The sequence below is a fragment of the Ruminococcoides intestinihominis genome (assembly GCF_040096285.1).
GTDB lineage: Bacteria > Bacillota > Clostridia > Oscillospirales > Acutalibacteraceae > Ruminococcoides > Ruminococcoides intestinihominis.
Genome location: NZ_JBBMEY010000002.1, coordinates 1 through 57671 on the forward strand (window position 1 = coordinate 1; position 57671 = coordinate 57671).

Sequence of the window (57671 nt, forward strand, 5' to 3'; positions counted from 1 at the left end):
ACCTATTATATATCTATCGAATAAAATTGATATAGCAAAAAGTATGTACCATAACAATCCCTCAGTCGCTCTTTAAGAGTAAATTGTCATTCTTCCAATTTACGAGCGACAGCTCCCTTTACACAAGGGAGCCTTATTTGCTAAAATTCAACACTTTACATCTAGCACCACAAACCCAAATTTATCAAATTTATCTTTACCCACAGACAAAATTGAAAAAACCAAATTTGTCTTACTTATAATAATCTAAACAATAAGAATTAAAATAAAATAAAAATTAAAGTTTTTCCATTTTACAGAAGTTTGCCATTAGGGTTTTTGTACCGGCAGTATCAAAGGCAATTTGCAACATTTGGTCATTACCCATTTTGTCTGCTCTAACGATTGTACCCTTGCCAAAAACTTTATGCATTACTGCATCCCCTACTGCGTATGTAGTTGACTTAGGAGTGGTTGTAGGTGTTTTCTTGAAGCCTGAGAAGTTCTTTTTAGGTTTACCATATTTTAAGAAATCTTCACTGACTTTTTCTTTTCTTTCCTTACCCTGTAAATCAACTAATTCTTCAGGAATTTCCTTAGTAAATCTGGATGGTCGGTTATGCTGAGTTGAACCGAATAACATTCTGTCCTGTGCTCTCAGTAGGTACAGTTTTTCTTTTGCTCTTGTGATACCTACATATGCAAGTCTGCGTTCTTCATCCATTTCTTCAGGATTCATAATTGTCATATTTGATGGGAAAATGCCCTCTTCCATACCCGGAATAAATACTACAGGGAATTCAAGACCCTTTGCACTATGAAGTGTCATCATTACTACTGTGTCAGAGTCAGCATCATAGTTATCAATATCTGTTTGTAGGGAAATTTCTTCTAGGAATGTTGTAAGGTCAGCATTGTCCTCATATTCCTTTTCAAAATTAACAATATTAGAACGAAGTTCCTCTATATTTTCAATTCTTTCATCAGGCTTATCCTTTTCTGTTCTGATATATCTTTCATAATCAGTATGCTCAAGGATAAGGTTATAGATTTCAGCTAGGCTATACATATTGCTATTTACTGCATCAATGAAACCATCAATCAATGCAACAAACTCTTTTAGCTTTTTAGCTGCTCTTGAAAGGTCAGGATAAGCATCTGCCTCTTTGATAACATTATAAATACTGTCACCTAGGTTTGTGGCAATATTAGCAGCCTTTTCAACAGTTGTTGCACCTATTGCTCTCTTAGGCTTATTGATAATTCTTCTTAGCCTTATATCATCATGAGGGTTATTGATAACATGAAGATATGCTACCATATCACGAACTTCTTCTCTATCATAGAATCGGTGACCACCGATAATTCTATGTGGAATACCTGCTCTAGAAAGTGAATGTTCCACAGCATTTGACTGTGCATTCATTCTGTATAGAACTGCAAAGTCAGAGAACTTTCTTCCCTCTTTTACACCATCAAGGATTTTATCTGCAATAAACATTGCTTCATCTCTTTCGGAAAAAGCAGTATAGAAAGTAACTTTGTCACCCTTTTTATTTTCTGTCCATAGTGTTTTACCTTTACGGGCTGAGTTATGCTTAATAACCTCATTGGCTGCATCAAGAATTGTCTGTGTACTTCTATAGTTCTGTTCAAGTCTAATTACTTCAGCACCCGGAAAGTTATTTTCAAATGACAAAATATTTTCAATAGTAGCACCACGGAATTTGTAAATACTCTGGTCATCATCACCAACAACACAAATGTTGCCTGACTTTTCAGCAAGTAGTCGTACAAATTCATACTGTACTTTGTTGGTATCTTGATATTCGTCAACCATTATATATTTAAATAGGTTTTGATAATACTCCAGTACATCAGGACAAGTCTTTAGTAGATGAACAGTATTCAGTAGCATATCGTCAAAATCCATTGCATCTGAGGACTTAAGTCTGCCTGTATACTGCTTATACACCTTAGCAATAGAAACAAGACGGTTATCATAACCGGCTTTTTCTTCCATCATTTCAGGTGTTTCCATTTTATCCTTAGCGTGAGAAATTTCATTTAATACAGTTTTTACAGGTAAAAACTTTTCATCTATATTAAGTTGCTTTAAAATTTCTTTGATAAGTCTTTTTTGGTCATCAGAATCATAAACAGTAAAATGGTTTGAGTAACCGATTCTGTCACCATATCTACGCAAAATTCTTGAACAAGTGCTATGGAATGTTGCTGCCCAGATGTCGTCACCTTGTTCCGGTACTGCCTTACAGATTCTTTCCTTTAGCTCTGTAGCTGCTTTATTGGTAAAAGTAATAGCAAGTATCTGCCAAGGTCTGCAAAGTCCCATACGAAGAATATAGCTGATTCTGTTTACAAGAACTGTTGTTTTACCACTACCGGCACCTGCAAGAATAAGAACAGGACCTTCTGTTTGAAAGACAGCTTTCTGCTGCATATCATTCATAAAAGAATACTCTTTTTGTAATTCAGTTAAACTCATAATCTATCTCAAACTTTCCTTATATTTCTTTATTAGAATTATCATACAAACATATACATTATATCATAAAAAAAGAAAAGCCACAACAAAAAGTTGTGGCGAAAAATCTTCATTTAATTAGCTAAAATAACCATTGATAATCTTTTCAATATCTTCGTGATTCTTAGCAATAACTAACATTGAATATAGACCGTTATCCTGTACTTTACAAGCCTCAATAGTAGAAACCTGATCAGTGTTGTAAGACTGAGCATTGCTTAGCTTTTCGTTTAGGTAAGAATTAAGTTTTTCATTAATCTTATCCTTACCTTCTTCGTCATTAGCCTTAGTTACAATAACTGTTGTTGGAAAGTCACCGTCTTCTGAAACTTCTGCAATAAAATCTGCAACAGTATTAGGGTCAATATCAAACTGTTTCTGTAAATCTTTTGTATTTGAAATAGTCTTCATTGAAGAAAGATTACCATTATCATTTACATCAGAAAGAACCTTAGCAAGTTCAACATCCTTATTACTGCTACTTGAACCACAACCTGCAAATGCAAATAATACAAATACAAGTGATAAAGTAATAGCTAAAACTTTTTTCATTATGTTTGCCTCCATATATTCATATTTTACTGTATCAAATTATACTATTATTGACGAAAAAGGTCAATTAAAATAAATAACAAATTTTAGGATTTTTAATTATATTATATCACAATTATTACAAAATTATTATTAAAATTAAAACAAAAAATGAGCACTGATGAAAATCAGTGCTCTGTGGCAGAGGTATAAGGATTCGAACCTTAAATGACGGAGTCAGAGTCCGGAGTGTTACCGTTACACTATACCTCTATATTCGATTTGCGTTGTCGTGTCTCTCAACAACGATATTTATTATATACTATTTTCAAGAAAAGTCAACCCTTTTTTATAAAATTTTTTAATATTTTTTTATTTTCTTTATTTCATCTATTAAATGTACCATTTATGGGACTTATCCTTTACTATACAAATTAATTTTACATTAAATATTGATATTTTTATTTATGTGTGTTAAATTTAAGAAAACGATATTAGGGTTTATGTGCGAGTTCCTTTGGTTCCCGAAAAACCATTGAGAACACGGCGCCGTACCTAATATTGGTTCTGTCATAATTGAAGTTTATGTGCGAGACCCTTTTGGTTCGGGACAACTGAGGTCACGACGCCGTATTCAAAAGTGACAGGACAGACACTGAATTAATAATTCGGTGCCTTTTTTCTTTTTGGGAAAATTTACTCTTGAAAACCTATTAAACATATGGTATTATTATATTGTGTTATTATGTACAAAATAAAGAGGTAATAAAATGAAAATATCAACAAAAGGTAGATACGCACTAAGAATGATGCTTGACCTTGCTGAAAATGGCAATGATGGGTTTGTAGCACTTAAAGATATTGCTGAAAGACAAAATATTTCTAAAAAATACTTAGAACAGATTGTTCCTATTCTTAACAAAGCTGACACATTAAGAACTAACAGAGGTTATCAGGGTGGTTACAAGTTATCCAGACCTGCTGACAAATACACTGTTGGTGAAATCCTTAGAATTACTGAGGGCAGTATTGCACCGGTTGCTTGTCTTGATCAAGACCCTAACGAATGTGAAAGAGCCGGTGAATGTATTACTTTACCTGTATGGCAAGGACTTTATGAAGTTATCACTAATTATCTTGACAACATTACTTTGCAAGATATTCTTGATATGCAAAAAAACAGGGCATCCGACAATTATATGATTTAATTCTTAATTTAGCCTTTTAATTTAGCCTAGCCTATACATTATTATATATAGAAAAAGTAGATGTTTATTCTTAATAAGCATCTACTTTTCTTTTACAGGAAATTCAATTTTATGATGAGAAATTTTAATTTATACTAGATTTTCTTTTTCAAATGCTTGTTGCAAGTCTGCAATAATATCGTCTGCATCTTCAATGCCTACACTAAATCTAAAGAAACCGTTGTGGAATTCTTCCGGATATAGATACTGTCTTTCATCATTTTCACCTAGGAATACTATTAGGCTTTCATCGTGACCTAAAGAAACTGCTGATGTAATAACATTTAAATGGCTTACAACTCTATTATATGTATCATGGTCTGCTTTTAGACCAAAGGACAATACACCACCATAACCGTTAGTCATTTGTTCTTTTGCAATTTGATGGTTAGGGTGATTTTCAAGTCCAGGATAAGCAACAAAGCTAACACCTTTAACTGTTTGTAGGTACTTAGCTACCTTTAGTGCATTGTCGTTATGCTGTTTCATTCTAAGTGGTAATGTTACAGAACCTCTCATAATTAGCCATGCGTTAAATGGACTGATTGTTGCACCTAGGTTAATCTGTGACTGTGCTCTGATAATATCAAGATACTTCTTCTTACCGATAATAGCACCACCCATTGCATCACCATGACCGTTAATATACTTTGTTAAGCTTTCTACTGTAAAGTCAGCACCCAGTTCAACAGGTCGCTGATTGTATGGTGAAGCAAAAGTATTGTCAACAGAAAGCAATGCACCGTTGTCATGTGCTACCTTAGCAATAGCCTTAATATCTGAAATTGTAAGTGTTGGGTTACCGGGTGTTTCAATATGAATTAGCTTTGTATTAGGTTTAATAGCTTTCTTAACATTTTCTACATTTGAAGTATCAACAATAGTTGTTTCTACACCAAATTTATTATTTAAAAGTTCATTTAGTAATCTATAAACTGCAATATAGGTAACACTTGAGAAAATCACATGGTCACCACTTTTTAGCAATGCAAAGAATAAACCTGATAAAGCAGCTACACCACTGGCAAGTACAACTGCCTCTTCTCCACCTTCAAGGGATGCAAGTTTTTCTTGTAAATACTGTTGGTTAGAGCCACCGTTTCTTGTATAAAGATTTTTACCTGCACTACTCCAGTTTAAATCACTAGGGTCATAAGGTAATTCATAACTATTTGCCATTGTAATTGGTCTTTTGATAGCACCGGTTTCTTTGTCAATACCGTTGCCTTTATGTACTGCTCTTGTCTGAAAACCTAAGTTATTATTAATGTCTTTACTCATAATTATCTTCCTTTCATATATAACCTATCTGTTTAGTATGTTTATAATATACATTGTTATTATCCCGTTGTCAAGACCTAATTTTGATTTTTTTATTTTGGATTAATTATTTATAGGCATAAAAATGGTCATACATTTCTGTATGACCATTAGTTTAGTTAACACTATTAAATTTACAAATTACAATTTTGCTGATTTACCGATAATATAACTATCTAAATCTGTTACAGTACAAGTAGGGTTATAGGAAGTTTTTGTTGACTTAGGTTTCAGTTTTATTTCCCTACTATAATCGGTAACACCTTTACCTGAGTTAGGTACTTTTGAAGAATAAATTCTGTCTGCTGTAAAGGCTAGAACTAGCACCACACAAATTGTAATTGATATTTTTAGTGGAATTTTGCGAAGTAGATTATCAAGTAATGGTGCAACTATATAAACAACAATAATACCACCAATACCAAACACAAGCAGACCTTCTGCACAAACTCTACCGTTGATATTTAGGAAATATCCACTATAATCCCACCATAGTTTACCGTACTGATATTCTAAGAATACAGATGTAAAATATTCTACTATACCACAAAGTACAACTGCTGAAATAAACTCAATAATAGGGTTCTTCCTAAGTTTATTAAGTAAAACAAGAATCATTACACATCCACTACCGTAAATAGGCAACCAAGGACCATGCATTACACCACGGTTTACAAATTCACCTTTTTCGATAAAATGGAAAATTACTTCCCAGAACCATCCCATAAAACAGAAGATAAAGAACATCATTATTAATGAAGTTACTGAGTATCTTCTCATATAGTGTAGATGTTCAAATTTTGTTTTTCTTACCTTTTCACCTAATGGATAAAGTCTTGTTGGGTATGTATATCCGTTAATAACATCCTTAAAGTTAACAATTTTGATTTTTCTTTCAGTATATTCTGTGTATTCCTTTTCTGTCTGATTGTAAGTAGGAATTACACCAAATACATTGGCAATAAAAGTAAGAAATTTGTTTCTTTTATGAATTACAGGTTCCGGTGTATCCATAAGTTCAATAATGTCCTTATATGAATTTCTAATTGTTTCATTAGAAGCTTTTTCATATAGATATGTATCATTTAATAAATCAACATTCTCTAGATTTTCTGATTTACACTTTTCTCTACGATTTACATAATATTCACAAACAACAGATTCTTTATATGGGTTTAGGAAGAAAATGCCTAGAAGTCCCAGTGTAAAGAAGTCTAATAGATACCAACCTATGAAAGAAATATCCAGAACAAATAATTCCCACTTATGACCTTTCATCATTTTTCTAGATAAAGTAATAGCCTTTAAAGGTAAAATATCCTTATTCTCAGCTACTATATAAGGTACTAATGCATAGGAATATCTTTTTATAATACCACCTACAATTGTTAAATTCCATAAAAACTGAAATACTTCTTTCAAACCAACAGTAAGTGCAACTTTAAACAACTTTCTATCCTTATAAATAAACAAAAATCTATGGAAAGGCATCTTCTCATATACTCTGCTTTCCATAAAAATTCTTCTATATGCAACAGAAAATGTATTGAAAATAATTGACCAAATTAATATTATTAATAGCAAAGAAAGTACAACAAGAATTGCAGCTAAAAGGTAACTTGATTCTGCTACATTCTTAATGGCAACAAGGACGGTTAAAATCATTGAACCTGATGAAACCATATTTACAACATGAGCAAGGACACCGTCTTTTCGACCAAGTTCAAGTCCACCGTAAGTAACATCTTTATTCTTCTCATCATCCATAAGTTTGGTAGCAGATTCTTTTATCTTCTCTTTATCTTCACCCATAAAGTTATCAATTAAGCTATATGTATTGGCAACAAATGGTGAAACACTTGTAATGTCTGTTTGGCTACTATCACTTGTAAAAGCCTTTACAATATCTGTTGAACCAACAAACTCAATACCAAATAACGAAGCAAGTAAACAGGCAACAACACATATCCAATAATGTGTATTCAAATTCTTTTTTCCGGTTTTTTTCAGCCCTTTTCTATCCATTATACCACCTCCAACAGCTCAATATTCAATTAATTGTATCATAATAAATAATTTAATTCAACTAAATAACAAAATAGTAATAAATCTATTTTGTATCAACAATTAATTGTAAATGCTCATTATGTGTGCTATAATTTTCCTTGTTGAGGAGATATGATATGATTGCTTTATTTTTAATTCCTGTATATATCGTTATAAACATTTATATACTACATAGACTGAAAAACTTTTTAATTAAGTGTAAAGAAACATTCAGCAGAAAATGGCTACAAGTTATAATATACACTATTTACGGTATATTTGCTGTGTCACCTATAGTGGGTTTCCTGATGCCTTATGGTACAGAAACTAAACGAATGGCAACAAGAGTTGGTAACTACTGGTTTGCATTACTGATATACACAATTATTATTGTTGCTATCGGTCACTTACTTTCTATTCTGTTAAGAAGAGTTTTCAAGGTTACACCACACAACTTCTTTCAAATAAGGAAAAACAGTGTTATAAGTGGTATTCTTACACTTGCTATTATTGGTGGTGTTTCTGCTTATGGTCTTTATAATGCCAGGGACATTAAAGTTACCGATTACAACATAACAGTTCATAAACAGGTTCAAAATGTCAATAGTATGAAAGTTGTGTTACTTGCCGACTTACATATGGGTTACAGTATTGGTGTTGACCAAATTGAAAAGATGGTTAAGCTGGTAAATGAACAAAAGCCTGATATGGTATGTATTGCCGGTGATATTTACGACAATGACTATAATTCACTTGAAGATCCGGACAAGTTAGCAAATTTACTTTCTCAAATGAAAAGTACATATGGTACATATGCTTGTTGGGGTAATCACGATGTAAACCAAAAGATACTTGCCGGTTTTACATTTAGCACAGGTAAAACACTTGAACATGATAAGAGAATGGACTCATTCTTTAAAAAAGCTAAAATCAACCTGCTAACTGATGAAGTTAAGTTGATTGACAACAAATTTTATGTAGCCGGTAGATTGGATGATGAAAAACCTGCTACCGGTGAAGTTAAGAAAAGTGCTGATGAATTATTAAAGGGACTTGATAAATCAAAGCCTATCTTCACTATTTATCACGAACCTAATGAACTGGATGAATTAAGCAAAGCCGGTACTGATGTATTATTATGTGGTCACACTCATGATGGACAAATTTTCCCCGGTAATATTTTTATTAAGCTATTTTGGGAAAATGCTTGTGGTTACTTAAAGAAAGGTTATATGCACAACATTGTTACTTCCGGTGTTGGTATTTACGGTCCATACATTAGAGTTGGTACTCATGCTGAGATTTGTCCTATTACGGTTAATTTTAAATAATCGGATATAGAAAAAGACTCAAACCTAAAAAGTTTGAGTCTTTTCTTATGTAAAAATATTTACTGTCTTCTTGGTCTTGGTCTTCTAATATCTCTGCCTAAGAAATCAATCTTAGCACAATTACCCATTACACGAGATACAAACCTTGGCGAATAGCTTTTCTCTAAATCTTTTAGAGTTAGGTTAGTATTCATTATTGTAGGTTTTCTGTTTAGCAATCGTGAATTAAAGATATTGTAGATTGTTGATGTGGAATAGCTGGACTGAAATTCTGTTCCTAAGTCATCAATAATAAGTAAATCACAAGTTACAAGAGAATTGATTGTTTCTTCCTCTGTATCGTAATCATACTTAAAGTGACTTTTCTCCAAAGTTGAAAGCAACATTGGTGCTGAAACATAAATTACACCAAAACCATTTTGGATAACTTCGTTTGCAATTGCTAAACTTAAATGAGTTTTGCCTAGTCCTGTTGCACCTCTCATCATAATACTTGGTGAGTCCAAAGAAAAAGTTCTTGCATACTTTTTGCAATAAGCAAGGACTTTGCTCATTCTTTCATATGGTGAAACTTGCTTATCCTCCTGAATATCCATATCGTAATAATCAAGACTAAAATTATCAAATGATGATAATTCCAGTGGTGAGGACTTGTTAAGTTCATCACAAGCAACATCAATTCTGATTTTCTTTAAACAGTCACAAAGAACTGTTCTTCCTTTTTCATCATCATATCTTCCTGTATCATTACATTTAGTACAAGAAAAATGTGGTTCTAAAGCATCTTCTTTGTAACCATGAGAAACTAAAATATCTCTTGCTTCACTTTGAAGTGCTAAACTTTCTTTAGCTAATTTCTTTGTCATTTCTACTGCTGAACCACCATTTAGAACTGCCTTTGCAGTTTCTGAACCTATGATAATCAATTGTTGTTCAATTTCTTGTAATCTAGGAAATTGGCTATAAACTATGCTCCTCATTCTATCCTGATTATGTAGAGCCTCTAGCCTTTTATTATTTAATATTTCGTCAGCTTTTTGATTAATTTTACTGTTGAACCCCATAGTAACCTCTTAGTCAAACATACTGAAATCTTCATAACTGTCTATATCGTATGATACAGCTTGTTTTTCTTGATTTTTGTTAGTTAAATTTGAAACAGATTTCTTTTCTTCAAAATCTCTTAATTCTTGTAATGTTGTAATACCGTTTTTGTGCCAATTTTTAAGGATACCATTTGTATATGAAATGTTAAACTTATTCTTATGATTAACACATCTTTCATATGCTTCCTTAATCATTTCATCAGAGAACTTCCATTCATTCACCCAACGGTTGGAATTTTCCTGTTGTGCTTTTGTTGGATAACCGGAATTATACATACCTATAATCTGAGAAACTCGTTTCCAGCTTTCTCCATAAGTTTGCATATTGGCAATTCTTTCATCTGCTCTTTCAAGAGTAGTAATGTCATTTGCTGCCCACTCAACACCCATTTTCTCAATATATCTCATATTATCTTTACCGATAGAATGGCAATAGTAAACAAGCATCATAAGTACTTCACAAGGCAAACCGTCTGTTTCATGTAACATAACAAGTGTTGCAATATCACCACTTGAAATCGGCTTACCAAACACATTCTGAACTTCTTCAAGAAGTTCTGCAAGTTGCTTATCTTCCTTTAACCTTTGGGCAACAAAAACTGAATCAGGCTTTTGTTGACGAGAAAGTGGTCTTGGCTTTTTAACTTCTTTGACAGGTTCTACATTTTGCACAGTGCTATTAACCGGCATTTGATTTACAGAACCTTGATTTATCGGAATAGGATTTTGTTGTACTTGATTTACAGTAGGGTTAGGTACATTTGTTCTAGGTGTTGCGTTTCTTGAAACAGTTTCCCTAATAGGTTGTACTTTAGGCTTTTGAACCGATACATTATCTCTAAGTGGTAAATCGTAAGTATTTGAAAGTACTTCCCTACTAACCCAAAAGTTTAGGGCATCTGTAACATCATCACTATTTATACCTAGCTTGTCACTTAAAATTTCTTCTGTAAGTGTATCTCCATTATGTCGCAAAACATATAGAAGTACCTTTAGTTGATTTTCTGTTGCTAGTTTTATGTCTTCATCAACTACACTATTAGGTACTGGGAAAATAGAACCCCACTTGCCTAGATTAAGTTCAATTAACAATGCAAAACACCCTTTCTTCTAATTCTCTTTATATTGTAACACAGATTGTACCATAATTTTGACGAAAAATAAAGTTTTTTTCAAAGTTTTATCTTGACTATTTGAAATTTTATGATATAATACAATTGTTGTTAAGATATGCGGATGTAGCTCATCTGGTAGAGCGCCACCTTGCCAAGGTGGAGGTAGCGGGTTCGAGCCCCGTCATCCGCTCCAGTAAATAGTGGTTTTTGACCACTATTTTTTTATTTACACAATTTAGGAGGAAATGGTTATGACATATACATATACACCACATGGCGTTTGTTCAAGACAAATTAACTTTGAACTTGATGATGATTGTAAGGTAAGAAATGTAAAGTTTGTTGGTGGTTGTGCCGGTAATACTCAGGGTGTGGCAGCTTTGATTGAAGGTATGGATGCTGAAGAAGCTATCAAAAGACTAAAGGGTATTGACTGTAGAGGCAGAGGCACAAGTTGTCCTGATCAGCTTGCCACTGCTATTGAAGAAGCAGTTGAAGAATTTTAATTTTTCAATATAACTTTTACAGAATAGAGTTCAATAATTCAAAAAACAAAAAATTATGCCGACTAGTAATTAGTCGGCATTTTTATATTTACATTAAATTTTACTTATCTTCTGCTAGTTGTTTCTTGAAAATTGTTCTGAAAATCTTTCTTACTATTGGACCGGCATAACATAACTGCCAGAACATAGCCATAGGGAAATTCATAACTGTAATCTGTAACCAAGTTGAAACTATATTTTCTGCACCACTGTAATTAAACAGAACTGATGCAACGAAACTCATTACAGGACACATAAAACAAACTGTAAGTGCTGAAATCATTAGAGTAATAAAGATTGGTTGAGTCTTTGCAGGGTCAATAGTTTTAAATGTTAAATGCTTTACAACTCTGCCTACTACTAAAAATTCCAGTACAAAAGCTACGGCACACATAATTGGCATTTCAGAAAAAGCCATTAAGAATACTTTGTTGCTTAGTCCACCCATACTGATTGCAATGTTATAACAAATCATTGCATACACCATTAGAATAACCATCATAATGGTAAAAATAACATCTTGAAATTTTGTTTTTGGCATAAATTTTTCCTCACTTTTCTAAAAAAAAATAATAAAAAAACAACACATTAAAAATTTTGTGTTGTTCGTTATCATCACTTAGAAAAGTAATGTGCGTTTCCAATTTATACCCTATATTTAATTTGCCTTGGTTATTTTATCATAAAAGATAATATAAATCAACAATAGCGTGTAGAAAAATCTACACGCTATTTCTTTAGATTTTTATTGAAAATTACTTACTTAAGAAGTAATTCATCATTGTGAAACCTTTTTCAATGTATTCACCGGTTTTCTTAGCATTAGCTTCTGTAAATACATCTACACCACTGTTCTTTTCATCCTTGCTATTATAGATTAGGAATGGAACAGGATTTGATGAATGAGTTTTAATGTTAAGTGGAGTTGGATGGTCAGGGCATACCAAAACTGCAAAATCATCATAACCCTTTAAAAATTCAACTACAGGTGTTAAAATCTTTTCATCAATTAGTTCAATGGCCTTTACCTTGTTGTTGTATTCACCTCTATGACCACATTCATCAGGTGCTTCAACATGAATATAAACAAAGTCTTGACCTTTCTTAAATTCTTCAATAGCAGCCTTTGCTTTACCTTCAAAGTTAGTATCAATATAGCCTGTTGTACCATCAACATCAATACTATCCATATCGGCACAAATAGCAATACCCTTTAGTAGGTCAACTGCTGAAATCATTGAACCTTTCTTCTTGAACTTATTATAGAAACTGTCAAGAACAGGCTTTGTACCTTCACCCCATAGCCAAATTGAGTTAGCAGGACGCTTACCCTCAGCAACTCTCTTTTGATTTAGTGGGTGGTCTTTTAGTAGGTCATATGACTTTTTCATTAAATCATATAGTGGTTCTACCTTGCTACCTGTTGGAATATAATCCTTGATAACTCTTTCAGAAATATCATGAGGTGGTGTGAAAGAAACATTGTCTTTGTCACCGTTAGCCCATACTAAGCAATGTCTATACTGAACGCCGGCATAGAACTTAAAAATGTCATTGCCTAACTTTTCATCAATATAATCAATAAGAACCTTTGCTTCTTCTGTACTAATATCGCCACCACAATAGTCAACCATTGTTTTGTCTTCATAATTTTCTTCATCAGACAAAGTTACAAGGTTACATCTTAGTGTAACATCAGTTTCCTTTAAATCAATACCGATTGAAGCAGCTTCCAGAGGACTTCTGCCTGTATAATAAACTGCCGGTTCATAACCCAGTACAGAAAGGTTAGCAACATCAGAACCGGGTTTTAACCCCTCTGCTACTGTCTTAACCATACCTACTTCACCCTTTGATGCAAGAAAATCCATCATAGGTTTATTGGCAACTTCCATAGGAGTTTTGTTGCCTAACTTTTCAAATGGCTCATCAGCCATACCGTCACATAACATTACTAAATATTTCATTATTGGTTCTCCTTGTGTCCAATCATCTTTAAATAAGCGTTAATGAAACCGTCAAGGTCGCCGTCCATAACTGCATTTACATTGCCTGTTTCATAATTTGTTCTATGGTCTTTAACAAGTGTATATGGCATAAATACATATGAACGAATCTGGCTACCCCAAGTAATTTCCTTTTGAACGCCCTTAATATCTTCGATTTTGTCTAAATGTTCTCTTTCTTTAATTTCCATCAACTTAGACATAAGCATTTTCATAGCCACATCTCTGTTCTGGTATTGGCTACGCTCAACCTGAGATGCAACAACAATACCTGTTGGAATATGTGTTAGTCTAACTGCTGATGAAGTTTTGTTAACTTTCTGTCCACCTGCACCTGATGCACGGTAAACATCCATTTTAATATCTTCGTCACGAATGTCGATTTTAATATCATCATTAATTTCAGGCATAACTTCAAGTGAACTGAAACTTGTATGTCTTCTACCTGCTGAGTCAAATGGTGATACTCTAACTAATCTATGAACACCGGCTTCACTCTTCAGGTAGCCGTAAGCATTTTCACCTTCAACTAAAAGTACAGCAGACTTTAGTCCTGCTTCATCTCCTTCTAGGTAGTCAACTTCCTTAACATTAAATCCATGGTCAGCTGCCCAACGAGTGTACATTCTGTAAAGCATTTCAGCCCAATCCTGAGCTTCTGTACCACCACTACCTGCATGGAAAGTAAGGATAGCATTGTTCTTGTCATATTCACCTGTTAGCAAAGTTTGTAGTCTTTGCTTTTCCAGAATTTCTTCTACCTTAGCAACTTCACTTTCTGCTTCTTCAAGTAGTGACAAGTCCTCTTCCTCATCTCCAAGTTCAATTAGAGTTAAGGTGTCTTCATACTTATCTACAAGCGAATTAAAGTTATCGACCTTTGCGTTAAGGTCAGAAGTTCTCTTAAGAATCTTCTGGCTCTTTTCAATATCATCATAAAAACCAGGTTCAGCAGCACGATTCTCTAACTGTTGAATTTCACTTTTAATAGCCGAAAGACCAAGTGCATCCGACAAGTCATCAATCTCAGGCTTTAAACCCTCTAGTTTTAATTTTAATTCTTCAAACTGTACCATAATACATACCTCATTTACATTATCACAATTCATTATATCCCATAATTCCGAAAATGTAAATATTCATATTAAACATAATACGAATATTAGAAAAAATGTATTGATATATGATAATATATTTGATATAATATATTAAAATTAGTAGCATAATAAGTGTATTATGTGCTAACTATACACTAATAAAAGAGAATAAAGGAAGTAAAAATGGACTATATAGGTTTTAGATGTCCTGTTTGTGACAAAAACTTTCATGCTGATGATGATGTAGTTGTTTGTCCTGTGTGTGGTACTCCCCATCACAGAAAATGTTACGAAGAACTTGGTCATTGTTACAATGAAGATAAGCATAATGAGGGCTATGACTTTGAGAAAGAAGAAAATGAAAGTGATGTTCCAGAAGGATCTGTAAAGTGCAAGAATTGTGGTGAAATTAATTCTGAGGGTACTTTTTACTGTTCAAAATGTGGCACACCTTTGATTGACATTCCGAACAATAATTTTGGTCAAAATCAAAACCAAAATACTAATCAAGGAAGTCCTTTTAACAACCAAGGTAATCCTTACGGTAATAATCAAAATGGTAATCCTTTTGGTAATAACCCTAACGGTATGCCTTTTGGTGGTTTTAATGCAGTACAGTTTGACCCTATGGGTGGTGTTGCTCCTGAAACTGAATTTGAAGATGGTGCAAAAGCCGGTGAAGTTGCTAAGCTAGTTAAGCAAAACACACCATACTATATGCAAGTATTTAACAAAATTAAGACTTTCAACAAGTCTAAGTTTAATTTTGCCGGTTTGCTTTTTGGTGGTGGTTATCTACTATATAGAAAGCAATACAAACTAGGTGGATTTATTACAGCAATAATGATTGCTTGTTACACATTTTTCACTTACGGTAATTACACAGTTATCAGTCAAGTATTAAATGATATTGTAAACACACATACAAATATGAATCCATCTGACATATATCCAATGTTTATGAGTGCAGTTGAAAAGCTGGATACCGGTGATTACTTAATAGTAATCTTCTCGTTTATATGTCTGCTTATATATTATGCATTGCATTTGGTGTGTGGATTTATAGCAAACAGATGTTACTACAAACATTGTTGCAAACAAGTAAAGAAAATTAAGTCACAGAGTTCTTCAGAAACTGCTGCTGACAATGAATTGCAAACAAAAGGTGGAGTTAATACTGCTCTAGCATTTAGCTTAATTGTTGTAATGCTAATACTTAACTATGCTCCGGTCTTTTTATTAAGATAAAAACAAGTAAAATTAAGGATTGAGGTAAATATGAAAATTACAAAGGCTGTTATTCCTGCTGCCGGTTTAGGTACAAGAGTACTACCTGCTACAAAGGCTATGCCAAAAGAAATGTTCCCTATTGTTGACAAACCTGCTATTCAGTACATTGTTGAAGAAGCTGTTAAGGCCGGTATTACTGACATTTTGATTATCACTAACAGAGGTAAAGGTGTTATTGAAGATCATTTTGACCGTGCACCTGAACTAGAAGCTGCCCTTGACAAACCTGAAAAGCAAGAAATTCTTGAAACAGTAAAGAATATTTCTAAACTTGCTAACATTACATTTATCAGACAGGTTGAAACTAAGGGTCTTGGTCATGCTATTCTAAGAGCTAAGAACTTTGTTGGCAATGAACCATTTGCCGTTATGTATGGTGATGATGTTATCATTGGTGAAAATCCTGCAATCGGTGAACTAATTGAGTCTTACGGTGAATATGGTAAGGGTGTTGTTGGTGTTAAGCTAGTACCTGAAACAGAAATTCACAAATACGGTTCACTTGCAGTTGAAAACATTCACGACAATATTTATAAGTGTACTGATATGGTTGAAAAACCACAAACTCCTGAAGAAGTGCTTTCTTGCTACTCTATTCTTGGTAGATGTGTTCTTCCACCTGAAATTTTTGAAATTCTTGAAAACACTAAGCCTGGTAAGGGTGGCGAAATTCAGCTAACTGATGCAATGAAAGAAATTGCTACTACTGTTGGTATGACTGCTGTTGAATATACAGGCACAAGATACGATATGGGTAACAAGCTAGGTATTCTTCAAGCATCAATTGAAGTTGGTATTAACCACCCTGAAGTTGGTGAGGACTTTAAGAAATATCTTAAGGAATTTGTAAAAACTCTTTAAGATTACATATTAGATAAAAAAATAGTGTGCAGAAAATTCTGCACACTTTTTTGTTACCTAACTTTATTTAAACAGAACATTAATTTTCTATTAAAGAAATTTCAATACCTACAACACCGTACTGACTTTGCTTTTCTGTAGGATAATATTTTTCCATATCCTTAGGTGTAGCCATATGAATATTACTTTCATTATAGCCACATTTATCAAGTGGTAGGTTATTATATAATTCTTCAAAAGAACTAAACTTATGTAATCCAACTACTTTAACTGATAAAGTTTCCTTATTATCGAGGTTAGTGAATGTTATAATATCCCCTACTTTTACCTTTTGTCTTTTAGGGTCAAGAAGTCTAAGTTCATAAATTTTCTCTTTATCTTTGATAGAATTAAATGGTTCACTACATAAATTCATATAATGTGTCATAGCAAATCCACCTTTATCGGATTATGCTTTTCATAATAATAATATGAAGTAAAACCAAGTTCTTTTAAGATTTCAAAGGCTTTATCAAAATCTTGAGAAAGTGCTTCTACTGTATGAGCATCACTACCTAAAGTAATTAAATAGCCACCTAATTCTTTATATCTTTTAAGGATATTTTTGTCAGGCATTGGTCTTGAAAGTGGTTTACTGATAGTAGAAGTATTGATTTCAAGTGCTTTATTGTTCTTGATTAAGGTTGAGAGAATTTCATCAATCACATTATTATACTTTGAATAATCTAGCTTAATATCAGTTCTTTCTGCAATATATCTTGCCGGATAATCAAAATGTGCTAAACTATCAAAGCCATTCCACTTTACTACTTCAAGTTGTTCATTAAAGTATTCTGTAAGTAAAGTGTCAATATTACTTTCGTTATACTCCAGAAAATAAAAGTCCTCTCTACCCCTTACTTCATGAGTTGATGCTAAGATAAAATCATAGTCACCTAAACCTAAAGCAACTTTGGTCTTTTCCGGTGAATGAGTAGGTTCACCTAGTTCAACACCTGTAAGAACTTTGATTTTGTCACTATAAACTTCTTTTAATCTCTTTGACTCAGCTACTGACTTTGGGATTTCTTCTTCAAGAACTGACTCAAATTTCTTTTCATCATAAATACCTATTGCATCACAATGGTCAGTAAAAGTAATTACATTAATATTTTTCTTAACTGCACCTTTCACCATATCCTCCATTGGTACTTCTGCATCAAAAGAAAATGATGAATGAGTGTGGCTATCACATATAATCATAAATATCACCTATAAGAAGTTTATCACATTTTGCACTTTAATGCAATAAAGTGACTTTACAATTATACGATTAAGTAGTATAATTAAAGAAATTAATTTTTGGAGGTACATTATGAAAGCTGTTATCACTGTTGTAGGTAAAGACACTGTAGGAATTCTTGCTAAAGTATCTACAGTATGTTCTGAATATGACGCAAATATCGTTGAAGTATCACAGAGCGTTCTTCAGGATATGTTTGCTATGATTATGCTTGTAGAACTAGGAAAGAAGAATTTTGGTGAACTTTCATCTACTCTTGAAAAACTTGGTGATGAAAACAACCTTAAGATTCACTCAATGCATGAAGATATTTTCAATTCAATGCACAAAATTTAAGGGGTATAAGTAATGCTAGAAACAAAAGATATTCTTGAAACAATAAATATGATTGACAATGAGGACCTTGATGTTAGAACTATAACAATGGGTATTTCTCTACTTGATTGTATGGATAATGATATAGACAAGGCTTGTCAGAAGGTTTATGACAAGGTTTGTTACAGTGCAAAAGACTTAGTAAAAACAGGTATGGATATTGAAAGCGAATATGGTATTCCTATCATTAACAAGAGAGTTTCTGTAACTCCTATCGGTATGGTTGCTGCTCCATGTAAGAACCAGGATATTACTAAGTTTGCTAAAACACTTGATAAAGCTGCTGATACACTTGGTATTAACTTTATCGGTGGTTACTCAGCACTTGTACAAAAAGGTTTTGCATCTGGTGATATGGAACTGATTAAATCTATTCCTGAAGCACTTGCTACTACTGAAAAAGTATGTTCATCTGTAAACATTGGCTCAACTAAGGCCGGTATCAATATGGATGCTGTTAAAATTATGGGTCAGATTGTTAAAGATACTGCTGAACTGACTAAGGATAAAGATTGTATTGGTGCTGCAAAGTTAGTTGTATTTTGTAATGCTCCGGAAGATAACCCATTTATGGCAGGTGCTTTCCATGGTGTTGGTGAAGCTGATAAGGTTATCAATGTTGGTGTATCAGGTCCCGGTGTTGTAAGAGCTGCTCTTACAAAATGTGAAAATCACAACATTGCTCAAATTGCCGATGTTATCAAAAAGACTGCATTTAAGATTACAAGAATGGGTCAGCTAGTTGCTCAACAGGCTAGTAAGAGACTTGATGTACCTTTTGGTATTGTTGACCTTTCTCTTGCACCTACTCCGGCAGTTGGTGACTCAGTTGCTTATATTCTGGAAGAAATGGGTCTTGAAGGTTGTGGTGCTCACGGTACTACTGCTGCTCTTGCTATGCTAAATGATGCAGTTAAAAAAGGTGGCGTTATGGCTTCTTCAAGAGTTGGTGGTCTGTCAGGTGCATTTATTCCTGTTTCTGAAGATGCCGGTATGATTGCTGCTGCTGAAAACGGTTACCTTGACATTACTAAACTAGAAAGTATGACAGCTGTTTGCTCTGTTGGTCTTGATATGATTGTTGTTCCAGGTGACACATCTGCTGATGTTATCAGTGCAGTTATTGCTGATGAAGCAGCTATCGGTATGGTTAATACTAAGACAACTGCAGTAAGACTTATCCCTGCTATTGGTAAAAAAGCCGGTGACACTCTTAACTTTGGTGGTCTACTTGGTTACGGTCCTGTTATGGAACTTAGAAAAGGTTCACCTGCTAAGTTTATTAACAGAGGTGGTCAGATTCCTGCTCCACTACAGGCACTTAAGAACTAATTAAGAATACATTTTTATATAACAAAACTCCTCACAGTTGTGAGGAGTTTATTTTTTTGCAATTATTTATTAACTTTGTTTTTCACTAAGGAAACAATAATATCTGCGATTTTATCAACAGAATATTTACTACTATTAAGTGTTAAATCATAAGTAGAGGTTGCTCCCCATTCCTTGTTAGAGAAATGTTTGCAATGATTTTTTCTTTCCGTTTCTACTCTTTTAATTTTAGCTTTAGCATCATTTTCAGACAAATCATCTCTTTTCATAACTCTTGCAATTTTATTTTCAAGGTTACTGTCAATAAAGATATGTAAAGCATTTTCATAGTCTTTAAAAATAAAGTTACCTAATCTGCCTAAGATAACACAATCGCCCTTAGATGCAAGGTCTATCATAACATTCTTTTCCACATTAAACAGTTTATCACACTTTGTGCTTTCAGCACCCTCATAATAAAACTGTGAATAGAAATTATAAAAAGCACTGTTAGCAATTTTTTGCTCATTATTCTCTACATAATGCTCTGTGTTTCCACTTTGCTCAGTTGTTAGTGTAATAATATCCTTGTCAAAATATTTAATACCTAGCTTATCAGCCACCAATTTGCCGATTTCTCGGCCACCACTACCGTAACCCCTAGCAATTGTGATAATAAGGTTGTTAGTGTTTTCTTTATGTTCAGTTGTCTCAGCTGTTGCAGATTGTGGAATAAGTAGCATTGTTAAAAAAGCAAGGTGCTTACCAAAAAACTTTGCAATTAATCCTACTATTAAAGCAGCTACAATTGTACCTTCTCTTACACCATTGATTGTGTTAAATAATATAAATGAAATTATACCGGCAGTTACTGTCATAGAAGCATCAAAACAAACCTTTGTAATACCAAAGTCAACACCAAAACTAATTGTTAGTGAACGAACAAATGACTCACCCGGAAGCATAAGAACATCAGCAATTACTTCCAAATAAACACCAAAACCAAGGATTACACAACCGATTAACAGGTAAAGAACTTTTACTACATAAATATCGCTATTAACCCAAGTTAAAAGAAACATAGAAATATCTATAAAATAACCAAACAAAATTGATACAGGAATTTGCAATAAATCTATTTTGTTAAATTTCTTTCCTAGAATAATAATCTGCAAAAGAATTAAAAATAGACTGAAATAAATTGTGAATACACCTAAAGTTGGTGTAAATTTTAGGCTAAGTACATATGGAATACTTGAAATCGGTGATGTACCCAAACTTGCTTTTGTTACAAATGCAACACCTAAAGAACTTATAAAAAGTCCAAACAAAAATACAATATATCGTCTAACTAAATTTTTCTTCTTCATATTAACACTCCTTCAAGTTTTTATTGACTCTATTTAGAAAATTTACAAATTGCATTTTCTCTTCATCAGTAAAATCTTTCAGAGCATTATTCTCTAGCTTAGCAAAAGACTCTATAACAAACTTTGCCTCTACTTTTCCCTTTTCAGTTAAATACACAAACTGAAATCTGCGATTATCAGGATCAACCTTACGGATGATAAGTTCATTCTTTTCCATTCTTGCTAAAATGCTTGTGACAGTTGCTTGTTCAATAAAACAAGACTTTGCAATATCTTTCTGTACTGCACCATCATTTTCGTAAAGGTATTCTAAGATTTTCGGTTGTCCTTTAGACAACTTTCTATCTGCTACATTGTCAAATACCTTTTTTGTGTACATTGTGTTATTCTCCATCATCAACTTATGATAGCTCATTGCCTCTCCTTCTTTCCGATAATTATAATAACACTTTGAATTCTAATTGTCAACAATAGAACTACTTTTATACAAAAGAAAAAACAGGTGCATTAGCACCCGTATTTTCTAACAAATTAACAAGTGGAACAAAACAATTCTGCATATATACATTTATCATAGGATAAATTAAAGACTAGAAATATATTTAGAATATTTTTTCCTTACAAGTAGATTATAGCACTATATAGTATTATTTGTCACTATTTGGTACAATGTTGTTATGAAATTGAAATAATTTTGTTTTAATAATTACAAATTGGTATTATTTAGTAATTATATGTCGATTAATTTTTTGACATTGTTTTGTTTAATTAAATAATTTCATTCTAACGGATTTTTAAATTTATACTCTACTTTTCTTACTCCAACATTTATTATTAAACCTATAAAAATAGCCCCACATAAAGTGGGGCTAAATGTTTGACTATTTTTTTATTAACCGATTAAGCCAGGTTTTGTATCATAGAATGATAAGAAGTCTCCCTTATCAATAATCTTATTATCATTGATGATAATCCATTTTTCTGTACCGGAAACACCGTTGTAGTCCTGAGTCTGAACTGTACCATTGTTGATGATTAAGCTATAATCAACACCATTAGCTACCTTAAATGTTGTTGTAAACCAACCATCATCACCCTTTGTTAATGACTGACCTGGCCATTTATTATAAATGTTAACAGAACCTAGTTCTGTATCATACCAAGCCCACAGTTTTGGTGTCCATGTAGCAGAACCACTGTGCTTAACATGAAGTGTTACATCATAGTTATCATCATCATAATAGAATAGTAGTAGCTGACCTGCAAACTTGTGCTGAACATCTACTGAAGAAACTTCACTTTCTACCTTATTACCATCTAGTGTATATTCATTAGCATACTTATAGGCAATTAGTTTATCAGGTGTATAAGTATCGCTCTTACCGGCAACTATATCCATTACCTTATCAGGAGCGATTGGCTTATTAGTTGACTTACTAATATATCTAATACGGATTTTATTTACTAGACCATAATCTTTGTGAGTAATCTTCTTCTGAACTAAAGTAGCATCAGCAACATTAACAACACCATCCTGGTTGTAGTCAGCTGTTTTAATCTGTTCTTCAGTTAAAGTTGCAGTTTTGCTTAGATACTTCTGAATTAGAGTAGCGTCCTTAACAGTTAACTTTGACTTACCTGTTAGGGTCTTTTTTAGATTTTCAGGTACATATTCACCATAGAGAAATGTAACTGTCTTATCAGTAGTACCGAATGTACCATACTGATCACCATCAATACCAAGAAGCTCATACTGTAACTTTAGATTTTCATCTGTCTTAGCTTCATACTTTGTACCAGCTGTACCGTATAGAACCTGCTTTGAAAGAATCTTACCTGTATCAACATCTTTGTTAACAACTGTAACCTTTGATCTATTAGTCTTGATGTTAGCCTTTTCATATGTTGACTTTTCAACAAGAACCATAGCAGTCTGTGAAGGAACTTCAATTTCATTACCCTTAATGTACTTAATTGGAGTTAGACCTGCTTCATCACTGTCGGCAATAACAACCCATTCTGTATCATTAGCAAGAGTTTTATCAAATGCCAGAGAAACTGTTGCACTCTTCTCAACATCATTATTCATAACAACAGCAAGTTTGTTCCATTCGCCTTCAGTAGCATTAGAAACTGTGTAAGAAACAATATTAGATGAATTCGTTAATGTTTGACCGAATCTGTAGTTATCCCTTAGGTTAATGTCATCTGTTGTAAATGGTGAGAATGACTTACGAATATCAAGCATACCCTTGTAGTAAGAAACTAGGTCTGCATTCTTGGAAACATCATTCCAATCAATCATATTTTCTGTAGCAGCAGAATTATATGAGTTTTCGTCACCATCTTTAGATCTACCCATTTCTTCACCTGCTAGGAAGAAGTGAAGACCCTGAGAAGTTGCACCAATTGTTTCGGCAAACTTATTGATACGAATTAGGTTATTATTTCTTGCTCTGTAATCAGATGTCTTACCATATACAGAACCCCATAGTTTATCGTATAGAGTGTTGTTATCGTGGCAAGATACATAGTTAACACACTGTGCAGGAGAATAAGCCTTCCATTTTGCAGCAGAACCGGCTGTGTTAGCTCTTACACCATATCTAACGCCCTTAGATGTATCAACTAGGTTACCTTGGATATAACCCTTAGCATCGATTGATGAGTAACTACCCTTAACAGCATCACGATACTGGTCGTTGAACATACCAACCCTGCTATCCAGAGCCTTTGTAGAACCCTGTGAAGCCATCCGTACTGTATCACCATCATAGTCTGTTAGGTCATTCTTAGTAGACATTGACCAACCTTCGCCATATACAGGCATCTTAGGGCTAATCTTGTCTAGTGTTGAACGAATATCATTCATTGTCTTAACATCATGTAGACCCATTAAGTCAAAACGGAAGCCATCAATGTGATATTCAGTTGCCCAATAGTTAACTGACTGAACCATAAAGTTATGATACATAGCTCTTTCAGAAGCTGTATCATTACCACAACCTGATGCATTTGACCATGTACCATTAGCGTTCATTCTGTAGTAATAATCAGGAACTGTACCCTGGAAAGATGTATTTGTGTTGTACATATGGTTGTATACTACGTCCATAATAACACCGATACCAGCCTTATGTAGAGCCTGAATCATCTGCTTCATTTCATTAATTCTAACATTACCATCATATGGGTTTGATGAATATGAGCCTTCTGGAACATTGTAGTTCACTGGGTCATAACCCCAGTTAAACTGATTATCAGGACCTGTTTCATCAACTGAACCAAAGTCATACATTGGGTTAATCTGAACATATGAGATACCTAGTTCTTTTAAGTAATCAACACAAGTTGGAATTGAACCTAGGTTGTTTAGAGTTGTACCTAGTTCTGTAAATGCAAGATACTTACCACGATTCTTAGCAGAAACACCTGAGCTTTCAGAATATGAGAAGTCCTTTACATGAATTTCCCAAATTGAAGCATCAGCAATGTCATCTGTTAAAACATGCTTATCCTGATCCCAACCTTCCGGATTTGTACTGGAAAGGTCACAAACCATTGAACGCTTACCGTTAACACCTGTAGCTACTGAATATACATCAGGAATTTCCTTTGTAGTAACCTTTGTACTATCAGCAATACTTGCAGCTGTTACTGTGTAAGTGTAGTATGTGTTTGCTAGATCACCATCAGCCTTTACTGAGTAAACACCTGTCTTTTCATCTAATGTTAACTCTTTTGAACCTAAGTCCTTAGCACCTTCTTCTTTATCAGAACCGGTTGCATAAAAATTAACCTTTACTGATTTAGCTGTAGGTGCCCAAACCTTGAATGTTGTTGCTTCTTTAGTATAAGTAGCACCAAGGTCTGTTCCGTTGTAGCGATACATACTATCAATTTTGTGAGCTGCTGTTTCATACTTTGTTGGTGTAGAAGCAGTAGCTGCTGATGAAGAAACTGTTGCAAATGGAATAACAGTTGCTAACATCATGATAGAAAGAACTACGGAAATAATTCTTTTCATTTTATTTATTCCTCCCTTTTTTATTAAAAAAATAATTCTTCAAAGAATATTATTTCTGAATTTCAATACCCCTAATTCTCTTCTTCTTTCTTGAAGAACGAACTTTTAGGGTAATACCGGCACCGGCTAATAGACCAAGTCCTACCAGTGCAATAGTTGTAACAAGAGCTTTTTTTCTATTGTCATTTAATTGATAATTGTAAATAACAGTTTGTTCTGCTTTTGTATAAACACCTGAGGCATTCTTTGGAGTTGATGTTAAAGTAAGATTCTCATACTCTTTAGCCTTTGTTTTATACTTCTTATCTTGTTTACCTTCCAGCTTCTTGATATCCATAATATTACCATCAGAATCCATATAGATAACATTAACTTGACATTTCTTTGTCTTTTCTTTAGTAAACTTATAAGTGACTACCTTATCACCTACTGCAAAAATACCTGCACCGTTTTCAGGTAATGCATCTGTATCAAGTACATAGCCCTTAATTGAAGGAATTTCATCAGTAAAGTACTGCTGACCGACCTGGTTCTTTAGTACTTTACTTGGAGCAATAGCTTTATCGGTTGATGAGTCAATAAACTTAATTGTTACTGTGCTATATTCACCTGTATAAGCTTCAACAGTAAATTTACAATGTTTGTTTTCAGAAGTAAATTTACCTGTTGTGCTTTCTTTGTCAATGATTTTGTATTTTCTTCTTACTGAGTCACTAGGTGTAACACTATAGCTATCACCTACTTGACCTTTAACAATTTCTGTAGAAACCTTTTCACCTGTTTTGTTATCAATATAATCAACAACTACAGCACCATCTGTTGAGTGACAATTTTTATCAAAGCTGTCTTTATCAACAAGAATCATTGCTGAACTTTGTGGAACTTCTACAGTACCTGAAACTGTACCTAGGTTTCTTAAACCGGCAGTTTCATCATTTGCAATAATTACAAAATCATCTGAATAATTCTTAATCTTGCTTAAATCAACTTTAACAGATTTATCAGGGTTACCGTTTAGAAGTACTGCAACTTTCTTAAAGTTGTCATTTTCTAATCCATCAACTGCAAAAGCAACTAACCCCTTTGTATCATTTTCAAAAAAATCCAGGTTCTTTGCAGTAGTAGTTGTTGGGTCTCTAAATGCATTAAACTTCTTGTGAATCTGTATCATACCTTTATAGTACTCTACAACATCACTGTAGTTATTAACACTTTCCCAATCAATCATATTTAGAGTTGCCGGTGACTTAAAGCTGTTTTCATCACCATCTTTACTACGGCAGAACTCTTCACCTGCTAGGAAGAATGTCATACCTTGAGCAGAAAAAATTGTTGCAGCGTTCAACTTAGTCATTTCAACTAGATTTGCATGACGCTTTCTAAAATCCTTTTCATCAGGATATAGAGAGCTAACTAACTTATCATATAAAGTATAGTTATCGTGACAACTTGAATAAACAACAGACTGTGTTGGTGCTGAAGCCCAACCGTTGACACATTCACCGGAAAGACCGATTTTGATATTACCGGTTTTCTTACCACTTGCTAAGAAACCTTTATCTGTTGCATCAAAAGTATTGCCCTTAATAGCATCACGAACTGTATCATCAAAAGCACCGATTCTACTGTCCAACTTATCCATATTAGCTTGAGTTGCTAAGGCTGTACCATCATCACAAGCAGTCTTTAAATCCCATGCTTCACCATACATTAGAATTTGTGGATTGATTTCATCAAGAGCATAACGAATTTGATTCATTGTATCACAATCATGAAGTCCCATTAAATCAAATCTAAAGCCATCAATGTGGTATTCACTAGCCCAATAAGTAATAGAATCAATCATAAATTTTCTGAACATTTTATGTTCGGAAGCAGTATCATTACCACAAGCTGAACCATCAGAAAATGTACCGTCACTATTCATTCTATAATAATAATTTGGAACTGTTCTGTTAAAATAGCTATCTTCACCTGTATAAGTATGGTTATAAACCACATCCATAATAACACCGATACCGGCATCATGAAGAGCTTTAATCATCTGTTTACATTCATTGATTCTAACATTACCGTCATAAGGGTTAGAAGAAAATGAACCTTCCGGAACATTGTAGTTTACAGGGTCATAACCCCAGTTAAACTGGTCATCCTTACCGGTTTCATCCACTGAACCAAAGTCATACATAGGGTTAATCTGTACATAGTTAACGCCAAGTTTCTTTAGATAAGAAATACAAGTAGCATTGTTGCCACTTACACCATCGACAACTGTACCATCTTCTGTAAAAGCTAAGAATTTACCTCTATTTTCTTTACTTACACCGGAATTTTCAGCATAAGAAAAGTCCTTAACTTGTACTTCCCAAATAACAGCATCTGTCTGATTCTTAACAGTTTTGTGAGTATCTTTATTCCAATCTGTTGGATTAGTTGAAGATAAATCAACAATCATACCACGCTTACCGTTAGCACCAACAGCTTTAGCATAAATATCTACTACTTCTTCAGCTTTGCCATCATTAGTAACAACATATGTATAGTATATGTTCTTTAGGTCACCTGTTAAGGTACAAGACCATACACCATTTGATTTATCAAAAGTCATATCTTGTTCCTTAAAGAAGCCATCCTTGTTTTCTTTCTCTGAGCCATACTTATAAAGTCTAACCTTAACTTCGGAAGCAGTTGGTGACCAAACCTTGAAAGTAGTAGCTTTCTTAGAATAAGTAGCACCTAGGTCATTTCCGTTATAAGATGTTTCGTCTAGTTTTGCTGCATAAACAGCATAATCTTTGGTTGTTTCAGCATTAAAATTCACTATATTTAATCCCACCATCATAACTAGTATCAAAACCATAGAAAGAATTTTTTTTATAGGCATAAAATCCCCCTTAGTTCTGTATTCATATACACTCATTCTAACAAATATTATTGTAAATAATTTTCTACAAAAGAATTAAACCGTCTTTATAGACGGTTTATGTGTAGAAAAAATAGGTCAAATTATAGACACTTTGACTATATTTTCATTTAACTTACGAAAGATTTATTAATAAAGTCATTACTCTATGCCGTACGTTGACACACCTGTTAATTCTTCTTCTATTCTAGACAATCTATTGTACTTTGCAGTTCTTTCACTTCTGCATGGCGCACCTGTTTTTATCTGTCCTGAGTTACAAGCAACTGCAATATCTGCTATTGTTGTGTCTTCACTTTCACCACTTCTGTGGGAAATTACAGTTGTATAACCGGCTTTATGGGCAAGTTCGATTGCATCAAATGTTTCTGTTAAAGTACCGATTTGGTTCATTTTCACTAAGATTGAATTGCCTGCTCCAACCTTGATACCATTATAAAGTTTATTTACATTTGTTACGAATAAATCATCACCTACTAATTGTATGTGGGATAACTTTCCGGTAAGCTCTTCCCACCCTGACCAATCAAATTCTGAAAGTCCATCTTCTATTGAGATAATAGGATATTTCTCTGTAAGATTATCAAGGTATTCAATCATATTTTCTGTAGTCATAGATATTTTTCTCTTAGGTAGATTGTACATACCCTCAGCATACCATTCTGATGAGGCAATATCTAAAGCTAATTTTGTATTTTCCGTGTTATATCCTGCTTCTTCAATTGCTTTCAAAATATATTCAAGTGCTTCTTCATCACCTGAAAGGTTTGGTGCAAAACCACCTTCATCACCTACTGCAGTAGAAAGTTTATCCTTCTTCAACAATGTTTTTAGTGTGTGGTAAATTTCCGTACATTGTCTTAATCCGTCACGGAAACTGTCAGCACCTACCGGCATAATCATAAATTCCTGAATATCCACATTGTTGTCTGAATGAGCACCACCATTTAGAATATTCATCATAGGACAAGGTAATCTATGAGCATTAAAGCCACCTAAATACCTATATAATGGTAAATTAAGTGATGATGCTGAGGCTTTTGCTACTGCAATTGAAACTGCCAAAATAGCATTTGCACCTAAGTTTTTCTTATTCTCTGTACCATCAAGGTCACACATCATTCTATCAATTAATCGTTGCTGATATGGGCTTGTACCTACTAAATGATGAGCCAAAATTTCGTTAATATTTTTTACTGCTTTGTACACTGACTTACCAAAATACACGTCATCATTATCACGAAGTTCTACTGCCTCAAATGCACCGGTTGACGCACCACTCGGAACAATTGCAGACTGTACTGTACCATCAGATAATGTTACTGTTGCTTCAACTGTTGGATTACCTCTAGAGTCTAGGACTTGTCTTCCCTTTATTTCTTCAATTAACATACACATATAAAAAACCTCCTTTATCATTATTGACAAAGGAGGTTAAATTATACTGATTAGTCTAGGTAATCTTTTAGAATTTTACTTCTTGAAGGGTGTCTTAGCTTTCTAAGAGCCTTTGCTTCAATCTGACGGATTCTCTCACGAGTAACATTGAATTCCTTACCTACTTCTTCAAGTGTACGACTTCTGCCGTCTTCAAGACCAAAACGAAGTCTTAGAACCTTTTCTTCTCTTGGAGTCAAAGTATCAAGAACTTCGTTTAGTTGTTCACGAAGTAATGTATGAGATGCAGCATCTGCAGGTGCCGGTGCATCATCATCAGGAATAAAGTCACCTAGGTGAGAATCCTCTTCTTCACCGATTGGTGTTTCCAAAGATACAGGTTCTTGAGCAACACGCATAATATCTCTAACCTTATCTACAGGCATATCAATTTCTGATGCGATTTCATCAGCAGTTGGTTCGTGACCATTCTGGTGAAGTAACTGAGAAGAAACTTTCTTTACCTTGTTAATAGTTTCAACCATATGAACAGGAATACGAATTGTTCTTCCCTGATCGGCAATAGCTCTTGTGATAGCCTGTCTAATCCACCATGTAGCATATGTTGAGAACTTAAAGCCCTTTGTATAGTCAAACTTATCAACAGCCTTTAACAAACCTAAGTTACCTTCCTGAATAAGATCTAGGAATAGCATACCTCTGCCTAGGTAACGCTTTGCAATAGAAACAACAAGTCTGAGGTTTGCTTGACATAGTCTTTTCTTAGCTTCTGTGTTGCCATCAGCAATTTTAATAGCAAGGTCAATTTCTTCTTCAGGAGAAAGCAGTGGAACTCTACCGATTTCCTTTAGATATACCTTTACCGGATCATCAATTGCAACTCTTTCTGCTGCAATTTCGTCACCTTTGCTGGATGATTTTGATGCTACGATTTCAATATCTGATAAATCAACACTGTTGTCTTCAATGATTTCGATACCCTGTGCTTCCAAACCATCATATAGCTTTTCCAGTTGTTCAGGTGAAAATTCAATTTCACCAATAGCATCAAGGATTTCTTGGTTTGAAAGGCTTCCCTTTTGTTTACCTTGTTCAAGTAAATCTTTGATTACTGTTTTCTTATCAACCTGTCCACTCATATATATCTCTCCTTATTCTCGTTTCTTCTTCAGATTATTAATCTGCTGACTAAACTCATCAAGTGATGTGTTTGCGATTTGTTCCTTTGACAACTTACCCTTTTCCTCAAAGATAACACTTATGTACTCATCCAGAGCTTGTTGAGTAGGATTTTTGTCTATTGTTTTATTGACAATAGAATAGATTTTATTTATTTCATCAAAAGTAAAATCCTCGTTTAGAGAAGTTAATGGCTCATAACCACCCTCAATTCTGTTAACAAAATAACCATATAGCTTTTTGTTAAAATCTGTGACAAATGAATCATTAGGCACTCTTGAATAAATATACTGTTCAACCTCAGGATGATTAACCATATATGATAATAACATTTCTTCGGCAATAGTTGCCCTTGGCTTATCCTTATGTTGCAAGTTTATTTTGTCTTCTCTGCCTGAAAGATTAGTTCTGATTTTTCTAAATTCTTCTTTTCTATTGCTATATTTAATTTTACTTCTAACTCTCTTTAGAGAATTAGAAATTGACTCTGTATGAACACCTGTTTCATCAGCTAACTTAGAGCTGTAAACATCTCGTTCTACATCATCATCTATTTTAGCAATTATATTAATTGCTTCATTGACATATTTAACTCTTTGGTCTGCCAGTTTTAGGTCATATTTTTTTCTTACTTTTGATAGCTGATACTCAACATCATTAAAGCTACCATTCACCAAATTATAGAAAGCAGCACCACCATTATCACCATGTTTTCTGATAAATTCATCAGGGTCTTTACCATCAGGAACTGTAAGGACTCTTATGTTAAGTCCTGTTCTTCTGAGAATTCCAATGGCTCTTTGGGTTGCTTTTTGACCTGCTTCATCGGCATCATAACAAATGATAACATCATCGGCATAACGCTTCATAACAGATGCTTGTTGACTGGTTAATGCAGTACCTAAGGTAGCAACTGCGTTCTGAAAACCGGCTTGATTTACTGCAATAACATCCATATAACCCTCACACAAAATAAGGGTTCTGTCCTGATTTTTCTTAGCATTATTAAGTGAAAATAAATTATTACTTTTACTAAATACAGGTGTATCGCTTGTGTTAAGGTACTTAGGCTTTTGGTCAGTCATAATTCTACCACCAAAGGCAATCACATTTCCCCTTACATCTATAATAGGAAACATAACTCGGTTATAAAATCTATCGTTTGTACCGTTACCACTTTTGTTCTTGTAAACAAGGTTAGCACTTATAAGTTCGTTATCCTTAAAACCTTTTTTCCTTAGATAATTTGAAAGTGCAAAGTGGTCATTAGGAGCAAAACCTAAACCAAAATGTCTGATAGTTTTGTCAGTTAGTCCTCTGCTATAAAGGTAATCTAAGCCTTCCTTACCTAAAGGACTGTACAGACATCTATGGAAAAATCTTGCAGTTTCTCTATTAGCCTCATAAATTCTTTTCTTAAGGTTTGCCATAGAATCATCATAATTACTTTCTTCCGGCATATTAAGTCCAGCTCTTTCGGCTAAAAATTTAACAGCCTCAATATAATCAAGATTTTCAATCTTCATTATAAAGGTAATTACATCACCACCGGCACCACAACCAAAGCAATAAAAAGAATTATTTTCGGTATAAATATTAAAAGATGGTGTTTTTTCGCCATGAAAAGGACAAAGTCCTACCATATTCCTACCCTTACGCTTTAGAGAAATATAATTTGATGCAAGTTCCGTAAGGTCACTACGCATTTTTAGTTCTTGCAAAAAGCTTTCCGGTAATGGCAAAATAACACTCCTTTCAATAGTTGTAAAACCTACACTATTATATACAACAAAATTTATATTATTCCTTTATTTTTTCAAAATTTTTAAAAATATTTTTGAAAAAACAGATTTTATTAGAAAAATATGTTGTTACATAGGAAAATAATCTTCATTAACAACTTCTACTTCTATCTTTCCATTTGTTGCATCAGCAAGTTTTTTGTTAAAAAATCCAAGTTCATTTATTGGAATATGAAAACTGATAATAACATTTTCCAGAAAATTTGAGTCATCAATAATACCACCACACTCCGGAATAAGTCCGGAAAGTTTTCCGTAAAAATCGTAACTCAAAGTAACAGAACAATTATAGCATTTTTCCATACGAAGAATCTTGGAGGCATCAAGAGCAATCTTTGCACCATGGCTATATGCTCTGACCAGTCCACCTGCACCAAGCATAATACCACCAAAATAACGGGTAACAACTATTACGGTATTTACCACATTATTTTTGTTAAGCACATCAAGGACAGGTACACCGGCAGTACCCTGAGGTTCTCCGTCATCAGAATAACGCTTAATAAAATCATTCTTTAAGCTATATGCATAAACATTATGAGTAGCATCATAATGTTTCTTACGCTTTTCGTTAATAAAATCAATAGCTTCCTGTTCTGTTGAAATCGGTTTACAATAGCCTATAAAACGGCTGTGCTTCTCAACAAACTCAGCTTGATTTTCTTCTTTTGTAGTATAATAAAAATCTTCCATAACAATTAAAAAAACAGGCGGTACACTAAATGTACCGCCTCAACAATTACAAAATTATTTCATACCAAAACGCTTCTTAAATCTATCAACACGTCCGCCGGTATCAACGAGCTTCTGCTTACCTGTAAAGAAAGGATGGCACTTTGAACAAATTTCAACTCTGATATTTTCCTTTGTTGAACCTGTTTCGATTACATTACCACAAGCACAAGTAATTGTTGTCTGCTTATAATCTGGATGGATACTTTCCTTCATTTCATTTCACCTCTTTCGCTGAAACCGTAAATAACAGTTTAGATTATACAACATAAATCCTGAAAATGCAAGTGTTTTTTCAAAAAAATTTTAACTTTCTAAATAATCAATTAAAGTATTGAAATTTAGACCAAGTTTTCTGGCTAAAAGAGAATTGTTTTTGCCAACATATCTCCACAAAGTATAGTCAGAGTCCATTGCAGTTACCTGCTCATTTTCTTTAGTATATCTTTGGATAAAGCCATACTCTGCACCGTACTTAATTAACCATTGATAAGCCTTAGTTTTGTTGAAAGTACTTCTCTTTTCGCTATCAAACTCAACAGAAAGACCAAGTTGTCTTTCACTATTGCCACTATCTGCAATTCTTCTATTGGCAATTGACTCGGCTTTTGTTTGGGTATATTTACCAGTGTTAAGCAAAGTGTTTACATATCCACTATAGAGAGTATGTTGGTCATCATATGAAACATAACCTCTTCTAATCTTCAGGTCAATACCATCTTTTTTAGCAGCATTTACCATTTTGTCTAGTGAATCGTAAATCATTGTGCTAACCTTTACACCACCAAAATCTTTTGTTGTTGGTACATAGTTTCTTTCCAATGGGTCAGCAACACTAACAATTTTGTATAAAGTCTTTTGTTGTTCCTTTGAGATATAGTCATCGTTGGACTTTACCACAGTTTCCTCACCTTTTGATGAGGAAACATAGGCATAGTAACTTAGGAATGAACCTAAGGCTAAAATCACAACCATAACGATAGGTAAAACATAGAACAAAATATTAATTGCATTTCCCTTTTTCCTAGGGGTATTATCTCCATAAACATAGTGTTTATCTTTTCCGGTATAAAAGCCTTCCGGCTTTGTACTGCCACCATGTCTTCCTTTGGATTTATCTTGCAAGATTTTCACCTCGTAAAATTATTACTTAATTTCTTTAGAATTGATTTCTTCAAGTGCATCTGTTAAGAACTTTTCAACACTCATTGAACCAAGGTCACCTTGTTTACGATGACGAACAGAAATACAGTTGTTTTCAATATCCTTGTCACCAACAAGAATCATATAAGGAATCTTCTCTAACTGTGCTGAACGAATCTTGTAACCAATCTTTTCTGAACGGTCATCAACTTCGCATCTGATACCCTTAGCTTCTAGCTGTTTCTTAACTTCATAAATGTAGTCAAGATGTCTGTCGGCAATTGGTAAAAGTTTTACCTGAACAGGTGCTAACCATAGTGGGAATGCACCGGCATATTTTTCGATTAATAGTGCTAATGTTCTTTCGTAGCAACCTACTGATGTACGGTGAATGATATAAGGGTTCTTCTTCTGACCATCCTTATCAACATATTCCATACCAAACTTTTCAGCTAGGAACTGGTCAATCTGGATTGTGATTAGAGTATCTTCCTTACCAAATACATTCTTAATCTGTACATCTAGCTTTGGACCATAGAAAGCAGCTTCGCCCTTACCTACTGAATAAGAAATTTCCAGGTCATCAAGAATCTTCTTCATAACGCCCTGTGCTTCATCCCAATCTTCAGCAGTACCAATATACTTTTCTGTATTTTCAGGATCCCACTGTGAGAAACGATAAGAAACATCTTCATATAGACCTAGTGTCTTCAGTGTATATTTAACTAAATCTAGGCACTGAGCAAATTCATCTTCAAGCTGGTCAGGTGTACACATTAAGTGACCTTCTGAAATTGTGAACTGTCTTACACGAATAAGGCCATGCATTTCGCCTGATGCTTCATTTCTAAATAGAGTTGAAGTTTCTGACAATCTCATTGGTAGGTCACGATATGAACGCTGTCTGTTTAGGAAAACTTGATACTGGAAAGGACAAGTCATTGGTCGAAGTGCAAATACTTCATCATCTTTTTCTTCATCACCAAGTACAAACATACCGTCTTTGTAATGATCCCAGTGACCTGAGATTTTATATAGATCAGACTTAGCCATTAAAGGTGTCTTTGTTAACTGCCAACCACGCTTTGCTTCTTCATCTTCAATCCATCTCTGTAAAATCTGAACAATCTTTGCACCCTTAGGTAGAAGTACAGGTAAACCCTGACCGATACAATCAACTGTTGTAAATAGTTCAAGTTCACGACCTAGCTTATTGTGGTCTCTTGACTTTGCTTCTTCCATCATTTCCAGGTATTCGTCAAGCATTGATGCCTTAGGGAAAGCAATACCATAAACTCTGCATAGCTGATGGTTGTTGGAATCACCTCTCCAATAAGCACCAGTACAGTTTGTTAAAGCAACAGCCTTTAGAACTGATACATCCATTAGGTGAGGACCTGCACATAGGTCAACAAATTCATCCTGCTGATAGAAAGAAATAGGTTCGTTCTTATCGGCATGTTCCTTACAAAGTTCTACCTTATAAGGTTCATTCATTTCTTCTAACTTTTTGATTGCATCCTGAGGAGAAAGTTCAAACTTTTCAAGTTTGATTTTACTCTTAACAATCTTCTTCATTTCTGCAGTAATCTTGTCTAGGTCTTCCTGTGAGAATGGCTTTTCTACATCAAAGTCATAGTAGAAACCTGTATCAATTGCAGGACCGATTGCACACTTTGCATTTGGGTAAAGTCTTTTAACTGCTTGAGCAAGTACATGAGAAGCAGTATGCCAAAATGCTTTCTTGCCATCCGGATCATCAAAAGTTAAAAAGTCTAAAGTACAATCATTATTAATTGGGGTACGAAGGTCATAAACCTCACCATCTATCTTACAAGCACAAACTTGCTTAAAAAAGCCTCCTCCGAAACCTTTTACAATTTCGTATGGTGTTGTGCCATTTTCAAATTTCTTAACGTCATTTCTTAGTTTTACACTAACCATATTGATTTCTCCTTTGTATAAAAATAAAAGTCCCAATATTCTATAAAAGAATATTGGGACGATATAAACTAAATCGTGGTTCCACCCAAGTTCGGTATAAAAACCCTCATTTACCTTTAACGGAGTTAACCGGTATGTCATTTCCTACATACACTCAAAGGTAGTAACTAAAAGCTCCTAAATATTTTGCCTTACAGCTAATAAGCAAAACTCTCTTGATTCGGTGGCTGATAATCGTGTCCTTCTCAACGCTTTAAATTTATATTATCACTTTAATTTTCTATTGTCAATTACTATTTTTAATTTTCTTCATCTTCCGGAGATAAATCTTTATCATTTTTACCGGAAGTGATTTCCAGAATAAGTCTATCAACATTAGAAATTTTTTCTTCTGTTGTAAATCCCTTGTCGTTTTCATCACTACCTGATACTACAGGATAGTCCTCAACATACTTACCATAGGTTGCACCTGTTGGGAAATACCCACTATCTTTGGTATCAATAGACTGAAAACTACTGTCGTGAGTGATGTATAGATTACCGTTCTTACGCTCTTTAGCTTGGAGTTTCTCAAAGCTTTTTAGCTTTTGATTACGGATTTCTTCATTAAGTTCAAGGATTTCTTCCTGTGACTCAATAATTCTAACTTCATCTTTATTTTTACTATACTTTGAGATTTCTAACATAAAAGCTACTGCATACAAAGCAAATAAAGTTAACTCACAAGCTTTGATGATTTCCATATAATAACCACTTGTATAACCGTTAAGAATCAGTTTTGTCACAATTTGAACATCATATGTTACAAGTACTGAAACTAAAGGAATACCAAAAAGAACAATCTCTTTCACATAATTTTTTTGGTTTAACATTGAAATTATTGAAGTAGCTGAAAGTAAATACAGTGACAAGAAAAGATAGATAAACAAATCAAGTACATCTGTCATTACAACTGAGCTTGCACTGTTCTCTGTTAAAGCAGTAAACAATTTTACAACGCACCATAAAGGTACTGTTAACATTAACAGTGAAACAGTTGATGGTGGTTTTTTGCCACTAATATGAGTCCAGCTAAGTAAGAATAAGCCAAAAGCTGCAACACAAGAAAGGATAATATTTAAAAGTGTAGTTGAAGTATAATTCTTGTAAATTAAGATTGACGGCAAGTAACAACAAACATCAACTATAAGTGCTACTGCTGAAAATAAACACATTGAACCTGCAAATGTATTCTTCTTATAATTATATACAGAAGCAGTCTTTTTATCAGTAACAGACATAATAAACAAAATAATAAATTGAACAAAAACAAGTCCTATTGTAACATATGATGCAATTATATTGTCATTGCCAAAAATACTGTTTCCGGTTTGTTCTGTATAAATTTGATACACTTTAGTTATTAACATTAACAAAATTGTAGGTATTAATGTAAACCACATCTTCTTATACTTCATAAAAATATCCTTTATAAGTTATTACATATCACGATAATGCTTTACTCTTCTCTTCTTTGACTTTTTCTGTCTGTTATGTTTAACAACAACAAATAGATAAATTGCAAATAGGATTACAACAATAATTGCTGCAATAATAAAGTAGATTGAAGTAAATACATTTTTCAAAATATCAAGCACATAAAGAAGGGTACTTCTCTCTACTGTTTCATCAGCTACAAGGTTAAAGGTAGAAACCTTTTCACCTTTATAATAAACTGATGCTTTACCTACATAGTCACCTTCTTTAATAGGTGCATCTATTGAGTCAGGAACATCTGTTTTGATAGTAATTTCTTTATCCTTAACACTGCTTGGTAGAAGAATATTGAAGTCATCTTCTGCACTTAACTGAATAGAATTTTTATTCCAAGACAAATCTACCTTTTCTTCACATACAGGAGTTTCTCTTGAAACAATTTCTTTAAGTTCAATATTTTGGAATGCCCAACGGAACAAAGCTGCTGCATCTTCCATATTATAATATTCATCAATACCTTGTTCTTCGTTATATGGTGCTTTCATAAGAACTGCCATATAACTATAACCATCAGCTACTGCCTGAGTAACTAAGCAACGACCTGCCTGATCGGTTGTACCTGTCTTGATACCCTTGGCATACTGATAATAATACTCAGTAGTTGAGTCAATTAGGTGGTTAGTTGATGAATAATATGTATCACCGATTGTATAGGAAATTGTATTTGTAATATCTGAGAATTCAGGTAGCATAAGTGCATAACTTGCAATCTTATATATATCTTCGGCAGTTGTATAGTGGTTAGGGTCATGTAGACCATGAGGGTTTACAAAATGAGTGTTCTTACACTTAAGTTCCTTAGCCTTATCATTCATCATCTGAACAAAGTGAGTAACACCACCTTCACCACCAACATAGTCAGCAAGTACAAGGGCTGCATCATTACCGGAAGAAATCATCAGACACTTTAGTAACTGTTCAATAGTAAAGGACTTACCTATATTATCGGAAACGGCAGACTGTGAACTACCTGTACCTTCCAGTGGCTTTAGGACACTTTCCTTAATCTTAACCTTCTGAGTAAAGTCACTTACATTTTCGGCAACTACTACATAAGTCATAATCTTTGTTAGAGACGCAGGGTATCTCTTTACATCAGCATTCTTACTATATACTGTAACACCTGTATCTAGGTTTACAAGCAAAACTGTTTCTGACTTTGTCTTTACATTACAACCAAAATCAAAGTTAGAAATAGTTGCCGAGTCCTTATTAATATTAGAAGAAGTTGTTGCACTTACCGGTAAAGCAAGTGATGAACACAAAACGAATGTAACTAAAATTACTGAAATTATTGAAAAAATTCTTTTTTTCATAGAAAAAATACCTCTTATATGTTAATATATCATATATACTATACTACAAAACTGATTTACTTTCAATCAAAATTTTAAATTTTAGGTGATACTTTTTGATTTACATAACCGGAGATAAGCATGGAGATATTTCTTTCTTTAAAAGAAAAGAAATAAAAAAGCTAAAAAAGAATGATTACTTAATAATTACAGGTGACTTTGGTTTCTTCTGGAACAACAGTAGGCAAGAAATTGAAAATCTGAAATTTTTAATGAGACAACCATATAAAATACTTTTTGTTGACGGTACTCACGAAAATTTTAATATGATAGAAAAGTACCCTATCGTAAAATTTGGTGGTGCCAAAGCTAGAAAAATTGCACACAACATTTATCATTTATTGAGAGGTCAAGTATATATTATAGAAAAGAAAGGCATCTTCACCTTTGGTGGTGGAGTTAGCAGAGATTTGCAAAAAATGCTTGACATTAATATGTGGTTCGAAAGGGAAATGCCTAGCAAGGAAGAATTTATTGAAGGTGCAAAACAACTTAATAAATTTGGTGGTAAGTTGGATTACATTATTACTCACGAACCACCTACTCAAATTAAAGGTATTATTAATCCGGACTTGGAACCTAATGCAGTTAATATTTACCTTGAACAAATTGCAGAACAAGTTACCTTTGACAAATGGTTCTTTGGATATGCACATATTGACGAAGAAGTCAGACCAAATTATTTTGGTGTGTTTAATGAACTTCTACCGGTTAATAAAAAAGAAAAACCCAGAGTTTTTTAATTAAAAACATTATGTATAAATAAAACTGCTTGAACAAATCAAGCAGTTTTTTCTTTTATAGAAATATATTAATTTAAACTTTCTCCACCTACTCTGCCAAAGAGTTGGTTAATTTCGGCCTTGATGCCTTTATATTCATCTTCACTTAGGTCACTTGATTTTTTAAGAATTTCTTCAGCACACATTTGTGCCTCATTTAAATCTTCCATATTGCCTAAATCGGCAATTTTCATTTCAGGTAAACCATGTTGTTTCTCACCAAAAAAGTCCCCGGGCCCTCTAAGTTTCAAGTCCTCATCAGCAATTTCAAAACCGTTTGAAGTGCGTTTCATAGTTTCAAGTCTTTTAATAGTATCGTGAGTTGTATTGTCGGAAACTAAGATACAATAGCTTTTTTCACTGCCTCTACCTACTCTGCCTCTTAACTGATGAAGTTGAGAAAGACCAAACCTTTCAGCATTTTCTATCATAATAATATTTGCATTTGGCACATCAACACCAACTTCAATTACTGTTGTGGAAACTAGGACTTGAATTTTGTTATCCTTAAAGTCATTCATAACCTTTTCTTTATGGGCAGGTTTCATTTTACCATGAATAAGACCTACATTTATATTTTGAAAGTCAGTATGATTTCTCAAAGTTTCTGCATACATTTCTGCTGAATGTAGGTTAAGCATTTGGTTTTCGCTTTCATCTACCAAAGGACAAACAATATAGCATTGATGACCTACTTCAACATTTTTCTTAATAAAGCCCAATGCTCTTGTTCGCTTTTTACCGTCAATCAGTAAGGTATCAATCACTTGTCTTCCGGGTGGTAATTCATCAATTATAGAAATATCAAGGTCACCGTAGATAATAAGTCCCAAAGTTCTTGGAATAGGTGTTGCACTCATTACCATTAAGTGTGGGTGATTTCCCTTTGAAAGCAAAGTTGATCTTTGACCTACACCGAATCTATGTTGTTCATCGGTTATTGCAAGTGCTAAAGACTTAAACTCAGTATCTTTTGTTAACAATGCATGAGTACCTATAATAAGGTTAGTTTCTCCCGAAGCAAGTTTTTCCCTTGCTATTTTTTTATTTTTAGGAGTTAATGAACCTGTTAGTAAATCTACATTAATGTCGGTATTTTCCAGTAATTTTGAAATACTTTCGAAATGCTGTTGAGCTAGAATTTCTGTTGGTACCATAAATGCTACTTGGTAGCCATTCTTGATAACACTATATGCTACTGCTGAGGCAACTGCAGTTTTACCTGAACCAACATCACCTTGAACAAGTCTATTCATTGGTGAGCGTTTGTTTATCATATCATTTAGACAATCATCAATAGTTCTTTTCTGTGCATTTGTTAGTTTAAACGGCAACATACTTAAGAATTCATCAGTATAATTCTTTTGGAGAACAATACCATTTTCTTCTTTAGTATTACTTTTTAGGAATTTTAGGCCTAATATCAAAACTAAAAGTTCCTCAAAAACAAGTCTTCTTCTTGAAGTATAAAGTTCGTCACTATCAAGAGGAAAATGAATTTTCCTAATTGCATAGTCAAGGCTCTGCAAGTTATATTTATCCCTTATCCATTGAGGTAATGGGTCGTTTACCTTTTTAGGTAGAAGGTCTAGGGCATTCTTCACTGCATCGGTGACAATTCGGTTATTAAGTCCGGCAGTTAAGGGATAAATAGGGTGAATTGAAGTGCCGTCACTGACCTTTGCAAATGTTGGTGCAATCATCTGTAATCCTGATTTAGCCTGAGTTATTTTTCCGAAAAAGAAATATTCTTCATTTTGCTTTATCATTTGGCTAATGTATTTATTATTAAAGTAAAGCAAAGTTACTGCACCACTATCATCATAAGCCATTGCCTTACAAATCATTTTGCCACTACCACGAGCAAAACCAACTTTGAAAGCAGTTCCTACAGTTGCCCTAATACACACATTAATACCGATTTCAGCCTCTTTGATAGGAGTAGGACTGCTCCAATCCTCATAGTTACGAGGATAATATCTAATTAAGTCACCAACAGAATATACAGAAAGGTTGTGAAAAAGTTCTGCTCTCTTCTCTCCTATTCCCTTAAGGCATTCAATTTTCTTTTTAAATAGACTTGCCATATTATACCTCATAAAATCTTATAAACAAAAAAGGCAGGAAAAATCCTGCCCTTTTAAAACTTCTAAATTAATATTCTACACCCATAATGTAGTAATATACCGGCTGGTCACCCTTGATTAGTGAAATATCAATGTTGCTACCGTACTTTTCAAGCAATGCTTCATAAGCCTCGTTAGCTTCTTCCTCTGTAATATCTTCACCGTAAATCAAAGTAACAAATGATGCACCCTTTTTGATAACTTCTTTTGCTAGTTTTAGAAGAGCTTTCTGAGAAGACTTTTCACAAACACAAAGTTTGCCGTCCTTAAGACCGATAATCTCTCCTTCTTTAATCTTCTTACCACCAAATTCGCTATCTCTGGCAGCAAATGTAATCTGTCCGGTTACAACATTCTTAACTGACTCAGACATAACTTCTAGGTTTTCTTCAACTGTAGAATCTTCATCATAGTTGATAAGAGCAGTTAAACCTTGAGAAATTGTCTTTGACTGAATTACATAAACTTCTCTGTCATTTACCATATCAACAGCTTGCTCTGCTGCCATAATGATATTCTTGTTATTTGGAAGTACAACAACTACCTTTGCAGGTGTTGCCATAATTGCATCATAAATATCATCAGTTGATGGGTTCATACTCTGACCACCTGAAACAATGTGGTTACAACCCATATCTGTAAATAGTTCAGAAAGACCTTCACCGGCTGCAACTGATACAAAACCGATTTCTTCTGTTGGTTCAGCCTTTTGTAGCTTAGGTGCTTTTTCTTCTGTAGCACCGGCATTCTTGTGCTGTTCTTTCATATTTTCAACTTTAACAGTTAGTAGCTGACCGTATTTTAGACCTTTTTGTAGTGCCATACCAGGGTTATCAGTATGAACATGAACCTTAATGATTTCTTCATCATCAACAACTACAACACAGTCACCGATTGACATTAAATATTCCTTTAGGTCTTGTGGGTCTGCTAAACACTCAGCATCTCTGCCAACAATAAACTCTGTACAATAAGTAAAGTTAATTACTTCATCAAACTGAGCTGCTGCACTTTCAAAGTTATCTGTTTTAGCTTCTGTTTCTTCTTCAAATGGGATAATCTCATCATCAGCAATTACAGAAAGCATACCCTGGAAGATAACTAACAAACCTTTACCACCGGCATCAACAACACCTGCTTTTTTAAGTACAGGTAAGAACTTTGGTGTTAGTTCAAGAGCTTCTTCTGCTGCTCTGACTACTTCTGTCCAAACGATTGTAGCATTGCCTGTTTCTGTAATAATGTTCATACCGGCTTCATAAGCCATTCTTGCAACAGTAAGGATTGTACCTTCTGCCGGTTTAGTAACAGCCTTATAAGCCTCATCAACACCAATACCTAAAGCATCAACTAAATCCTCACCATTAGCCTTTTCCTTATCCTTAAGACCTTTTGCAAAACCTCTAAAGATAATTGAAAGGATAACACCTGAGTTACCTCTGGCGTTACGAAGCATAAAGGAAGCAGTCTTGGATGCTACTTCTGAAATAGGAGCATCTTCTATCTTCTTAAGTTCCTTAGCTGCTGCAGAAATTGTCATTGACATATTTGTACCTGTATCACCGTCCGGTACAGGGAAAATATTTAAGTCATTTAGTGCTTGTTTTTGAGCACATATATTATTTGCACCTGAAATGATGGCATCTCTAAATACGTTACCTGTTATCATCTCATCACATCCTATCCTTAACGATAATTAAATTCTTAACCATTATAACACAAAAAAAGGACTTGTACAAGACAAGCCCTTAAAATAATTGTATAAAATTTCAGCTTTTTAAATAGAAAATGTTTCCAGTTGTTTTGTTATTTCATAGTTATTCAACACTTTGTTGTTATTTTATCGCTTTTTCTACTAAAAAACTCATTGCTGTGCGTTCTTCACCATTGATTTCTACATTTGTAAATGATGGTACGCATACAATGTCACATTCTTCATTTAGATATGACCTTGCAACTGCAATTGACTTTACTGCTTGGTTAGTAGCACCGGCACCTACTGCCTGAATTTCTACCTGTCCCTCTTCACGAATAACTCCGGCTATTGCACCTGCAACAGAATTTGTTACTGATTTTGAAGATACTTTTAGTGTTTCCATAATTCTTTTTCCTCCAACAAAAAAATGTTTAGTTATATTATAACTTATTAGCGTGGCAATTTCAAGAGCTTTATTACATATTTTGGTATTAATTATCTTATTTCAATTCTCTCGATATCTTTTGTTACTGCTGTTTTGTCATCAATATCAAAGATAACACAATCCATTTTACAGTCACCATCTGCATAATCAAATCTTTCCGGTAGTTTATTTCTCAGTTTACTGATAATAATTTCCGGTTTAACACCAAGTACAGAATTAATAGGACCTGTCATACCTACATCAGTTATATAACCTGTGCCATTTGGTAAAATTTCTTCATCAGCAGTTTGTACATGAGTATGTGTGCCAAATACAGCTGTAACCTTACCGTCTAGGTAATAGCCCATTGCTCTCTTTTCACCTGTTGCCTCAGCATGAAAATCAACAATCTTGATTTTGCAATCATCTAATTCTTCCAGAACTTTATCCATTGTTCTAAATGGACAATCAAGAATATTATCCATAAATGAATTACCCATAACATTAGCTACACCAACAGTAAATCTACCCATATCATATTTACAGTAACCTACTCCCGGAGTTGTACTGTTTGGAAAATTTGCAGGTCTGATGATATATGGCTTTTCATCAAGATAAGAATAAAATTCTTTTCTTCTAAATGTATGGTTACCAAGTGTAATAATATCTGCACCACTTGTAAAAATATGGTCAGCAGAAGTAGGTGTAATACCATTACCGTCACTTGCATTTTCACCATTACATATAGTTAAATCTATTGACTTAATTTTCTTTAAAGAAGGAAGTTTCTTCCTTAGAAACTCACAACCGTTTTTTCCAACAACATCGCCAATACATAAAATTCTCATATATACACACTTTCTATATTTATATAGGTGAATTATTTTCAACCTTAAATTTATAAAGATATTATAACACACTTCATTTGCATAAAAAAGTAGTATTTTAATTTCCCACAATTATTGGTGACTGTACACATAAATTCTCTGTAACTTGATAATCACAATCTATATAGTAATAATCTTTATCTTGACGGTAGGTGTATTTACATTTTTCAATATTTTTGTTGTGGAAATAAAATTTTTCTTCTAACTTTGCAAGTTTGTTCAGTTGCTTTTTATATTCTTTTACAGAAATATTCTTCTTTTCTAACTTATAAATATATTCTTCTGTTAATGAAAAAGGCAAAACAATATCATTTGTATAACCGTAATAAGTTTTTTTAGTAGATTTATAGGTATGGTACTTTATATGATTAAAGTCTATAGGAAATGAAAACCATAGTAAATTACATCTTTTTCTCTTCATCATTTCATCAGTTTCACAGAGAAATTCACTTTTCTTTTTTATCTTATATGTTCTTTCATAATGAGTTCTACCAATAATTTCACCTACTGAATGTACAAGTGTAGTTGTGGTTTCTGTATTTTCTTCACTTTCACCATTTACAACTACACCGCTAACCAGCATTTGTCCCTTTACTACTGCTGAACCTACTTTAACCATTGGTGTACCTTTTAGAACACTTGACTTTACTACTACTGCATCTCTCCTGCATTTTAAGTTTGATGGCTGATTATTTTTTAAAACTTTATTTGGTACTTTATATTTTTCTTTCACTTCTACTTCAGCTTTACAGCCCGTTAGGTTAATTGAAATCCATCTTAATTCAGGCAGTTGCTTTACCACTTTTCTTTCAATGTCCTTTAAATTCAAATTTTCTTTATACACACCGTTACGAATTCCAACATCATTTAGAACATTTAAGATTTTAGTAGTTGGTACATTGTTGTTACCGTTTACAGTTGTTACCCAAATAAATTTACTTAAAGTAAAGGTTATTAAAAGAAATATTATTGCACCAATGAAAATACCTTTCCTTGCTTTATACTTCTTAATTATAAATGGTAAACCTACTTTCTTCTTTATCCTTGTTTTTATGCCTGTTTTATATAAAGATTTTTTTAGTCTTTTATACTCTCTGACATTAACAGAAAAAGAAATACCGTCTTTGCAAGGAACAATATTCCAATATGTATAACCTTGACGGTTAAGAATGTTAATTAATCTTTCTGTAAATTTTCCTCTGGCAATATAAGTAACATAGCCACGAACATAACGAATTAACTTTACCAGCATTTACTCACCTACAATATAAATTCTATTTTTAGCACAGTACCTTCTATTACTAAAGCTGAAGAAGAAAGATATTTTAACTTTAGACTTCTTCCGTTAACTGATATAACCATTGACTTTGTATTTACCTTAATATTTTCACTTTCATATTTTAAAACACCTGTACAACCCTCAATTGTGATTTCTCTATTACCTGTCATTTCTATTAACGGTATGTTTGAAGTTAAATCTGTTGGGAAAAATCTTTCAAAATCTTTCTTCATCAAGTCACCTCTTTCACTTATTTTTACGAAAGTAAAGTTATATTTATGACTAATTGCATATATATTAAAAGTGAAGACTTTTATTAATTTTAAGAAAAACTTAATATTTCTGTTTTCTTTAGGCACAATAATCATTCTCCTAACATTTACTAGTACATATAAAGAAAGTGTTATTGAAGGTATTGATGTATGTTGTAATGTACTTTTGCCTTCTTTATTTCCATTTTTCTTTCTTAGTTCATTTGTTATATACACAAATTGCTTTCAGCCTATTGCAAAGCATTTAGGTTTTGTCAGTAAAATTTTCGGTGTATCTAAAAATGGACTTATAGCTATTCTTTTATGTTTAGTAGGTGGTTTTCCTGTGGGTGGAAAAGCTATTGCTACTTTATACTCTGAAAACAAAATTACTGAAAGTGAGGCTAAAATTTTAAGCTATTGCTTAGTTGGTGCAGGTCCCGGTTTTTTAGTTACATTTGTTGGAGAAAATTTGTTTTGCAACAAAACACTTGGTATTTATCTGTTATTTGCAAATTATCTTAGTGTTCTTTTAATTACATTTTTAAACTGCAAAATACTGAATAAACGGTCTAAAAAGCCCTATATATATAATAGTATAGAGAAAAGCAGTGATTATAGCCTTGGAGAAAGCATTGTAAATGCTACAGAAAGCAGTATTAAGTCATCACTTTCAATGTGTGGTTTCGTGATAATTTTTATTGTTTCAAACAATTTACTTAAACTTTTGCCTATACATACCGAACTGATTTCTATTATTTTAGAAATAACAAGTGGTGTTATTAATTGCAATCATATTTTATCAATAGAAGGTGTTGCCTTTTTCATTGGATTTGGTGGAATATGTGTTCACTTTCAGATTTTTGGAATTATAAAAGATATTCATATTAACAAAGTGTTTTTCTTTTTAATGAGAGTTTTACAAGGTTTAATTTCTTATGTAGTAATGTTTATTCTCTTAAAAGTTTTTCCTATATCGGCAGAAACCTTTGAAAGTATAAACAAAGAAACTACTGTAACGGTTTCTTCTACTATATGGGGAAGTTTTGCCCTTATATTTCTTTCATTAATATTCTTAGTGTCAATAAATCATAAAAACAATCAGGAGGTTAATTTATGTGCGGAATAGCAGGATGGTTTGACAAAAACATTGACTTTAGTGAAAAGAAGGAGGTTATCGGCAAAGTATCACAATCATTAATACCTAGAGGACCTGATGAGAATGGTGCTTACATTACAAATGACATTGCCCTTATACATAGGCGACTTGTAGTTATTGACAGAGAAAACGGAACTCAACCTATGACTGTACAACACAAAGACAGAAAATATACTATTGTATATAATGGTGAGTTATATAATACTGAAGAAGTCAGAACTAAACTTATCGCAAAAGGCTTTAAGTTTAGAGGAAGAAGTGACACAGAGGTTGTACTAAAATCCTACATTCAATGGGGAAAGAAATGTGTTGAAAAGTTAAATGGTATTTTTGCCTTTGGTATTTATGAAATGAAAAGCAAGGAACTTTTCATTTGTAGAGACAGAATCGGTGTAAAACCTTTGTTCTATCATCAATACAAAGGTGGCTTAATTTTTGCTTCGGAAATAAAATCTATTCTTGCTACCGGTATGGTAAAACCTACTGTTGATGAACAAGGTTTAATGGAAGTTTTCTTTATGGGACCTGCAAGAACACCGGGAGTTGGTATATTTAAGGATATTAATGAACTGTGTCCCGGTGAAATGGCTCTATACAAAAACGGAAAGCTACACAAAGAATTTTACTTTAAGCTAAAAGCAAAAGAACATACAGATGATTTACAAACTACTATTGAGAAAACAAGATACTTACTAACAGACTCAATTAAAAGACAGTTAATTTCCGATATGCCGGTATGTTTCTTCTTATCGGGTGGACTTGACAGTTCAATAATTTCTAAAGTTGCATCAATGTACTACAGAGAAAAGAACAGAGGCAGAATACACACCTTCTCTGTTGAGTATGAAGAAAATGATAAATACTTTAAGAAAAGTTTATTTCAACCTAACAGAGATGCTGACTATATTAAAATGATGGTTAAGGATACTCATAGTGTTCATAATGAAGTTATCCTAAATCATCCTCAACTTGCTGATGCACTTTATGATGCTACTGTTGCAAGAGATTTACCGGGTATGGCTGATATTGATTCTTCCCTACTGCTGTTCTGTAAAAAGATAAAACAAGAATATACAGTTGCACTTTCAGGTGAATGTGCCGATGAACTTTTTGGTGGATACCCATGGTATCACAACAAAAATATTTTATTTGAACAATGTTTCCCTTGGTCAAAAGACCAAACTATAAGAAGAAAAATTCTAAAGTCCGGCTTATTAAAAGATGGTGAAGAATATGTGCACGAAAGATACTATCAAACCTGTAGAAGAACCGAAAAGCTAAGAAGTGACACAAAAGTATCTGCAAGAATGAGAGAAATGTTTATGTTGAACTTTTACTTCTTTATGCAATGCCTACTTGATAGAAAAGACAGAATGAGTATGTACTCAGGTCTTGAAGTTAGAGTTCCATTCTGTGATTATAGAATTGTTGAATATGCTTACAATATGCCTTGGGAAATGAAAGCCTACGATGGCAGAGAAAAAGGTATTGTAAGAAAAGCATTTGAGGACATATTACCTAATGAAATATGTTGGAGAAAGAAAAGTCCTTATCCTAAAACTCACAATCCTATATATATGGAAATTGTCAGTAAAAAGGTTCAAGAAATTTTACAAAACAAAACAAGTGCATTATCCACTTTACTTAACAGAGATGGCATCAAGGATATTATGGATAATCCTGATAAGATAGAAACACCATGGTACGGTCAATTAATGAGAGCACCACAGATTATGGCTTATATTATTGAACTTGATGAATGGTTTAAAACATACAATGTTGAAATAGACATATAGAGATGAAAGCAGAGTTTTTGTAACTCTGCTTTTTTATGATTTATTTTGCACTTTTGATTTTCATATTGGTTACAAATCAATCACAATTAATCACTATTCGTTGAAATATCAACTTTGATATGTTATAATATCGTGTACGGTAAGGAGATAATAGTAATCATGAAAAAGATATTATTCATTTATAACCCTGTATCAGGTAAAGGTGCAATAAGGTCAAAGCTTTCTTATATTGTAGAAAATCTATCAACTATGGGTGTAGTAACAGTTATGCCTACTAAAGCAAAAGGCGATGCTACTATATTTGTAGTTGAAAATATGGATAATTTCGATACTATCATTTGTTCCGGTGGTGACGGTACACTTAATGAAGTTACTACAGGATATATGAAAGTAGAAAAGGAAAGAAGAAAACCTTGTGGTTATATTCCTGCTGGTACAGTTAACGACTTTGCAACTTCACTTGGCATTTCTAAAAATGTTAACAAATGTATTGACCAAATTTTGGATAGTAGTATCTTCCCTTATGATATTGGAGAATTCGGTGACAGATACTTTAACTATATTGCAGGTTTTGGTGCATTTACTGAGGTTGCTTACTCAACATCACAAAGTGTTAAAAATATGCTAGGCAAAACAGCTTATATTCTTGAGGGTATTAAAAGTCTTACAAAAATTAAAAGTGCTAATGTAAAAATTATTACAGAAAATAAAACTGTTGAAGGTAATTATATTTTCGGTATGATTTGCAATACTTTTTCTGTAGGTGGATTACTTAAAATCGACAGAGATGATGTTTCTCTTGATGACGGTAAATTTGAAGCTATCTTTGTAAAGAAACCTAAGAACCCTATTGAATTTCAAGAAACACTTAACGACACATTAAGTGGTAAGCTAAACAGTAAACACTTTGAATATTTTAGAAGTAGCAACTTTAAAATTATTAGTGAAGAACCACTTAACTGGACACTTGACGGTGAATTTGGTGGCAAAACCGATAATGTGGAAATTCATAATCATGAAAGAGCTATTGAATTTTTACGACCAAATAAAGGGTGATTAAAATCAAAAGAGAACAATTTTTAAAATGTATTAACACAATAAAAAACAATAATGCTCTGTACAAAGTAGTAAAATTCATTTACAAGTTTGTACCGTTTTCAATTTTTCTAGGCTATCCTATTCTATTATGCTACCTTTTATTTACTAAAGATATAAGGATTATCAAGGTTATTGTAATTCCTCTGGTTACATTTATTGGTGTAACTATAATGAGATTATTAATTAACAGAACAAGACCATATGAAAAATATAACTACACACCTGTGTTTCCAAAAGACACCAAAGGAAAAAGTTTTCCTTCTCGTCATGCAGCAAGTGCTTTTATACTTTCATATGCTTTTCTGTACATTAATCCGGTACTTGGAATTATCTCACTGAGTATATCTTTAGTAATGGCATCATTAAGACCACTTTGTGGTGTACACTATATTAGTGATGTTGTTGCAGGTATATTGATTAGTTCTGTTATCGGAATATTGTTTTTCTTTATATTCTGATTTATGAAATTAGAAAAATTAAACTAAGGGCGATGAATTTTTCATCGCCTTTCTTTATTATTAAATGTAAATTGTGCATAATACTTTTGTGCAAAATTTACATAAACAAGACTAAAAAATTCTATAAAAAATCAAAAATATGACGCTTTTTGATTGAAATAATGCGTTTATTTGAAGTAATTTGAAAGAAAATGAAAAATATATCAAGAAAATGCATAATTTCTATTGACAAGCTAATATTTTTATGTATAATTTAAACCATAGAAGGTGATTGAATGTTGACACAAGAAAGATTTAACACAATTCTAAATTTACTAGAAAAAAAAGGAGCTGTTACAGTTCAAGAATTATCAGAAGTTTTAGGTACTTCTGAATCAACAGTCAGACGAGATTTAAACACACTTAATGAACAAGGAAAACTTGAAAAGGTTCATGGTGGTGCCACATTAAAGAAATCTGACGATGGATTTGTAAACACCGAGGATGACTTTGTTACAAAGTCACATCTTCATTCTCAGGAAAAAGAGAACATAGCTAAGTACGCAGCATCCCTTATAAAAGATGATGATTTTGTTTACCTTGATGCCGGTACTACAACAGAAAAACTAATTAAGTATTTGCCTGAAAATATCAAAGCAACATTTGTTACTAACGGTATTGTTCATGCAAAAAGCTTAGTTAGAAAAGGACTTAGAGCATTTGTTATTGGTGGAGAATTAAAACTGATTACAGAAGCTATCATTGGCGTTACTGCTATTGAAGAACTTAACCGATATAACTTCTCAAAATGTTTCCTTGGTACTAACGGTATCTCTAAGGCAAACGGTTTTACTACACCTGACATTGATGAAGCAATGATAAAAAACAAAGCTCACGAAAAAAGCTATGTTACTTATATTCTTGCAGACCATAGTAAATTTAACAGAGTGTTTTCTGTTTCTTTTGGAGAGATGTCAAATTCTTGCATCATTACAGACAAACTTACAGATAATAGCTACAAAGACTTAGCTGTAATTAAGGAGGTAGATGGATGATTTACACAGTTACCTTTAACCCTGCAATTGACTATGTTGTTGAGTTAGTTAGTTTTAACATTGGAGAAATTAACCGTACTACAAGAGAATATATGAACCTTGGTGGTAAGGGTGTTAATGTTTCCAGAGTTCTAACAAACCTAGAAGTTCCAAATGTTGCTCTTGGTTTTGTTGCCGGTTTTACCGGTGATGCACTTAGAAACGGACTAGAAAGAATGGGTGTTAAAACCGACTTCATCAGCCTTAAAGAGGGTAACACAAGAATCAATGTAAACATTAAAGGTGTTGAAGAAACCGATATTAATGCCAGAGGACCGGAAATTCCAAACTCTGCAATTGATGAACTATTTAAAAAGCTTGATAATCTCCAGTCAGGCGACACACTTGTACTTGCCGGTTCAATCCCAACCTCTCTCCCAAATGATATGTATGAGAGAATTATGGAAAGACTATATGGCAAGGGCATAAGATTTGTTGTTGATGCTACTCGTGATTTACTTGTTAAGTCACTAAAGTATGAACCATTTCTAATCAAGCCAAATAATCACGAACTTGGTGAAATCTTTGGACTTGAACTTACAACAGACAATGAAATTATCTACTATGCCAGAGAGTTAAAGAAACAAGGTGCAAAGAATGTACTTATTTCTATGGCAGGTGACGGTGCTATTCTTGTTGATGAAAATGATGTGGCACACAAGATTGGTACACCAAAAGGTAAGGTCAAGAACTCTGTTGGTGCCGGTGACTCAATGGTTGCCGGATTCTGTGCCGGATACCTAGAAAAAGGTGACTACAAATATGCTTTAAGAATGGGTACTGCTGCCGGTAGTGCTTCAGCCTTTTCAGAAAGTCTGGCTACAAAACAGGAAGTAATAGATTTACTCAATAAAATCTAAATTTATAAACAGGAGGTAAAATTATGAGGATCGTTGATTTACTCAAAAAGGATTGTATTGAACTTGGTGTTAAGCTAAATTCAAAATCTGAAGCAATTGACAAACTAGTAGATTTGCACAACAAAGCCGGTAATCTTGTTGATGCAAAGGTCTACAAAGAAGGAATTTTGGCAAGAGAAGCCGGAGGAACTACAGCTATTGGTGACGGAATTGCAATTCCACACGCAAAGAGTGAAGCTGTTAAAGAACCTGCTCTTGCAGTAGTAACTGTACCGGATGGTGTTGATTATGAGGCTATGGACGGTAAGCCTTCTAATCTAATCTTTATGATTGCAGCACCAAATGACGGTGATGTACATCTTGAAGTTTTAGCTAGACTAATGACAATGCTAATGGACGCTGACTTTAAGAACAAGTTGCTCAACGCTCCAAATAAAGACGCTTTTCTAAAAGCAATTGATGAATTTGAAAAAGTAAAATACCCTGACGAACCTGCTAAAAAGGAACAGAAAGACGGTTACAGAATTCTTGCAGTAACTGCTTGTCCTACAGGTATCGCCCACACTTATATGGCAGCTGAAGCTCTTGAAAAAGCCGGTAAAGAAATGGGTATTCCTCTAAAGGCAGAAACTAACGGCTCAGCTGGTGCTAAGAACATTCTTACAAAGAAAGAAATTGAAGAATGTGACGGTATCATTGTTGCTGCCGATAAGAATGTTGAAATGGCTCGTTTTGACGGTAAGCCTGTTATTTCAACTAAGGTTGCTGACGGTATTCACAAGCCAAAGGAACTTATCGAAAAAATCGAAAGTGGTCAAGTTCCTATTTACCATCATCATGGTGGAGCTGCTGCTTCAAGTGATGAAATTGAAGGTGAAAGCTTTGGTAGAAAGCTTTATAAACACCTAATGAACGGTGTTTCACATATGCTACCATTCGTTGTAGCCGGTGGTCTATTTATTGCAATTGCATTCTTAATTGATACAATCTGCGGTTATGGTGGTTCAGGTAGTGGTAACTTTGGTACAATGACTCCTGCATCTGCTTTCTTAAAGACAATCGGTGGTGTTGCATTTAACCTAATGGTTCCAATCCTAGCCGGTTTCATTGCAATGAGTATTGCTGACAGACCGGGTTTGTTAGTTGGTTTAGTAGGTGGTTTCCTAGCAACTAGTGGTGCAACTTTTGCTAACCCTGGTGCTTTAACCGGTGATGCAGCTGTTGAAGCAGGTGTTGCTGCTGCAGTTCCTTCAGGATTCTTAGGTGGCTTACTTGCCGGTTTTGTAGGTGGTTGGATTATGCTAATGATTGAAAAGGCATGTGACAAACTACCTCATTCACTTGAAGGTATTAAACCTGTTCTTATTTATCCACTACTAGGTTTAGGTGCTATTGCAGTTATTATGTGTGCAGTTAACCCAATCATGGGCTGGATTAACACAAGTATGACAAATGCTCTAACAGCAATGAGCAAAACAGAAGGCTTAATGGTTCCTCTATGTGCATTACTTGCAGGTATGATGTCTATTGATATGGGTGGTCCTTTCAACAAAGCTGCTTATGTATTTGCAACAGGTATGCTTTCAACAGGTACAGATGCTTCTTATATGATTATGGCTGCTGTAATGATTGGTGGTATGGTACCTCCTATTGCTATTGCTCTATCAACAACATTTAACAAAAACAGATGGACAGCTGAAGAAAGAAAGAACGGTACTGTAAACTATATTATGGGTCTATCATTCATTTCAGAAGGTGCTATTCCTTATGCTGCAGGTCACCCTCTACAGGTTATTCCTGCTTGTATCGTAGGTTCAGCTAGTGCCGGTGCATTATCTGCTCTATTCGGTTGTAAGTTAATGGCTCCTCACGGTGGTATTTTCGTATTTGCTACAATGTCAGGTACATGGTACTGGTACATTCTTGCCCTAGCAGTTGGTTCATTTATTTCAATGATTCTACTTGCTCTATTTATGAAGAAGAAATCTAAGTAATTAAAATATAATCACAATTTAATAATATAAAACTCAATTTTGACACAATTAAATATTGATAATAATTGACTTATATTGTATAATATTTGTGATGAGAAAACTTTTTTAATCAAAGAGGAGAAATTAAAATGGTATCACAAACATTTACTATAACTAATAGTCAGGGTTTCCATATGAGACCTGCAGGAACTTTTACATCTGCAATGGGTAAGTACCAAAGCACAGTTACTATCGTTAAAGATGGCAATAGAATTGATGGTAAAAGCATTATGAACCTAATTGCTGCTTGTATCAAGTGTGGCACAGAAATCACAGTTGAGATTGAAGGTCCGGACGAAGAAGCTGCAATGAAAGAAGCTGCTGAAATGATTTTAACAGGCTTTGGTGAATAATTAATCGTTAGTTAAGTACATTAGCAGGAGAGTTATTTATTATAATTCTCCTGCTTTTTCTTTTAAGAGGTGAAATTATGTTAAAAGGTGTAAACGCATCAGAAGGTATCGGTATTGGTAAAGTAATGCTTATTGAAGAAGTTTCTCTTGATTATGAGAAGAAACAGATTACAGATACTCAAGCTGAAATTGATAGATATAGAAAAGTTTTTGACGCATATTGTGAAAAAACAGAAAAACAAGCTGAAAACATTAAGAACACTATTGGTGAAAAAGAAGCTGACATTATTCTTGGTCACCTACTTATGATAAAAGACCCTGCAATGAGCAGTTCAATTGAAGGTAATATTTCAAGTGGTTGTTGTGCTGAAGATGCAGTTGCTCAGGTATGTGATATGTTCATCGGTGTATTTTCAATGGCTGATGATGAACTAACTAAACAGAGAGCATCTGATGTTGAAGATATTAAGAACGGTCTTATTACAATGTTACTTGGTAAGGAAGAAGTTGACATTGCCTCTGCCCCATCAGGTACAGTTCTTGTTGCTAAAGACTTAACACCATCAATGACATCTTGTATTGTAAAAGAAAACATTGTTGGTATTGTAACAGAAGTTGGTGGCAAAACAAGTCACTCTGCAATTCTAGCAAGAGCAATGGAAATTCCGGCTGTACTTTCTGTTCCTAATGTTATGGAAACATTTGAGAATGGTCAAGAAATTATTGTAGATGGTAGTCATGGTGAAGTAATTGAAAATCCTAGTGACGGTGAAATTGCTATCTATAGAGAAAAGACCATTGAATACAAAAAAGAAAAAAAAGAACTTAAGAAGTTTATCGGTAAAGAAACAGTAACTGCTGACGGTGTAAAAGTTGAGCTATGTTGCAACATTGGTAAACCTGATGATGCTGACGCAGTTCTATCTAAAGACGGTGAAGGTGTTGGTCTATTTAGAACAGAGTTTCTATATATGGACAGTTCATCTATTCCAACAGAAGAAGAACAGTTTGAGGCATATAAGAAAACTGTTCTAAAACTTGGTGACAAACCACTTATCATTCGTACACTTGATGTTGGTGGTGACAAGGATATTCCTTATCTTGGTTTATCAAAAGAGGACAATCCGTTTATGGGATTTAGAGCAGTTAGATATTGTCTACACAGAGAAGATGTTTACAAACCTCAGCTTAGAGCATTACTGAGGGCAAGTGCTTTTGGTAATATTAAGATTATGATTCCACTTGTAACTTGTATTGATGAAGTTAGAGAAGTTAAGGCTATGATTGAAAATATTAAGGCTGAGCTTGACTCTGAAAACATTGCTTACAACAAGGATATTCAAGTTGGTATAATGGTTGAAACACCTGCTGCATCTCTTATTGCTGACCTATTAGCAGAAGAAGCTGACTTCTTCTCTATCGGTACTAATGACCTTACAGGTTACACAATGGCAGTTGACAGAGGTAATGCTGATGTAGCTTACTTATACTCAGCTTTCCAACCGGCAGTACTAAGAAGTATCAAGAAAATTATTGAAGATGGTAAGGATATTATGGTTGGTATGTGTGGTGAGGCAGCTGCTGACCCATTGCTAATTCCTCTACTACTTGCTTTTGGTCTTGATGAATTTTCAGTTAGTGCAACATCTGTACTAAAGACAAGAAAGATAATCTCTCAGTGGACTATTGATGAAGCTAAAGAAATAGCAGAAAAAGCACTTACACTGAAAACAGAAAGTGAAGTTGTTGAGTACTTAACATCTGTTGCAAAGTAATTTTAATAGTAAAATCATCTACGGAGTATATGAAAATATGCTCCGTTAATTATTTAACGAATTTTAATGTTGAAAAACCACATTTTTAGGCTATATTCAATAGAAAATGTGAATATTACATTGACAAAGACTACTGAATTAGTGTAAAATGAGAGTACGGTATAAAATTATGTTAGGAAGTATACACATGTACAAAATTGTAAGTAAACAGGTGCTTAATCCTAC

The 57671-nt window shown here is 33.7% G+C and carries 48 protein-coding genes and 2 tRNA genes (1 of these 50 running past the window's edge); 19 read left to right on the top strand and 31 right to left on the bottom strand.

Annotated elements, in window-relative coordinates; all coding sequences use genetic code 11:
* Nucleotides 1-277 precede the first annotated feature (277 nt).
* From WMO18_RS00930 to WMO18_RS00940, 3 genes are all read right to left on the bottom strand, one after another.
* Nucleotides 278-2485, bottom strand: coding sequence for an ATP-dependent helicase (locus WMO18_RS00930; protein WP_022505649.1), 2208 nt, complete (start codon nt 2483-2485; stop codon nt 278-280).
* A 117-nt stretch (nt 2486-2602) separates the two neighbouring features.
* Entirely contained in the window at nt 2603-3076 is a 474-nt protein-coding gene (locus WMO18_RS00935) for a DUF4358 domain-containing protein (RefSeq protein WP_022505648.1), read from the bottom strand.
* 178 nt (nt 3077-3254) lie between these two features.
* Nucleotides 3255-3328, bottom strand: a tRNA-Gln gene (locus WMO18_RS00940).
* 497 nt (nt 3329-3825) lie between these two features.
* On the opposite strand from WMO18_RS00940, the gene WMO18_RS00945 reads away from it, so the two are divergent.
* On the top strand, nt 3826-4263 hold the full coding sequence (locus WMO18_RS00945; protein ID WP_211148212.1) for an RrF2 family transcriptional regulator: 438 nt from the start codon (nt 3826-3828) through the stop codon (nt 4261-4263).
* A gap of 129 nt (nt 4264-4392) precedes the next feature.
* Here WMO18_RS00945 and WMO18_RS00950 read toward each other — a convergent pair whose 3' ends face one another.
* Nucleotides 4393-5583 carry a trans-sulfuration enzyme family protein gene (locus tag WMO18_RS00950; RefSeq protein WP_211148211.1) on the bottom strand — a complete coding sequence of 397 codons (1191 nt, stop codon included), beginning with the start codon at nt 5581-5583 and terminating at the stop codon, nt 4393-4395.
* A 180-nt stretch (nt 5584-5763) separates the two neighbouring features.
* The gene (locus tag WMO18_RS00955) at nt 5764-7647 is read right to left on the bottom strand and encodes a DUF975 family protein (RefSeq protein WP_329979351.1); all 1884 of its coding nucleotides are present in this window, start codon (nt 7645-7647) and stop codon (nt 5764-5766) included.
* Nucleotides 7648-7805: 158 nt separating this feature from the next.
* Here WMO18_RS00955 and WMO18_RS00960 point away from each other — a divergent pair, with 158 nt between their 5' ends.
* Nucleotides 7806-8999 (top strand): metallophosphoesterase, encoded by a 1194-nt coding sequence (locus tag WMO18_RS00960; RefSeq protein ID WP_211148150.1) that lies wholly within the window; start codon nt 7806-7808, stop codon nt 8997-8999.
* A 59-nt stretch (nt 9000-9058) separates the two neighbouring features.
* Here the strand turns inward: WMO18_RS00960 and WMO18_RS00965 are convergent, their stop codons facing one another.
* Both WMO18_RS00965 and WMO18_RS00970 read right to left on the bottom strand, forming a co-directional pair.
* Nucleotides 9059-10063 (bottom strand): ATP-binding protein, encoded by a 1005-nt coding sequence (locus WMO18_RS00965; protein WP_211148149.1) that lies wholly within the window; start codon nt 10061-10063, stop codon nt 9059-9061.
* 9 nt (nt 10064-10072) lie between these two features.
* Nucleotides 10073-11197, bottom strand: a complete 1125-nt coding sequence (locus WMO18_RS00970) for a DnaD domain protein (RefSeq protein ID WP_022505641.1) — start codon at nt 11195-11197, stop codon at nt 10073-10075.
* A gap of 140 nt (nt 11198-11337) precedes the next feature.
* Here WMO18_RS00970 and WMO18_RS00975 point away from each other — a divergent pair.
* Nucleotides 11338-11413 (top strand) — tRNA-Gly (locus tag WMO18_RS00975).
* A gap of 58 nt (nt 11414-11471) precedes the next feature.
* The gene (locus tag WMO18_RS00980) at nt 11472-11726 is read left to right on the top strand and encodes a TIGR03905 family TSCPD domain-containing protein (RefSeq protein ID WP_022505640.1); all 255 of its coding nucleotides are present in this window, start codon (nt 11472-11474) and stop codon (nt 11724-11726) included.
* 100 nt (nt 11727-11826) lie between these two features.
* On the opposite strand, the gene WMO18_RS00985 is transcribed toward WMO18_RS00980, so the two are convergent.
* From WMO18_RS00985 to prfB, 3 genes are all read right to left on the bottom strand, one after another.
* Complete coding sequence (locus tag WMO18_RS00985) at nt 11827-12306, bottom strand: DUF2798 domain-containing protein (protein WP_022505639.1); 480 nt, start codon at nt 12304-12306, stop codon at nt 11827-11829.
* A 214-nt stretch (nt 12307-12520) separates the two neighbouring features.
* Nucleotides 12521-13732, bottom strand: a complete 1212-nt coding sequence (locus WMO18_RS00990) for a cofactor-independent phosphoglycerate mutase (RefSeq protein WP_022505638.1) — start codon at nt 13730-13732, stop codon at nt 12521-12523.
* Nucleotides 13732-14847, bottom strand: a complete 1116-nt coding sequence (prfB, locus tag WMO18_RS00995) for a peptide chain release factor 2 (protein ID WP_022505637.1) — start codon at nt 14845-14847, stop codon at nt 13732-13734. Before prfB ends, WMO18_RS00990 begins: the two co-directional genes overlap by 1 nt.
* A gap of 204 nt (nt 14848-15051) precedes the next feature.
* On the opposite strand from prfB, the gene WMO18_RS01000 reads away from it, so the two are divergent.
* Both WMO18_RS01000 and galU read left to right on the top strand, forming a co-directional pair.
* Nucleotides 15052-16116 (top strand): RING finger protein, encoded by a 1065-nt coding sequence (locus WMO18_RS01000; protein WP_367286228.1) that lies wholly within the window; start codon nt 15052-15054, stop codon nt 16114-16116.
* Nucleotides 16117-16146: 30 nt separating this feature from the next.
* Complete coding sequence (gene galU / locus WMO18_RS01005) at nt 16147-17019, top strand: UTP--glucose-1-phosphate uridylyltransferase GalU (protein ID WP_367286229.1); 873 nt, start codon at nt 16147-16149, stop codon at nt 17017-17019.
* A 79-nt stretch (nt 17020-17098) separates the two neighbouring features.
* Here galU and WMO18_RS01010 read toward each other — a convergent pair whose 3' ends face one another.
* Both WMO18_RS01010 and WMO18_RS01015 read right to left on the bottom strand, forming a co-directional pair.
* On the bottom strand, nt 17099-17446 hold the full coding sequence (locus tag WMO18_RS01010) for an ASCH domain-containing protein (RefSeq protein WP_367286230.1): 348 nt from the start codon (nt 17444-17446) through the stop codon (nt 17099-17101).
* Nucleotides 17443-18261, bottom strand: a complete 819-nt coding sequence (locus WMO18_RS01015; protein WP_367286231.1) for a histidinol-phosphatase HisJ family protein — start codon at nt 18259-18261, stop codon at nt 17443-17445. The genes WMO18_RS01010 and WMO18_RS01015 overlap by 4 nt, the downstream gene beginning before the upstream one ends.
* A 112-nt stretch (nt 18262-18373) precedes the next feature.
* On the opposite strand from WMO18_RS01015, the gene WMO18_RS01020 reads away from it, so the two are divergent.
* Entirely contained in the window at nt 18374-18637 is a 264-nt protein-coding gene (locus WMO18_RS01020; RefSeq protein WP_022505632.1) for an ACT domain-containing protein, read from the top strand.
* Between the two features lie 12 nt (nt 18638-18649).
* The gene (locus WMO18_RS01025; protein ID WP_022505631.1) at nt 18650-20008 is read left to right on the top strand and encodes a PFL family protein; all 1359 of its coding nucleotides are present in this window, start codon (nt 18650-18652) and stop codon (nt 20006-20008) included.
* Nucleotides 20009-20070: 62 nt separating this feature from the next.
* On the opposite strand, the gene WMO18_RS01030 is transcribed toward WMO18_RS01025, so the two are convergent.
* The 13 genes from WMO18_RS01030 to WMO18_RS01090 form a co-directional block, all read right to left on the bottom strand.
* Entirely contained in the window at nt 20071-21357 is a 1287-nt protein-coding gene (locus tag WMO18_RS01030; RefSeq protein WP_022505630.1) for a cytidylate kinase family protein, read from the bottom strand.
* Nucleotide 21358: 1 nt separating this feature from the next.
* Complete coding sequence (locus tag WMO18_RS01035) at nt 21359-21772, bottom strand: MarR family winged helix-turn-helix transcriptional regulator (protein ID WP_138155996.1); 414 nt, start codon at nt 21770-21772, stop codon at nt 21359-21361.
* A 477-nt stretch (nt 21773-22249) separates the two neighbouring features.
* Nucleotides 22250-25384 (bottom strand): type I pullulanase, encoded by a 3135-nt coding sequence (gene pulA, locus WMO18_RS01040; protein ID WP_211147578.1) that lies wholly within the window; start codon nt 25382-25384, stop codon nt 22250-22252.
* A gap of 49 nt (nt 25385-25433) precedes the next feature.
* On the bottom strand, nt 25434-28268 hold the full coding sequence (gene pulA, locus WMO18_RS01045; RefSeq protein ID WP_211147579.1) for a type I pullulanase: 2835 nt from the start codon (nt 28266-28268) through the stop codon (nt 25434-25436).
* Between the two features lie 180 nt (nt 28269-28448).
* The gene (eno, locus tag WMO18_RS01050; protein WP_367286232.1) at nt 28449-29705 is read right to left on the bottom strand and encodes a phosphopyruvate hydratase; all 1257 of its coding nucleotides are present in this window, start codon (nt 29703-29705) and stop codon (nt 28449-28451) included.
* A 50-nt stretch (nt 29706-29755) separates the two neighbouring features.
* Nucleotides 29756-30844 carry an RNA polymerase sigma factor RpoD gene (gene rpoD, locus WMO18_RS01055; protein WP_022505624.1) on the bottom strand — a complete coding sequence of 363 codons (1089 nt, stop codon included), beginning with the start codon at nt 30842-30844 and terminating at the stop codon, nt 29756-29758.
* Nucleotides 30845-30856: 12 nt separating this feature from the next.
* Nucleotides 30857-32626, bottom strand: a complete 1770-nt coding sequence (dnaG, locus tag WMO18_RS01060) for a DNA primase (RefSeq protein ID WP_022505623.1) — start codon at nt 32624-32626, stop codon at nt 30857-30859.
* A 129-nt stretch (nt 32627-32755) separates the two neighbouring features.
* Nucleotides 32756-33379, bottom strand: coding sequence for a YigZ family protein (locus WMO18_RS01065; protein ID WP_138156002.1), 624 nt, complete (start codon nt 33377-33379; stop codon nt 32756-32758).
* A gap of 54 nt (nt 33380-33433) precedes the next feature.
* Complete coding sequence (gene rpmE, locus WMO18_RS01070) at nt 33434-33634, bottom strand: 50S ribosomal protein L31 (RefSeq protein ID WP_022506307.1); 201 nt, start codon at nt 33632-33634, stop codon at nt 33434-33436.
* Between the two features lie 90 nt (nt 33635-33724).
* Entirely contained in the window at nt 33725-34552 is an 828-nt protein-coding gene (locus tag WMO18_RS01075) for a M15 family metallopeptidase (protein ID WP_367286233.1), read from the bottom strand.
* A 12-nt stretch (nt 34553-34564) separates the two neighbouring features.
* Nucleotides 34565-36505 carry a threonine--tRNA ligase gene (gene thrS, locus WMO18_RS01080; protein ID WP_367286234.1) on the bottom strand — a complete coding sequence of 647 codons (1941 nt, stop codon included), beginning with the start codon at nt 36503-36505 and terminating at the stop codon, nt 34565-34567.
* A gap of 299 nt (nt 36506-36804) precedes the next feature.
* A complete protein-coding gene (locus WMO18_RS01085) occupies nt 36805-37962 on the bottom strand; it encodes a hypothetical protein (RefSeq protein WP_367286235.1) in 1158 nt (385 codons plus the stop codon).
* A gap of 21 nt (nt 37963-37983) precedes the next feature.
* Complete coding sequence (locus tag WMO18_RS01090) at nt 37984-39357, bottom strand: D-alanyl-D-alanine carboxypeptidase family protein (RefSeq protein WP_211147585.1); 1374 nt, start codon at nt 39355-39357, stop codon at nt 37984-37986.
* Between the two features lie 95 nt (nt 39358-39452).
* Here WMO18_RS01090 and WMO18_RS01095 point away from each other — a divergent pair, with 95 nt between their 5' ends.
* Nucleotides 39453-40139, top strand: a complete 687-nt coding sequence (locus WMO18_RS01095; protein ID WP_211147586.1) for a metallophosphoesterase — start codon at nt 39453-39455, stop codon at nt 40137-40139.
* Nucleotides 40140-40207: 68 nt separating this feature from the next.
* On the opposite strand, the gene recG is transcribed toward WMO18_RS01095, so the two are convergent.
* The 6 genes from recG to WMO18_RS01125 form a co-directional block, all read right to left on the bottom strand.
* A complete protein-coding gene (gene recG, locus WMO18_RS01100) occupies nt 40208-42265 on the bottom strand; it encodes an ATP-dependent DNA helicase RecG (RefSeq protein WP_211147587.1) in 2058 nt (685 codons plus the stop codon).
* A 67-nt stretch (nt 42266-42332) separates the two neighbouring features.
* Nucleotides 42333-43973, bottom strand: coding sequence for a DAK2 domain-containing protein (locus WMO18_RS01105; protein ID WP_211147588.1), 1641 nt, complete (start codon nt 43971-43973; stop codon nt 42333-42335).
* Between the two features lie 166 nt (nt 43974-44139).
* The gene (locus tag WMO18_RS01110; RefSeq protein WP_022506299.1) at nt 44140-44403 is read right to left on the bottom strand and encodes a stage V sporulation protein S; all 264 of its coding nucleotides are present in this window, start codon (nt 44401-44403) and stop codon (nt 44140-44142) included.
* Nucleotides 44404-44495: 92 nt separating this feature from the next.
* On the bottom strand, nt 44496-45272 hold the full coding sequence (locus WMO18_RS01115; RefSeq protein WP_211147589.1) for a TIGR00282 family metallophosphoesterase: 777 nt from the start codon (nt 45270-45272) through the stop codon (nt 44496-44498).
* Nucleotides 45273-45369: 97 nt separating this feature from the next.
* Entirely contained in the window at nt 45370-46563 is a 1194-nt protein-coding gene (locus WMO18_RS01120) for a sporulation protein YqfD (protein ID WP_367286236.1), read from the bottom strand.
* Nucleotides 46564-46571: 8 nt separating this feature from the next.
* Nucleotides 46572-47078 (bottom strand): YabP/YqfC family sporulation protein, encoded by a 507-nt coding sequence (locus WMO18_RS01125; RefSeq protein WP_367286237.1) that lies wholly within the window; start codon nt 47076-47078, stop codon nt 46572-46574.
* A gap of 109 nt (nt 47079-47187) precedes the next feature.
* Here WMO18_RS01125 and WMO18_RS01130 point away from each other — a divergent pair, with 109 nt between their 5' ends.
* From WMO18_RS01130 to WMO18_RS01175, 10 genes are all read left to right on the top strand, one after another.
* Entirely contained in the window at nt 47188-47970 is a 783-nt protein-coding gene (locus tag WMO18_RS01130; protein ID WP_211147184.1) for a hypothetical protein, read from the top strand.
* Entirely contained in the window at nt 47958-49796 is a 1839-nt protein-coding gene (gene asnB, locus WMO18_RS01135; protein WP_211147185.1) for an asparagine synthase (glutamine-hydrolyzing), read from the top strand. The genes WMO18_RS01130 and asnB overlap by 13 nt, the downstream gene beginning before the upstream one ends.
* Before the next feature lie 159 nt (nt 49797-49955).
* Entirely contained in the window at nt 49956-50852 is an 897-nt protein-coding gene (locus WMO18_RS01140) for a diacylglycerol/lipid kinase family protein (RefSeq protein ID WP_367286238.1), read from the top strand.
* On the top strand, nt 50849-51352 hold the full coding sequence (locus tag WMO18_RS01145; protein ID WP_022506291.1) for a phosphatase PAP2 family protein: 504 nt from the start codon (nt 50849-50851) through the stop codon (nt 51350-51352). Before WMO18_RS01140 ends, WMO18_RS01145 begins: the two co-directional genes overlap by 4 nt.
* Before the next feature lie 275 nt (nt 51353-51627).
* Entirely contained in the window at nt 51628-52386 is a 759-nt protein-coding gene (locus tag WMO18_RS01150) for a DeoR/GlpR family DNA-binding transcription regulator (protein ID WP_022506290.1), read from the top strand.
* Nucleotides 52383-53285, top strand: a complete 903-nt coding sequence (gene pfkB, locus WMO18_RS01155; protein WP_022506289.1) for a 1-phosphofructokinase — start codon at nt 52383-52385, stop codon at nt 53283-53285. The genes WMO18_RS01150 and pfkB overlap by 4 nt, the downstream gene beginning before the upstream one ends.
* A 23-nt stretch (nt 53286-53308) precedes the next feature.
* Nucleotides 53309-55279 carry a PTS fructose transporter subunit IIABC gene (locus WMO18_RS01160; RefSeq protein WP_022506288.1) on the top strand — a complete coding sequence of 657 codons (1971 nt, stop codon included), beginning with the start codon at nt 53309-53311 and terminating at the stop codon, nt 55277-55279.
* Nucleotides 55280-55407: 128 nt separating this feature from the next.
* Nucleotides 55408-55671: an HPr family phosphocarrier protein gene (locus WMO18_RS01165; RefSeq protein WP_022506287.1), complete on the top strand. Its 264-nt coding sequence runs from the start codon at nt 55408-55410 to the stop codon at nt 55669-55671.
* A 77-nt stretch (nt 55672-55748) separates the two neighbouring features.
* Nucleotides 55749-57446, top strand: a complete 1698-nt coding sequence (gene ptsP, locus WMO18_RS01170) for a phosphoenolpyruvate--protein phosphotransferase (RefSeq protein ID WP_367286239.1) — start codon at nt 55749-55751, stop codon at nt 57444-57446.
* Between the two features lie 187 nt (nt 57447-57633).
* Nucleotides 57634-57671 carry the 5' end (the start) of a sulfide/dihydroorotate dehydrogenase-like FAD/NAD-binding protein gene (locus WMO18_RS01175; RefSeq protein WP_022506285.1) on the top strand. 805 nt of this gene lie beyond the right edge of the window, so the window shows 38 of its 843 coding nt (coding positions 1-38); it begins with the start codon at nt 57634-57636; the stop codon falls past the right edge of the window.

Bases quoted from the DNA above. Each gene is read 5' to 3' on its own strand.
- rpmE (WP_022506307.1), bottom strand. From the start codon at position 33,634: ATGAAGGAAAGTATCCATCCAGATTATAAGCAGACAACAATTACTTGT.
- WMO18_RS00955 (WP_329979351.1), bottom strand. From the start codon at position 7,647: ATGGATAGAAAAGGGCTGAAAAAAACCGGAAAAAAGAATTTGAATACA.
- WMO18_RS00960 (WP_211148150.1), top strand. From the start codon at position 7,806: ATGATTGCTTTATTTTTAATTCCTGTATATATCGTTATAAACATTTAT.
- WMO18_RS00930 (WP_022505649.1), bottom strand. From the start codon at position 2,485: ATGAGTTTAACTGAATTACAAAAAGAGTATTCTTTTATGAATGATATG.
- WMO18_RS01160 (WP_022506288.1), top strand. From the start codon at position 53,309: ATGAGGATCGTTGATTTACTCAAAAAGGATTGTATTGAACTTGGTGTT.
- WMO18_RS01010 (WP_367286230.1), bottom strand. From the start codon at position 17,446: ATGACACATTATATGAATTTATGTAGTGAACCATTTAATTCTATCAAA.
- prfB (WP_022505637.1), bottom strand. From the start codon at position 14,847: ATGGTACAGTTTGAAGAATTAAAATTAAAACTAGAGGGTTTAAAGCCT.
- WMO18_RS01140 (WP_367286238.1), top strand. From the start codon at position 49,956: ATGAAAAAGATATTATTCATTTATAACCCTGTATCAGGTAAAGGTGCA.
- WMO18_RS01025 (WP_022505631.1), top strand. From the start codon at position 18,650: ATGCTAGAAACAAAAGATATTCTTGAAACAATAAATATGATTGACAAT.
- ptsP (WP_367286239.1), top strand. From the start codon at position 55,749: ATGTTAAAAGGTGTAAACGCATCAGAAGGTATCGGTATTGGTAAAGTA.
- WMO18_RS01085 (WP_367286235.1), bottom strand. From the start codon at position 37,962: ATGAAGTATAAGAAGATGTGGTTTACATTAATACCTACAATTTTGTTA.
- asnB (WP_211147185.1), top strand. From the start codon at position 47,958: ATGTGCGGAATAGCAGGATGGTTTGACAAAAACATTGACTTTAGTGAA.
- WMO18_RS01030 (WP_022505630.1), bottom strand. From the start codon at position 21,357: ATGAAGAAGAAAAATTTAGTTAGACGATATATTGTATTTTTGTTTGGA.
- recG (WP_211147587.1), bottom strand. From the start codon at position 42,265: ATGGCAAGTCTATTTAAAAAGAAAATTGAATGCCTTAAGGGAATAGGA.
- WMO18_RS01020 (WP_022505632.1), top strand. From the start codon at position 18,374: ATGAAAGCTGTTATCACTGTTGTAGGTAAAGACACTGTAGGAATTCTT.
- WMO18_RS01150 (WP_022506290.1), top strand. From the start codon at position 51,628: ATGTTGACACAAGAAAGATTTAACACAATTCTAAATTTACTAGAAAAA.
- WMO18_RS01035 (WP_138155996.1), bottom strand. From the start codon at position 21,772: ATGAGCTATCATAAGTTGATGATGGAGAATAACACAATGTACACAAAA.
- WMO18_RS00935 (WP_022505648.1), bottom strand. From the start codon at position 3,076: ATGAAAAAAGTTTTAGCTATTACTTTATCACTTGTATTTGTATTATTT.
- eno (WP_367286232.1), bottom strand. From the start codon at position 29,705: ATGTGTATGTTAATTGAAGAAATAAAGGGAAGACAAGTCCTAGACTCT.
- WMO18_RS01015 (WP_367286231.1), bottom strand. From the start codon at position 18,261: ATGATTATATGTGATAGCCACACTCATTCATCATTTTCTTTTGATGCA.
- WMO18_RS01165 (WP_022506287.1), top strand. From the start codon at position 55,408: ATGGTATCACAAACATTTACTATAACTAATAGTCAGGGTTTCCATATG.
- thrS (WP_367286234.1), bottom strand. From the start codon at position 36,505: ATGGTTAGTGTAAAACTAAGAAATGACGTTAAGAAATTTGAAAATGGC.
- WMO18_RS00950 (WP_211148211.1), bottom strand. From the start codon at position 5,583: ATGAGTAAAGACATTAATAATAACTTAGGTTTTCAGACAAGAGCAGTA.
- pulA (WP_211147579.1), bottom strand. From the start codon at position 28,268: ATGCCTATAAAAAAAATTCTTTCTATGGTTTTGATACTAGTTATGATG.
- WMO18_RS01120 (WP_367286236.1), bottom strand. From the start codon at position 46,563: ATGCTGGTAAAGTTAATTCGTTATGTTCGTGGCTATGTTACTTATATT.
- WMO18_RS01110 (WP_022506299.1), bottom strand. From the start codon at position 44,403: ATGGAAACACTAAAAGTATCTTCAAAATCAGTAACAAATTCTGTTGCA.
- WMO18_RS00985 (WP_022505639.1), bottom strand. From the start codon at position 12,306: ATGCCAAAAACAAAATTTCAAGATGTTATTTTTACCATTATGATGGTT.
- WMO18_RS01090 (WP_211147585.1), bottom strand. From the start codon at position 39,357: ATGAAAAAAAGAATTTTTTCAATAATTTCAGTAATTTTAGTTACATTC.
- WMO18_RS01065 (WP_138156002.1), bottom strand. From the start codon at position 33,379: ATGGAAGATTTTTATTATACTACAAAAGAAGAAAATCAAGCTGAGTTT.
- pulA (WP_211147578.1), bottom strand. From the start codon at position 25,384: ATGAAAAGAATTATTTCCGTAGTTCTTTCTATCATGATGTTAGCAACT.
- WMO18_RS00965 (WP_211148149.1), bottom strand. From the start codon at position 10,063: ATGGGGTTCAACAGTAAAATTAATCAAAAAGCTGACGAAATATTAAAT.
- WMO18_RS00980 (WP_022505640.1), top strand. From the start codon at position 11,472: ATGACATATACATATACACCACATGGCGTTTGTTCAAGACAAATTAAC.
- pfkB (WP_022506289.1), top strand. From the start codon at position 52,383: ATGATTTACACAGTTACCTTTAACCCTGCAATTGACTATGTTGTTGAG.
- WMO18_RS00945 (WP_211148212.1), top strand. From the start codon at position 3,826: ATGAAAATATCAACAAAAGGTAGATACGCACTAAGAATGATGCTTGAC.
- WMO18_RS01105 (WP_211147588.1), bottom strand. From the start codon at position 43,973: ATGATAACAGGTAACGTATTTAGAGATGCCATCATTTCAGGTGCAAAT.
- WMO18_RS01115 (WP_211147589.1), bottom strand. From the start codon at position 45,272: ATGAGAATTTTATGTATTGGCGATGTTGTTGGAAAAAACGGTTGTGAG.
- galU (WP_367286229.1), top strand. From the start codon at position 16,147: ATGAAAATTACAAAGGCTGTTATTCCTGCTGCCGGTTTAGGTACAAGA.
- WMO18_RS00990 (WP_022505638.1), bottom strand. From the start codon at position 13,732: ATGAAATATTTAGTAATGTTATGTGACGGTATGGCTGATGAGCCATTT.
- WMO18_RS01000 (WP_367286228.1), top strand. From the start codon at position 15,052: ATGGACTATATAGGTTTTAGATGTCCTGTTTGTGACAAAAACTTTCAT.
- rpoD (WP_022505624.1), bottom strand. From the start codon at position 30,844: ATGAGTGGACAGGTTGATAAGAAAACAGTAATCAAAGATTTACTTGAA.